Raw genomic sequence first — 50157 nt, 5'->3', positions numbered from 1 at the left:
GGCAATGATCTCACGCTGCGTTGAGGCGGAAGGCGGCGCCTCCGTCGCCGCGTCTGGTGCAGACACGAATGCCAACCCGACGCGCTCCTCTTCCGGCAGCGTCGTCGCGACAAAAGCATTCTGCCGACGGTCGATCATCGGCCAGCGCTCGGCGACGTTGAGGAGCGCGTCCGCCTTGGCGCGGTACAGCTCCATCTTTGCCCGCTCACGATTGGCGAGCGTGTCGGCAAGGCCGACATCGGCCATCTGCTGGCGCACGTCGCGATCGAAGACGCTGCTGCGCGCTTGCTTCTGCTCGGCCCGGAACGTCTCGGCGATCGGCGCGATGTGAGGCTCGGGAATGCCGTGGCGCAGCAGCAGGCCCCGTCCTCCACAATCCGCCTCGAAGGTCAGCAGGCGCGTTGTCCCGAAAAGCTGGATGAGGCGATACGCCCAGCCAACCTCGATATCGGCCTCCATTTCGCGGACATCGTCGACCGCGCCGCTTCGCCGAACGGCGAAGGCGATGTCGTCGAGGTGAGCCGTCATTCGCTCGATCTCGGCGCGGAAGAGCTGGTCGAGCTGGTCTTTCGTGGTCATCGCGGCGGTTGGTCTCACAGTCAGGTCGGCAAGCAGCGTGTTCAGCCGTCGCGCCATGTAGGCCGCTTTGAGATGATCGGACAACCGGAGGGAGAAAGACAGGCGGGCCTGACGGCGCACCCGCCGGAATCGGGTCGGCACGCGGGCACGCCAGTAGAAGGTGTGACCACGCCGTTCGAGATTTGCCACGTCATGCCGAGTCGCCAACGACCGGATCCCTTGAGCTTGGAGCCCCGTGGGACGGCAATGGCCATCACCTCTGGGCTACAGGTTTGGGCCCAAGGCGAGAAAACAGCGCTGAGAGGATTCTCAGCTACCGAAAGCATCAATGATTACAATGGCTTGATATGGTCTGGCTGGGGAACCTGGATTCGAACCAAGACTAGCGGAGTCAGAGTCCGCTGTTCTACCCTTAAACTATTCCCCAGCAGGGAACCGGCGCGCCGAAGCGCGCGGTCGAGAGGGCTTATAGCGGGAGTTTTCGCTTCTGTGAACCCGGCGAGACGGGAAATTCGCAAAAGCGTTTTGGCGCCGGAGAGCGGCTCTGGATCGGCAGGCTGCGCGGAAGCGAGGGCGCGGGGTAGTGCGAGCAGCGGACGGGTTCTGCCGGGATCTGCAAGGCGGCCGGTGCTGGCAGAATGGGAGAGACCAAGGCCCAGCCGACAACCCGGGCGCGATGGCGTGTGACAGCGACGCCATTCCGGGGTATCGCTGCGCACATTGCCGCGGCCACCTGCCGCCCGCGTGCTGGAGAGAGACCCGTGAACATCGATGTCCTGGCGGACGCGCTGCGCCGCGAATATTACGACGCCTCGGCCGAAAAGGGGAAGGCGACGAGCGCCCTCCTCTTCGGCGTGCGCTATGCCGACCACCTCTCGGCCGAGACGATCGAGGCCATCGTCACTGCCGCCGGACTGCCGGAGAGCTACCGCGCCGATGTGCGCAAGGGGGCGCGCATGGCCCGCTACGTGACCCTGCGCGACGTCGATTCCGGCGCCGCGGCCGCGTCGGTGGACGGGGCGCCCTCCGCGTCGGGGGCCAGCGATTCGATGCCGGCGGCACGGCGGTCGTTCAAGACCTTTCTCCTCGCCTTTCCCGGCGGCGGCGAGGCCGAGCGCGGGCATCAGCGCCTCCGGGAGCATATGCTGTGAGAACCGGCCGCGAATTTCTCATCGATACCAGCATCCTCGCGCAGCTCGCCCCGCACCGGCAGCCGATCTCCAACGATCTGGCGCGATGGCTGGAAGAAAATGCCGAGAGCAGCTTTCTCTCCGTCGTTACGGTGATGGAGCTGCAGCGCGGCGCCTCGACGCTGAAGTTCAAGGGCGAGACGGCGCGCGCCTCGGCGCTGCAGAACTGGATCGACGTGCTCACCGCCGAATACGGCGCGCGCATCCTGCCGGTGACGGCCGCCGTCGCCACCGCGGCCGGCGACCTCTACGGCCGGCTGGAAGCGCGCGGCACCGAGCCGGGCTTTGCCGATGCGCTGATCGCGGCGACGGCGATCAGCCAGGGCCTCACCATCGTCACCGCCAACCGGCAGCATTTCGCCACCCTGACCGACAATCTCGTCGACCCCGCCTGACACAGGCGCGCAGCAACCCCGCACCGGAACCTCCGGCGCGGCTTTCCGGCTTTTGACCAGGACGCGGATTCGATAGCGGGCCGGGCGCGCGGCTGGGAGCGCTGCTCCGGTTGCGGTCTCGCCGGCCAGCGGCGGCCGTTTCCGTGCCGAACCGCCGTTTTCCCGCCGCGGGCACGGGGCCGGGCACCGCCTTGCTCTTCTGGCGGGGGGAGAGAGCCCGCCGGTTCGCCAGCCCTCCCCCCATCTCTGCCCTCGAAGGTCTGCCGCATGATTCCCTGGGTCCATCTCGACAGCACGTCCATTCCCGGCGACGCGGGCCAGCTCAAGCTGATGCGGCGGGGGACGGAGTTCTCGATCATGCTCGGCGCCAACGAGCTGATGAACAGCCGCCTCAGCGGTTCGGAAGAGGCGCTCGCCACCCTCGCCGGCGAAAAGATCGCCGGTCGCACCGCGCCGCACGTGCTCATCGGCGGCCTTGGCATGGGGTTCACCCTGCGCGCCGCGCTTGCCGCCTTCGGCGCATCGGCGCGCGTCACGGTGGCCGAACTCGTGCCCGCCGTGGTCGCCTGGGCCCGGGGACCGATGGCCGACGTGTTTGGTCCGTGCCTCGACGATCCGCGGGTGGCGGTGGAGGTCTCGGACGTTGGCCGCCTGATCGGGCAGGCCAGTGCCGGCTACGACGCCATCCTGCTCGACGTCGACAACGGGCCGGACGGCCTGACCCGGCAGGGCAATGACAGCCTCTACGACGCCGCCGGCCTTGGCGCCGCGCACCGCGCCCTTTGCCCCGGCGGAGTGCTCGCCGTCTGGTCTTCGGGACCGGACCGCGCCTTCACCGCCCGCCTGCGCCAGACTGGGTTCACGGCCGAGGAGGTGGCGGTGCGGGCCAATGGCAAGCGCGGCGGCGCCCGCCACGTCATCTGGCTGGCCAGCCGCCGGTAGCAGGCTCCCCTCAGCGGCACTCGGCCCGGGGCGTCGACGCCCTGCCCCCCCTCAAAAGGCGCCAGCGGTGGCCGCCCGCGCGATCTCACAGTCCGAGGTCGGAGAGCCCGGGATGCCCGTCGGGGCGGCGACCGAGCGGCCAGAGGAATTTGCGTTCGCTTTCCATGATCGCCAGATCGTTGATGCTGGCGATACGCAGGCGCATCAGCCCCTCCGCGTTGAATTCCCAGTTCTCGTTGCCATAGCTGCGGAACCAGGCGCCCTCGGCATCGTGCCATTCATAGGCGAAGCGCACGGCGATGCGGTTCCCTGAAAAACTCCAGACCTCCTTGATCAGCCGGTAGTCCTGTTCGCGCTGCCATTTCAGCGTCAGAAAAGCCTCGATCGCCGGCCGGCCCTGCAGGAACTCGCTGCGATTGCGCCAGCGGCTGTCCTCGGTATAGGCGAGCGCGACGCGCGCCGGGTCGCGGCTGTTCCAGCCGTCCTCGGCCATGCGCGCCTTTTCGGCGGCGGTCTCGGCGGTGAAGGGCGGCAAGGGCGGACGGCTCATGCGCAAAACTCCTCTGTGGCCTCAGACCGGGCGACGATCGAGAGCGCCGCACGATCCAGGACCGCGCGACCCCCGCGAGCGGCGCGTCCTGACGACGGCGTGCGCCACCCCGATTACTCGGCCGCTTCCCTTGTGATGGCGTCGGCCGCATCGGCCTTGCGGGCGGCGATCCAACAAGGATCCCAGGCGGGTTCCGGGCCAAAGCGCGCGGCGAGGAAATCCACCAGCGCGCGAATCCGCGCGGTGGTCGCACGGCCGGGCAGCATGACGGCATAGAGCCCGACTTCGGCGAGCGACCAGTCCTCGAGCACGACGACAAGGCTTCCGTCACCGATCGCCTCCGAGGCGGCAAAGGTCGGCAGGACGGCAATCCCGAGTCCGGCGCGCGCCATCTCGCGCAGGGCCTCGCCGTTGTTCGATCGAATCTTTCCGGTGACGCCGACGCGCACACCAGGGGCGTTGGAGTGGCGGAAGCGCCATTCGGCGGTGAGCGCAGCATTGGTGTAAAAAAGCACCTCGTGACCGGCGAGATCGTGCGGATGCGTCGGGCGGCCCCGTGCGGCGACATAAGAAGGGCTCGCCACGGCAACGGATCGCACCGGGGCGAGCTTGCGGGCGATCAGGCTGCTGTCGGGCAGCTTGCCGATGCGCAGAGCGAGGTCAAACTGCTCGGCGATGAGGTCGACAGTCCGGTCTTCCAGCACGAGGTCGAGCTCGATGCGCGGATGCAGCTTGACGAAGTCGGCGAGGGCAGGCGCCAGATACTCCACCCCGAAACTGATCGATGCGGTAAGCCGGATGCTGCCGGCAATTTCCGACGTCGCCTGCGCCACGGCCTCGTGCGCCGTTTCGAGCTCGGCGAAGATCGTGGAAAGGCGCCGGTGGTAGTCGCTGCCGATATCGGTCGGCGTCGCGCCGCGGGCGCTGCGCACCAGGAGGCGCGCGCCGAGCCGGCGCTCGAGATTGGCGACGCGGCGGCTGACGATGGACTTGGAAACCCCGAGCCGTTCGCCGGCCCGCGCGAAACCGCCGGTCTCGACGACCATCGCGAAGGCCTGCACGTCGACGAAGGCGACGGCGGTCGGTTCCATTTTCTGCAACACCATGATCCGAATTTTGCGGCTGCCGGAAACGCTGGCCGGATTCTATGTCCCTGTCAGCCATTCTTGTCCAGCAGGGAACAGAACCATGACCCAACTCCTCGTCATCAAGAGCAGCGTCACCGGCGCCGCCTCCGTCACCAATGGCCTGATCGACCGGATGGTCGATCGCCTGCGCCATGACGTGCCCGGCCTTGTCGTGACCTCTCGCGATCTCGACGCCTCGCCGGTTCCCCATCTCAGCTCGGCGACGCTCGGCGGCATCGGGCGCGGCGAGATGGGCGAAGGCTCCGCCCCGACGCGCCTCCTGTCCGACACCATGATCGCCGAGCTGCAGGCGGCCGACATGCTCGTCATCGGCGCGCCGATGTACAATTTCGGCATTCCCTCGACGCTGAAGAGCTGGTTCGACCATGTGCTGCGCGCCGGCGTGACCTTCCAGTACGGTGCCGACGGCCCGAAGGGCCTTGTCCGGCAAAAGCCCGTGATCGTCGTCGAGGCCCGCGGCGGTCTCTACAGCGAGGGGCCGGCTAGCGTGATGGACGCGCAGGAGCCGCATCTCAGGGGCATGCTCGGCTTCATGGGCCTGGCCGACGTCGAGTTCGTCCGCGTCGAACGCCTGGCTTTCGGCCCCGACGTCGCCGGCCCTGCGATCGAAGCGGCGGCCCGCCGTCTGGCCGCCATCGGGCTGACGCCGGCCCTGGCCGCCTGACAGGGGTTTCGGGATCCCCGGCGCACGGGCGCTGCCGGGACCCTTCCGAGGCGATGAGGCCCGTGCCGACAGCCGCGGTGTCGGCACGGATGAAGGCCATGCAAACTGTGTGGGGGAGAGAGTCGGAACACGCAGGCACAAACGGCGTTGAGTCGGCACTTTCAGCTGGCTGTGTTGTGTGGAGTTCGCGTCGATGGCATCCCGTCCCGTCTGGAAAGGCCAGATCCGCCTGTCCCTCGTCTCCATCCCGGTCGAGATCTTCTCCGCGACCAAGTCCGGCGCCCAGATCTCCTTCCGGCAGATCCACCGCAGCAGCGGCAAGCGCGTCCACTACGACAAGGTGGTGGAAGGCATCGGCCCGGTCGACGCCGACGAGATCATCAAGGGCTACGAGATCGGCAAGGACGAATATGTCCTCCTGACCGACGAGGAGATCGAAGGCGTCAAGCTGGAGACGCGCAAGACGCTGGAGCTCGTCCAGTTCGTCGATTCCACCGACATTCCGCCGCTCTACTTCGACAAGCCCTATTACGTCGTGCCGCAGGACGATCTGGCCGAGGACGCTTTTCGCGTCGTGCGCGACGCGCTGCGTCAGGCGAAGAAGACCGGACTCGGCCAGCTGTCGATGCGCGGCAAGGAATATCTCGTCGCGCTGCGCCCCTGCGGCAATGGTCTGCTTCTCGAGACGCTGCACTATGCCGACGAGATCAAGAAGTCGGACACGATCTTCGAGGACATCTCCGACGACGAGGCGGAGGAGGATCTCCTCGCCGTCGCCAGCGAGCTGATCAAGCGCAAGACGGCGCCGTTCAAGGCCGAGAATTTCAAGAACCACTATACCGAGGCGCTGAAGCGGCTGATCGCCGAAAAGCGCCAGGCCGGCAGCGATCAGCTGTTGATCGAGGATGCGGACGATGCGCCGCCGCGCACGAAGAGCAATGTCATCGATCTCATGGCGAGCCTGAAGAAGAGCCTGGAATCGTCCGGCAAGTCCGAGACCGCCGACGAGGCCAAGCCCGCGGCCAAGAAGCCGGCGACCAAGAAGGCGGCCAAGCCCGCAGCGAAGGCGCCGAAAACCGCAAAGCCCGCCGCCAAGCCGGCGGCCAAGCGCACGGCGGCTTAAGCTGCCATGGACTCGTCCGCCGACGCCCTTCTGGAAAAATACCGCGCCAAGCGCGATTTCGCCACGACCGCCGAGCCGTCAGGGCAGGAAGCGGCGCAAAAGGGCGAGGGTCTCGCCTTCTGCGTGCAGAAGCACGATGCAACGCGCCTCCATTACGATTTCCGGGTGGAATGGGAAGGCGTCCTGAAAAGCTGGGCGGTGACGCGGGGCCCGAGCCTCAACCCCGCCGACAAGCGGCTGGCGGTGCGCACCGAAGACCATCCGCTCGACTATGGCGACTTTGAAGGCACCATCCCCGCCGGACAGTATGGCGGCGGTACGGTCATGCTGTGGGACACCGGCACCTGGGAGCCGGAGGGTGACGCCGAGGCGGGGCTTCGCGACGGCAATCTGAAGATGCACCTCCACGGCACGAAGATGGAGGGCCGCTGGGTGCTGGTGCGGATGAAGCCGCGGGCGAAGGAAAAGACCGAGAACTGGCTGCTGATCAAAGAAAAGGACGATGCCGTCGACACCGAGACGGACCTCCTGAAGGAGGACCGAAGCGCCAAGACGGGTCGCTCGATGGACGAGATCGCCGCCGGGAACGAGGAATGGTCACGTCCGACCCAGTCGCCTGCCGATAAGGCGGAGGCTGCGGAAAAGCCCGCGCGCAAGCCTGCCAAGGGCAAGGCCGAGCCGGCGGCCAAGGCGGCGAAAACCCGATCATCGGATGCCGCGCCTGAGAAGGCGGTGAGAAAATCCGCCGGAGGGGCCGTTGCCGTGCCCGAGTTCGAGCCGCTGCAGCTTGCCACCCTCGTCGACAGCGCCCCCACCGGGGCCGACTGGCTGCACGAGATGAAATACGACGGCTACCGCGTCCTCATCGCCATCGGCGGCGGCAAGGCAAAACTCTACACGCGCAACGCGCTCGACTGGACCGACCGCTTTGGCGCGATCCTGCCGGCAGTCGAGGCGCTGGATTGCGACAGCGCGCTGATCGACGGCGAGATCGTCGCCTTCGACGCCGACGGCGGCACCGATTTCTCCACCCTGCAGCAGCACCTGAAGGACGGCGGCGCGCTCTCCTGCTTCTGCTTCGACCTGTTGATGCTGGACGGCAAAGATTTGCGCGACGCGCCGCTCACGGACCGAAAGAAGCTTCTGAAGACACTGCTGTCGGGCCACGAGGAACCTGTCCTTCTCTATTCCGAGCATATCGACGGCAATGGTCCGGCGGTGTTCAAGCAGATCTGTGCCGCGGGCCACGAGGGCATCATCGCCAAGCGCGCCGATGCTCCCTACCGCGCCGGTCGGCAGAAATCCTGGCTGAAGGTGAAATGCACGCGGCGGCAGGAATTCGTCATCGGCGGCTTCTCGCCGTCCGACAAGAAGGGCCGGGCCTTTTCCTCCATCCTCGTCGGCGTGCGCGAGGACGGCGTGTTCAAGTATCGCGGCCGCGTCGGCTCGGGCTTCGACGACGATGCGCTCGAGGACCTCAAGGCCCGGTTCGACGCGCTCGCCGTCAAGGCCTCGCCCTTCGACGACCTGCCGCGGCCGATCGCCCGGACGTCGAAATACGTGAAGCCGGAACTGGTCGCCGAGATCGACTTTGCCGAGCTGACCTCGGACGGCCAGATTCGCCACGGCGTCTTCAAGGGATTGCGGGAGGACAAGAGGGCCAAGGAGGTCGTCGACGAGCGGCCGGCATCCGCTGCCGCGGCGACGAAGGCGAGCCGAAAGAGCAAGGGCGACACTTCTGACGAGACCAGCGGGGAAGCGGCGGAGCCGGCAAAGCCGGTCGCCGAACGCAAGCGGGTTTCGCGGGCGGATCGCAAGGACGCCGTCGTCGCGGGGGTGAAGATCTCGCATCCGGAGCGCGTGGTCTTCGACGAGGGCGGCGTCACGAAACTGGCTCTGGCCGAGTATTACGAGGCGGTGGCCGAGCGCATGCTGGTGCATGGCGGCAACCGGCCACTGTCGCTGGTGCGGTGCCCCGACGGCCCGACGAAGCAGTGTTTTTTCCAGAAGCATGATTCCGGCGGGTTTCCCGCCACGATCCGCAAGGTGGCGATCGCCGAGAAGGACGGCGGCACCGCCGACTATCTCTTCGTCGACGACGCCGCCGGCCTCGTCGCGGCCGTGCAGATGAACGCCTTGGAATTCCACATCTGGGGCGCCCATGCGGACGACGTCGACAAGCCGGACCGGGTGGTCTTCGACCTCGATCCCGACGAGAGCCTCACCTTCGCCGACGTGAAGCAGGCCGCCTTCGACATGCGCGACTGGCTCGCCGACCTCGGCCTCAGGACCTTCCCCATGATCACCGGCGGCAAGGGCGTGCATGTCGTGGCACCGCTCGACCGGCGGCAGGACTGGCCGGCGGTGAAAGCCTTCGCCCGCGACGTCGCCGAGCGCCTCGCGGAAGCGGAGCCGAAGCGCTACGTGGCGACGATGTCCAAGGCCAAGCGCACCGGCAGGATCTTCATCGACTGGCTGCGCAACGAGCGCGGCTCGACCGCCATCGCGCCCTATTCGACGCGCGCCCGCGACGGGGCGCCCGTCGCCGTTCCCGTGACATGGGAGGAACTGGAGACGCTCGAGGCCGCCAATCTCCTCCGTCTCGACGACGTCATCGCCCGGATCCGGGAGCCCGATCCTTGGGCCGACTATGCCGGGGTTCGCCAGTCGCTGACGAAGACCTTGCTGAAGAAGCTGGCCGGCAAATGACATTCTCCCCTCGCCAGCGGCCTTCGGGGGAAGTCTGAGGGAACCCGTCTTTCCCCTTGGGATTCCCCTCGCATGCCTTGCCGGCCGCCAACGCGAAGCCGGCCAACATGCAGGAGCCCTCGATGATCATCGATCCGAACAAAGACGCCCCGCAGCCGCCACAGCCGAGCCAGCGTCAGGACCCGCCGGGCACGACGGCCGAGATGACCCCGACGCCCGATCATGGCGAAAAGACCTATCGCGGTAGCGGCCGGCTGGAAGGGCGCGCCGCCATCATCACCGGCGGTGATTCCGGCATCGGCCGCGCCGTGGCCATCGCCTTCGCCCGCGAGGGCGCCGACGTCCTCATCTCCTACTACAACGAGCACGAAGACGCCGAGGAGACGGCGCGTTGGGTCGACGAGGCCGGCCGCAAGGCGATCCTCGTTCCCGGCGACATCAAGGACGAAAAGCATTGCCAAAGCCTCGTCGACCGCGCGGTCGAGGAATTCGGCAAGCTCGACATCCTCGTCAACAATGCCGCACACCAGAAGACCTTCGAGAAGCTCGAGGACATCAGCGCCGAGGAGTGGGACGTCACCTTCCGCACCAATATCTACAGCCAGTTCTACCTTTCGAAGGCCTCGGTGCAGCACATGAAGCCGGGCAGCGCGATCATCAACACCACGTCGATCAACGCCAAGAACCCCTCCCCGCACCTCCTGGCCTACGCCACGACGAAGGGCGCCATCGCCAACTTCACCGCCGGCCTTGCCGGTCTCCTCGCCGACCAGGGAATCCGGGTCAACGCGGTGGCGCCCGGGCCGATCTGGACACCGCTGATCCCCTCGACCATGCCGCAGGAGGAGGTCGAAAGCTTCGGCTCCAACACCCCCCTCGGCCGCGCCGGCCAGCCGGCGGAACTCGCCGCGGCCTATGTCCTGCTCGCCTCGCATGAATCCAGCTACATCACCGGGGCGGTGATCCCTGTGACGGGTGGGAGGCCGATGCTGTAGGGGGGCCTGACGGCAAAGAGGCTGACGAGCTCGCCTCGGGCGGCGCAGCCCCCTCTCCCCTCCGGGGCCAGGAATGGCGCTAGGTTCTGTGCGGCCGCGCAGCCCCCTCTCCCGGCTGCTCGCTCCCGCTCGCATCCACCCTCTCCCCTACGGGGCGAGGAATGGCGCTTCGTTCCCATAGGCCGCGGCGCCATTCTTCTCCCCACCGGGGAGAAGGTGGCCCGAGGGCCGGATGAGGGGGCCAACGCTTCCGGACGACTACGACCATTGCGCCCCCCGACCTGCATTGGCGTAAACTACCCCACCCAATCCGTCTTGCGCTTGCGCCCGCTGGCGACGAGCTGTGCCTGCCGCGTGCGAAATGCCTCGGCTCGTTCCGGCGCCAGTGTTTCGATGCAATGCCGGCAGGAGACGCCGGCCTCGTAGCTCGGCGCGGCGAGATCCTCGGGCGTGAGCGGCGCGCCGCAGCCGAAGCAGCGCTCCCATTTGGTCTCGGCGAGGCCGTGGCCGACGGCGACGCGGCCGTCGAAGACGTAGCAGTCGCCGTCCCAGCGGCTCGTCTCGGCCGGTACGTCCTCGAGATATTGCAGGATGCCGCCCTTGAGATGAAAGACCTCGGCAAAGCCGTGCTGCAGCATGTAGGCGGAGGCCTTTTCGCAGCGGATGCCGCCGGTGCAGTACATCGCGACCTTGCGGTGCCGGGCCGGATCGAGGTTCGCCGCGACGAAATCCTTGAACTCGGTAAAAGTGTCGATGCCCGGGTCGACGGCGCCGCGAAAAGTGCCGACCAGGGTCTCGTAGCGGTTGCGGGTGTCGAGCACGAGCACCTCGGGATCCTCGATCAGCGCGTTCCAGTCTTTCGGCGCGACATAGGTGCCGGCGCGCTTCGTCGGATCGGCCTCGGGGGCGCGCATGGTGATGATCTCGCGCTTCAGCCGGATTTTCAGCCGCGCGAAGGGGCGCTCGGAAGCTGAGGAAAATTTCAGCTCGCCCTGGCGCACGCCGAACAGCCGGTCGAGCATGTCGATCACCGCGTCCATCGCCCCTTCAGGGGCGGCCAGCGTGCCATTGACGCCTTCCGGCGCGATCAGCAGCGTGCCGCAGGCGCCTGCGTCGGCGCACTCGCGCTGCACCGCGCTCTGCAGAGCGGGGAGGTCTTCAAGCGCGACGAAGCGGTAGAGGGCGGCGACTGTCCAGGTCATCGCCGCGCTATAGCGAAAGCGGCGGTGTTTTCAAAGCCGGAGTCCAACCCGGCCCACCCTGTCAGGAGTGCGGCTGGGCAGGCAAGCCAGAATCCTCCCTGTTCGACCCGCTACCGCAGACCGAGAAGATGGACCAGCCCGCCGAGATCGGCGACCTCGTGCGTGGCGTAGCCGCTCGCCGAGGGCTCGTGGCCGCGGTTCACGAGGACGCGCGCGCCGAAGCGCAGGTCCCGGGCCGTCATCAGGTCGTAGCGGAAGGAGGAGGAACAGTGGACCACCTCCTCCGGGCCCACCCCCAAGGCATCCAGCATATAGGTGAAAGCCTGCATCCGCGGCTTGTAGGCGCCCGCTTCCTCGGCGGTGATCACCCGGTGGAAAGGCGCGCCCATCGCCGCGATGGAGGGCGGAATGAGATCGTCCATCGAATTGGTGAGACCGACGAGCGGGATTTTCCCGGCGATCAGACGGAGGGCCGGCGGAACGTCCGGATGCGGTTTCCAGGTCGGGATCGCCGTGTAGAGCGCCGTCAGATCCTCCTTCCGGGTGGCGACGCCGCTCCGCTCCGCGGCGCGCCTGAGGGCGTTGCCGATGACCTCGCGGTAGGGCTTCCACGCGCCCAGAACCTCATCGAGCCGATAGGCGGAGAAATCGGCGATGAAGACCTCCATCCGCTCGCCACCCAGGCGATCGGCGAAAAGGCGCCGCGTCAGCGCCGACATCTCGAAATGGATCAGCGTTCCATAGCAGTCGAAGGTCACGAATTTGGGGGTGAAGGCGAGCATGGATCTTCCTGAGATGGCGGGAGAGGGCTCAGCCCCCGCGGCCGGGGCCGAAAGGCAGGAAATGGATATGCGGCCGGGCGTGATAGGGCGAGGCCTCGACGCGGGCGTCCACTGCGAAAACCTCGCGCAGCAGGGTTTCCGTCAGCGTCTCCTCCGGCGTGCCGGCGGCGACGACGCGCCCGCCATCGAGAACGACCAGCCGGTCGCAGAACATGGCCGCATGGTTGAGGTCGTGCAAGGCGATGATGCAGGTGAGCGACAGGCTGGAGACCAGTTGCAGCAGACTGATCTGGTGGTGGATGTCGAGATGGTTGGTCGGCTCGTCGAGGATGAGCTCCCGCGGCGTCTGCGCCAGTGCCCGGGCGATATGGGCGCGCTGCCGCTCGCCGCCCGACAGCGTCTGCCAGCGATCGTTGCGCTTGTCCGTCATGCCGGCCCGCGCGATCGCCTCGCCGACGGCGGTCTCGTCGGCTTGCGTCCAGCCCGAGAAGGCGGAGCGGTGCGGGAAGCGTCCGAGCTTCACGACATCGATGACCCGCAGGTCGGCATTGGTCGCGCCGTGCTGCTCGACGAAGGCGATGCGCTGCGCCAGGGTGCGCCGCCCGAGCGAGCGGATGTCCCGCCCCTCCAGGCTGACGCGCCCGTCGCTGGGCTGCCGCAGGCCGGCCAGGAGACGCAGCAGCGAGGTCTTGCCCGATCCGTTCGGCCCGAGCAGGCCGAGAACCTTTCCGGGCTCCGCCGCCAGCGATACCCGCTCGAGCACGGGCTTCTGGCCGATCCGCCAGGAGACTTGTTCGGCGACAAGGCTCATGACGCGCGCTGGAAACGGTAGAGAATGACGGAGAAGAAGGGCACGCCCACCAGCGCGGTGACGACGCCGATCGGCAGAACCTGCTGCGGAATCAGAACGCGCGAGGCGATATCGGCCAGCACCATGAAGATGGCGCCCGCCACAGCGCAGGCCGGCAGCAGGCGGCTATGGACCGGCCCGACCAGAAAGCGCGCGGCATGCGGCACGACCAGGCCGACGAAGCCGATCGACCCGACCATGCTGACGATGGTCGCGGTCATCATCGCCGTGATCAGGAACAGCGCGAGGCGCGCCCGGCCGACATTGACTCCGAGCGCGGCGGCGGCCTCGTCGCCGAAGGCGAAGGCGTCGAGCACCTGGGCGTAGAGGAGGCAGGCGGCCAGGCCCAGGCCGACCACGGCCGAGACGAGCATGAATTCCGGCCAGCGCACGCCGCCAAAGCTGCCGAGCAGCCAGAACATCACGTCGCGCGCCTGCTGCGCATTGCCCGACGTCGTCACGATGTAGGAGGTCACCGCATTGAAGAGCTGCGAGGCGGCGACGCCGGCGAGGATCGTGCGGTCGGCGGCGCCGCGCGTGCCGCTGGACAGGAGCGCGACGAAGAGGAAGGCCGCGAAGGCGCCGAAGAACGCGCCCGCCGAGAGGGAAATGGCGCCGGCGCCGAGACCGAGGATGACGATCGCCACGGCGCCCGTCGAGGCGCCCGCCGAAATGCCGAGCACATAGGGTTCGGCCAGGGGATTGCGCAGGAGCGCCTGCATGATCGCGCCGCACAGGGCGAGGCCGGCCCCGCAGAAGGCCGCCACCAGCGCCCGGCTGAGACGGTAGTCCCAGATCACCGTCTCATGAATGCGATTGAGTTCGGCCGTAGTCCATCCCAGCCGGTTGGTCACGGTCAGCCAGGTCGTCGACAGCGGAATCGGCAGGTCGCCGATGCCGACACTGACCCCGACCACCAGCCCGACGAGCAGCAGCGAAAGGAGGAGGAGGCCGCTGTAGACAGCCGCCCCCTGGATCGCGCCGAACCGGTGTATCACGGGCGCAGACCGAGCGCCTTCAACTGCTCGGCCACCTGCTCGGCGCCGAAGATCGTGCGGATCGTGGGGTTCATCGCCTGCCCATCCATGATCGCGATCGCCTTGTTGCGCACGGCGGGCATCTGGCTGGTGGCGGAATCGGTGGTGAGGAACTCGATCTTGACCGCCGGCTTGTCGAGCGCCCAGCGGTTGCGATCGAGATCGGCCACCACGATCACGTCCGGCTCGGCGGCGATGATGCTCTCCCAACCGAGCGTCGGCCATTCCGCGCTCGCCTCGACCGCATTGGTGCCGCCGAGAAGGTTGGCGATATAGCCGGAAGCGCTGTTGCGCCCGCCGACATAAGCGTCGGCAGAAGGCGACGGGCTGGAGAACCAGAACACGTAGGAGAGTTTCTTGCCGTCGTTTGCAGGTGCTTGCCGAAGCGCCGCCTCGCGGGCCTTGAAGTCGGCGATCAGCGCCTGGCCGCGGTCGGCGACGTCGAAGATCTGCGAGAGTTCGCCGATCTCCTGGTAGAGAAGGTCCATGTTCCAGAGCTGATCGCGGCTGCCATAGGCGTCGTCGCCCTCCTTGGCGGCGAGGCAGGTGCTGGGCGACAGATAGGAGGCGACCCCGACTTTGCCAAAATCATCGCGCTTGGCGACCTTGCTGTCCGGGCCGAGCAGGGTGGGCAGGGCGGCGGCCACGAAGTCGGGATTTTCGGCCAGCAGAGACTCGAAGGTCGGGAACTCGACGGTCAGCAGCTTGACCTTCGCATTGGCCTCGGCGAGTTGCGGCAGCACCTTGCTTGGCCAGAAGGCCGTGCCGACCATGCGGTCCTCCAGACCGAGAAGAAGAAGAATCTCGGCGCTGTTCTGTCCAAGACCGATCGCGCGCTCCGGCGCCTTCTCGAGGGTGATCGACGTGCCGCAGTTCTCGAGCGTCAACGGATAGCGGGTGGGCTCCGCCGAGACAGGCCCCGCGGTCATCAAAAGGGCTGCCAGCAGGCCCGGTACAGCGAAACGGTGATGGAGCGAAAACAAGGGAGATCCTGTCGGCTGGAGGTGTGCCCGCTCCATACTGCGCGATGCCGCCGCAAACAAGACAGTTCCAGTCAAGTTTCTCGCTGCCAGGTCCCCATCCCCCTTGAGGGACAGTCCCCCGCTCGTCCAACCCTTTGCCGTCGGTCGCGCCCAGAGCACCGATGACGGCGCCGCACTCAATGCCGTCATGCCCTGAAGCATTCAGGATTCCAGCGGGCCCGCCTTCGCCGTGGCCGACGGGCGCGAGCCCAGAAGCTTCAGGAGATCGTCGCCGGTGCGCGCCAGGCGCTGGCGTTTGCGCGTCAGGACGAGACCGGCCTGTGGCGCCCGCACCTCCCGCTCGCCGCCGGCCTCGCCGGGCGCCGTCAGGAGAGTGACGAGGAGAGCGCCCTCCTCCACGCGGTCGCCGGGGACGACGTGATAGAGCACCGCCCCGCCAACGGGAGCGCGGACCATCTCGATGCGTTCGAGCGGCGTCACCGTGCCGTTCCAGGCCGGCAGCGGCGCGAGCGTCGCATCCTCGATCACGCCGCGCGCGACGAGAAAACGGTAGAGGCCGTCGGCGTCGCTTCGGGCGAAGGCCGGCGTGACGTCGCTCTGGCCGCGAAATTCCACCGTCGTCACCGCCCGGCGGCGCCAGCTCGGATCCTCGTCCGGCAGGTTACGGTAAGGCGACCAGGCCGCCTCCTCGAAGGCGCCGTCCGAGCTGTCGTCCCAGAGCAGCACCGCCACCGAGCCGAGGCTGGCGGCGAGATCCTGCATATGAGGCCAGTAGGCGCGGGCGATGTAGAGATAGGACGGACCCTCGTCGTCACAGTGCAGGTCGAGCACGATGTCGTGGCCGAGCGCGAGGCTGAGGAGCCGCGCCTTCAGCCGCACGGGCGCGGCGAGCGGCGCGTCGTCGCTTGGCAGGTTCGAGGCGTCGGGCGTATCCAGCAGCGGAAAGTCGCGGTTGAAATTGCCGCGCGACTGAAAATCGTAGCGGCCCATATGCTCCTGGAAGAGGTGCTGGCCACTGGCCAGCGGATTGGCCTGCGGCACCACGGTGACGTTGCCGCGCAGCCGCCCCTCGGCCTCGGCGCGCTCCAGCATCGGCACGAGGTAATGCAGCGCCACGACGCCCGGCAGTTCGTTGCCGTGCAGCGCCCCCTGCAGGTAGGCGCCCGGCGCTTCGCCGTCGGTGCCGGCAAAGCGCAGCACGGGAAACTGGAAGGTCGTGCCGGGCGTATCGCCGGAAAGGGTCTCGATGGTTTTCTGCACAGGCTCACCTCGTCTGTCGCTCTTTTGCCCTTCCCTCGGCCTCGGCCGCCAGAAAGGCAAGAGCTGTCAGCGCGCCAGCCAGCCGCCGTCGACGGGGATGACCGCGCCGTGCACATAGCGTGCGGCGGCCGAAGCGAGGAAGACCGCGGTGCCGCCGATGTCCGACGCCTCGCCCCAGCGGCCGGCCGGGATGCGCTTCAGGATGTCGGTGTTGCGCGCGGCGTCGGCGCGCAGGGCCTCGGTGTTGTTGGTCTCGATATAGCCCGGCGCGATGGCGTTGACGTTGATGCCGCGCGGCGCCCATTCGCAGGCGAGCAGTTTCGTCAGCCCGGCAATGCCGCTCTTCGACGCGGTGTAGGACGCGACGCGGATCCCGCCCTGGAAGGACAGCATCGAGGCGATGTTGATGATCGAACCGCCCCGCCCCCCGGCCAGCGCCGCCCGGGCAAAGGCCTGGGCGAGGAAGAAGGGCGTGCGCAGGTTGACGCCGAGGACGTCGTCCCAGTCCTCGTCGGTGACATCGACCGCGTCGGCACGCCGGATGATGCCGGCATTGTTGACCAGGATGTCGATCGGGCGCTCGGCTGCCGCGGCTTCGAACGCCGCGACGGCGGCGTCCTTGTCCAAGAAGTCGACGCGGCACTCAGCTCCCGTGCCGCCGGCAGCCTCGATCAGGCCCAGCGTTTCGTCCATCGCCGAGCGGCCGGCGGCGACGATCTCCGCCCCCGCCTCCGCCAGCGACAGAGCGATGCCCTGGCCGATGCCGGTGTTGGCGCCGGTGACGAAGGCGCGCTTGCCCGAGAGGTCGAACAGGCTCACTTCAGCGCGTCCATGGCGACCATCTCGACATCCCGGTAGTCGACATTGTCGCCGGCCATCGCCCAGATGAAGGTGTAGGCCGCAGTGCCGGCGCCCGAATGGATCGACCAGGGCGGCGACAGCACCGCATCCTCGTTCTTGACGACGAGATGGCGCGTTTCGCCGGGCTCGCCCATCATGTGGAAGACGCGCGCATCGTCCGGCAGGTCGAAATAGAGATAGGCCTCCATACGGCGGTCGTGGACATGCGCCGGCATAGTGTTCCAGATCGAGCCCTTGTGCAGCGTCGTCATGCCGACGACGATCTGGCAGCTCTCCATCACGTCGGGATGGACGAACTGGAAGATCGAGCGCTGGTTCGAGGTCTCGGGCGCGCCGAGGTCGACGCGCTTGGCCTGGTCGATGGTGACGAGCCGGGTCGGGATGTCGCGGTGCGCCGGGGCGCTGAGGATGTAGAAGCGCGCGCCCTTGCCGGAGAAGACCAGCGGGCCGTCGCCGCGGCCGACATAGAGCATGTCGCGCGGGCCCATCTCGTACGCCGCGCCCTTGGCCTTGACCGTGCCGGCCGCGCCGATGTTGACGATCACAGCCTCGCGCCGGTCCAGGAAGCCGGGCGTGCCGGTCTCCTTGATGGCGGCAAGTTCCAGCGGGAAGACGCCGGGCACGGCGCCGCCGACGATCATGCGGTCGTAATGAGTGTAGGTCAGGTTGATCTCGCCCTCGACGAAGGCGTTGCCGATCAGGAATTCGCGCCGGAGCGCCTCGGTATCGAAGCTCTTGGCGTGGACGGGATCGATCGCGTAGCGGTTCTCGACCTTCATGGGATGTTCCTTTTCTGGGACGTCCTCAGTCCGGGACGTCGAGCAGGGCACGGCCAAGGGGTGGCAGCGGCTTCGTCGGAGAGGGAAAAGCCGGCGGTCAGGCCGGCAGAAAATCCTCGCGGGCGGGTGTAAAGGTGTCGATCAGGGTGCCCTGCTCGAGCATGCGGCAGCCATGCGGAACGTTGGACGGGATCACCAGCGCGTCGCCGGCCGAGACGACATGCGTCTCGCCGCCGATGTCGAACTCGAACTTTCCCGACTTCACGTAGACCGACTGGACATGCACGTGGTGGTGGAGCGGGCCGACACCGTTCGGGCCGAACGCGACCTCGCAGACCATCATGGCGGGCGAATAGGTCAGGATGCGGCGGCGGGCGTCGTTGCCGACGTCCTTCCAGCCGCTCGGGGTGCGGACGACGTTGTCGGTCACGGCGCTCTCCTCTCGGGTCAATGGATGTCGCCGGCGGCATAGGCGGCGACGGTGGCGCGGGCGCCCTTCTCCAGCAGCATCGCCAAGCCGCGCTTCACAGCATCGGAAAAGCGCTTGTTATCGCGGAGATCGCGGCCGAAAATTTCCTCGACGCCGAGATAGGCTTTCACCAGCGCATCGGCATCGCGGCCGGCGGTGTCGCCCAGCGCCTTCAGTCGAGCGGCGAGCGGGTCGCGCACGTCGATCGACGCACCGTTTTCGTCGGTGCCGGTGACGTAGCGCATCCAGGCGGCGACGCCGAGCGCCAGGCGGTCGATGGAGGCACCCGTCGCCAGGCGGTCGCGGACGGTGCCGAGCAGGCGCTGCGGCAGTTTCTGCGAGCCGTCCATGGCGATCTGCCAGGTCCGGTGCTTCAGCGCCGGATTGTGGAAGCGGGCGATCAGCGCGTCGCGATAGGCGGGAAGATCGGCCTCGGGCAGGTCGAGCGTCGGGATCACCTCGTCCGTCATCAGGTCGCGGCAGAGCTTTTCGATGTCGGCATTGGCCATGGCGGCCGAGACGGTCTCGTAGCCGGCGAGATAGCCGAGATAAGCGAGCGTCGAATGCGAACCGTTCAGCATCCGGAGCTTCATCTTCTCGAAAGGCTCGACGTCGGCGACCATCTGCGCGCCGACGCTGGCGAAATCCGGCCGGCCGGTCGGGAAACGATCCTCGATCACCCATTGCGTGAAGGGCTCAGAAACCACCGGCCAGGCGTCCGTCACACCGAGCGCCTCGGAAATCCCGGCGATGTCCTCCTCGCTCGTTGCTGGCACGATGCGGTCGACCATGGTGCCGGCGAAGGCGACGTCGGTCTCGACGAAGCGGCCGAAAGCCGGATCCAGCAGCGCGGCGTATTGCGCGACGATGCGGTGCACGGTCGGGCCGTTCGACGGGAGATTGTCGCAGGGCATGACGGTGAAGGGCACGATGCCGGCCGCGCGCCGCAGCCGAAGCGCTTCGGCGATCAGGCCGGGCGCCGAGACCGGCGCGCGAGGGTTGGCGAGATCCGCGACGATGTCGGGATGGGCGGTGTTGAGGTCGCCGGTCGCCGGGTCGTGGCAATAGCCCTTTTCCGTCACCGTCAGCGAGACGATGCGCACGGCCGGATCGACCATGCGGGCGAGGATCGCCGCGGGGTTCTCCGGCACCACGTCGATGGAACGCAAGGAACCGATGACGCGCAGCTGCGTGCCCTCGCCCGAGCGCACAGCGACGGTGAAGAGATTGTCCTGCGGCGCCAGGGCGTCGCGCATGTCGGCCCGGCGCAGCGACGCCCCGGCGATCGCCCATTGCGGATCGTGGCCCAGGATGTCGTCGACATAGACCGCCTGGTGCGCCCGGTGAAAGGCGCCGACGCCCAGATGCACGATGCCGATCGTCGTCGCGCGCGGATCGTAGGCGGGACGGACGACGTCTTGGGAAAGCTGGTCGAGGGTGGCGAGGCTGAGGGGGAGCATGATTCTACTTGAAGACGGAGGGAAGCCACAGCGACAGGGCCGGGATGTAGGTGACGAGCAGCAGAACGGCGAAGGCGGCGCCGTAGAAGGGCCAGATGGTGCGGATCGCCTGCGCCACGCGGATTTTTGCCACCGCGCAGCCGACGAAGAGCACGGCACCAACCGGCGGCGTGCAGAGGCCGATGCCGAGGTTGAGGATCAGGATCACGCCGAAATGCACGGGGTCCATGCCGAAGGCGGTGACCACCGGCAGGAAGATCGGCGTCGTGATGATGATCAGCGGCGACATGTCCATGAAGGTGCCGAGGAACAAGAGCAGGATGTTCAACAGCAGGAAGATCACCAGCGGCGAGGAGGTCAGCGACTGCATGAAGTCGATCATCTGGCTGGGGACGCTGAGATAGGCGAGCAGCCAGCCGAAGGAAGCGGCCGCGCCGATGATCAAGAGCACCATGGCCGCCGTGCGCACGGCGCCGACCGTCGCCTCGACGAAGTCGGCCCAGCCCATCGAGCGGTAGACCAGGAGCGTGATCAGGAGCGCATAGAGAATGGCGATGCAGGAGCTCTCGGTGGCGGTGAAGACGCCGGAGCGCACGCCGCCGAAGATGATGGCGATGAGGATCAGCCCGGGAATGGCGCCGAGCGCCCGCCGGCCGATATTGCCCCAGCCCTCGAAGGCCGTGATGGGGTAGCCGCGCTTGCGGGCGACGTACCAGGCGGCCACGGAAAGACCCATGGCGAGAAGAAGGCCCGGGATGATGCCGGCGGTGAAGAGGTCGGCGATGGAGATCTGGCCGCCGCCGGAGATCGAATAGATGATCATGTTATGCGAGGGCGGGATCATCAGCGCGATGATCGACGAGGTCACGGTGACGTTGACGGCGTAGTCGACGTCGTAGCCGCGCGCCCGCATCTGCGGGATCATCAGGCCGCCGATCGCCGAGGCGTCGGCGACGGCCGAGCCGGAAATGCCGCCGAAGAGGGTCGAGGCCGCGATGTTGACCTGGCCGAGACCGCCGCGCATGTGGCCGACGAGGCTGGCGGCCAGCGCCACCAGGCGGGCGGCGATGCCGCCGCGCACCATCAGGTCGCCGGCATAGATGAAGAAGGGAATGGCCATCAGCGCGAAGACGCTGATGCCGGCATTCATCTGCTGGAACACGATCACCGGCGGAATGCCGAGATAGAGCACGGTCGCAAACGAGGCGATGCCGAGGCAGAAGGCGATCGGCGTGCCGATCAACAGCAGCAGCGTGAAGGTCGAGAAGAGGATCGTGAGCGCCATGTCAGGCCACCTGGTCGATTGGCTGGAGATCCGCTTCCGAGATTTCGAGGCCGGCGAAACGCCGCGCCATCCGCTCGAGCGAGAAAAGGGCGATCAGCGTGCCGCCGACGACCAGCGGCACGTAGCTGACGCCGACGGGAATGCCGATGGCGGGCGAGATCGAGGCCCAGGTCCCCTCGGCCAGCATCAGTCCGTACCAGCCCATGCCGGCGCCGAAAGCGGCGACCGCGAGGTCGCTGACCGTCATCAGCACCTTGCGGGCCGGGGGCGGCAGGACGATGAGGAGGATGTCGAAGCCGAGGTGGTAGCCCTGGCGCACGCCGACGGCGGCGCCGAGCAGGATGAACCAGCCCATCATCAAGACCGAGGCCGGCTCGGTCCAGCTCGGCGAGTTGTTCATCACGTAGCGGGCCCAGACCTGGTAGGCGGTGAAGGCCGTCATCAGCACCAGGCCGATGCCCGATAGCCAGAGCGTCGCGGTCGCCAGGCGGCCGAGCCATTTCGCAAGGATGAACAAGGGCAAGTTCCCAAAGACCGGTGGACGAGCAGGGCAGCCCCGCCGAAGCGGGGCCGCGGGTCGCGAAGGCTGCTTACTTCTGGGTGTCGCGGATGCGCTTCACCAGGTCCTGCAGCTCGGGCGTGTCGGCGTATTTCGCGTAGATCGGGTCCATCGCGGCGATGAAGGCGGCCGGGTCGATCTCGTTGATCTCAGCCCCCGCGTCCTCCACGACCTTGCGCGACTTGGCTTCCTGCGCGTCCCAGAGTTCGCGCATCTTGCCGACCGATTCCTTGGCGGCCTCGCGCACGGCAGTCTGGTCTTCCGGCGTCAGCTTGTCCCAGGAGATCTTCGACATCATCAAGACTTCCGGGCACTGCGAATGCTGGTCGAGCGAATAGAACTTCGCGACCTCGTAGTGCTTGGAGGATTCGTAGCTCGGCCAGTTGTTCTCGGCGCCGTCGATGAGCCCGGTCTGCAGGCCGGAATAGACCTCGCCATAGGCCATGGGCGTGGCGTTGGCGCCGAGCGCGTTGACCATGTCGACGAAGAGGTCGGACTGGATGACGCGGAACTTCATGCCCTTCAGGTCGTCGATCGAGGTGATCGGCTTCTTGGAATTGTAGAAGGAGCGCGCGCCGGAATCGTAGACGGCGAGGCCGACATAGCCAGCCGGTTCGAAGGCCTTGAGGATGTCCTCGCCGATCGGCCCGTCCATCACCGCCCGCATGTTTTCCTTGGAGGTGAAGATGTAGGGCAGGCAGGCGACGGTGGTCGCCTTCACGATGCCGTTCATCGGCGCGAAGTTGACGCGGTTGAGGTCGATGACGCCGAACTTCGTCTGCTCGATCGTTTCCTTTTCCTCGCCGAGCTGGTGCGAGGCGAAGACCTGGACGGCGATGCGCCCGCCGGTCTTCTCCTTCAGCACTTCGCCCATGAACTTGACGGCCTCGACCGTCGGATAGCCATCGGGATGGGTATCGGACGAGCGCAGGGTGATCTCCTGCGCGGAAGCCGCGGTCGCCATGCCGCCGAGGGCGGTGGCGACAGCCAGTGTCGCGGCGAATGTTCTGATCATGCCCATGTGAATTTCCTCCCAGAAATCGGCGGCGGGTGCCGCCCGTCAGAGCCTGTAGGCCTCTTTGGCCAGGCGATAGCTTAGGTCGTGCGCGAGCTCGAAGGCCTCGTCCTCCCTCAGCCGCCCCGTGGTCACGAGACCTGACAGGAAGGCGCAGTCGACCCGGCGGGCGACGTCGTGGCGGGCCGGGATCGAGCAGAAGGCGCGGGTATCGTCGTTGAATCCGACGGTGTTGTAGAAGCCGGCGGTCTCGGTCGCCTGCTGGCGGAAGCGCATCATCCCCTCGGGGGAATCGTGGAACCACCAGGGCGGACCGAGACGCAGGCAGGGATAGGTGCCGGCGAGCGGCGCGAGCTCGCGGGCGTAAGCCGTCTCATCGAGGGTGAAGAGGATGATGGTCAGCCCCCTCTCCTGCCCGACGGCATCCAGCATCGGCTTCAGCGCGCGGACATAGTCGGTGCGGGTCGGGATGTCGTAGCCCTTGTCGCGGCCGAGGGCCAAGAAGATCGGGGCGGAATGGTTGCGGAAGGAGCCGGGATGGATCTGCATCACCATGCCGTCCTCGACGCTGAGGCGCGCCATCTCGGTCAGCATCTGCGCGCGGAACAGCTCGCGCTCGGCCGGCGTGCCGCCACCCGAGGCGACGACGCCATAGAGACGTTCGGCATCGACGCGGGCAAGATCGGCGGTGGCGGCGGTGGGGTGGCCGTGATCGGTCGCGGTGGCGCCGAAGCTGCGGAAGAAGGCGCGGCGGGCGCGGTGGGCGTCGAGATAGCCGGCATAGGTCGCTGTATCGCAGCCGGATATCTCGCCGAGTTTTGCCAGATTGCCGACAAAACCTTCGAAGTCGGGATCGGTCACGGCGTCGGGACGGTAGGTCGTGACGACCTTGCCCTGCCAGCCGGACTCCTTCAGCGCCGCGTGAAAACTTAGGTCGTCGAGCGCACCCTCGGTGGTGGCGATCGCTTCGATGTTGAAGCGCTCGAACAGCGCCCGCGGCTTGAACGCGTCGCGGGCGAGATGCTCGGCGATGGTGTCGTAGGTCTCGTCGGCCGTTGCCGACGACAGGCGGACGTCGATGCCGAACAGCGTCTCGAAGGAATGGTCGAGCCACAGCCGCGTCGGCGTGCCGCGGAACAGGTGGAAATGCTCGGCGAAAATCCGCCAGATCTTGCGCCCGTCGGTCTCCGTCGCATGGCCCGCGGCGTCGGGCACGCCGAGATCGGCGAGCGCCACGCCCTGCGAGGCCAGCATGCGGAAGATATAGTGATCGGGGGTGACGAAGAGCTGCGCGGGATCGGGAAAGTTCTCGTTCTCGGCATACCAGCGCGGATCGGTGTGGCCGTGCGGGCTGATGATCGGCAGATCCTTCACCGTCCGATACAGCGAGCGGGCCAGGCCCCGGCCACGATCATCGACGGGAAACAATCTGTCGTCGTCCATCAGCGGCATCGCTTCGAACCCCTCCCAGGGCAACCATCCATTGCTTGCGCGAAAACTGGTATGCTAGTATACGAAGGGTGTCAACGGGGGTGGCGATGTCGCTGGAATGGGCTCTGCAAGACGTCGTGGCGGCACCGCGCAGCACGATCGCCGATACCGTCTTCGACGAGTTGCGCCGTGCCATTCTGGAACTGCGGCTGCAGCCGGGAACGAAGATTTCGGAAGCCGAAATCGCCAAGCGTCTCGGCGTGTCGCGCCAGCCGGTGCGCGAGGCTTTCGCGCGCCTCGCCCGCGCCGGCTATCTGCGCATCCAGCCGCAGAAGGCGACGGAGATCATGAAGATCTCGACACGGGAAGTGCTGAACGCCCGCTTCATCCGCGAGGCGGTGGAGGTCGCCACCGTGCGCCGCGCCTGCGAGATCGGCGACGCCGTCATGCTGGACCGGCTCGGCGAGATCCTGGCGCTGCAGGAAAAGGCGCAGCGGGTCGACGACCGCGAGGAATTCCACCGCCAGGACGACGCGTTCCATCTCGGCATCGCCGAGGGCGCCGACTGCCGCTTCGCCTGGACATTGATCGACGAGCAGAAGGCGCAGATGGACCGGGTGCGTTTCCTGTCGCTCGCCTTCGGCCAGTCGGCGGCTTTCGACGACCACCTGCGAATCTTTGCCGGGCTCGAGGCTCGGGATGCCGACGCGGCGGAGGCGGCGATGCGCCAGCACCTTTCGCGCATCACCGACATCCTCGCCCGCCTGCGCGGCGACTTCGACCGGTTTTTCCAGGACGGCGCGGCTTGACGGCGGAACGCCGGCGACGGCAGGGAAGACGGGCAACACACAGGGAAATGCCATGACGGACGGGATGAGCGGCGCGAAAGCCGGTGGAGCACGGCGCGTCGTGTCGATCGGCGAATGCATGGTGGAGCTTTCGGCCGCGCCGGGCGGATTGCTGCGCATGGGTTTTGCCGGCGATACTTTTAACACCGCCTGGTACCTCCGTCGCGAACTGCCGGAGGACTGGACCGTCTCCTATGTCTCGGCCGTCGGCGGGGACCAGACCTCGACCGACATGCTGGCGTTCATGGCTAAGGGCGGCGTCGACACGCGCTTCGTCCGTCGCCTCCCCGGCCGCATGCCGGGCCTTTATCTCATCCATCTCGACGGCGCCGAACGCAGCTTCTCCTACTGGCGCGACACCAGCGCGGCCAAGGCGCTCGCCGCCGACGAGGCGCATCTGGAAGCGGCCTTCGCCGCGGGCGACGCCTTCTACTTCTCCGGCATCACCCTCGCCATCCTGCCCGCCGAGGACCGGGCCCGGCTGCTGCGGTTTCTGGCGGCGGCGAAACAGGCCGGCAAGCCCGTCGCCTTCGATCCCAACATCCGCCCGCGCCTCTGGCCCGACCGCGAGGAGATGTGCGCTTCGATCGAGGCCGGCGCCGCCGTTTCCAGCATCTGCCTGCCGAGCCATCCCGACGAGCGCGACGCTTTTGGCGACGCGACGCCAGAAGCGAGCGCCGAGCGGTATCTGGCTCTGGGGGCCGGCGAGGTCGTGGTCAAGGACGGGCCGGCGCCGGCCCTCGTCGCGACGGCGGAAGGCATCCAGTCCGTCGCCGCGCCTCAGGCGGTCAATGCCGTCGACACGACCGGCGCCGGCGACAGTTTTGGCGCCGCCTATCTCGCCGCCCGCCTCGGTGGCGCGACGCCAGCCGAAGCGGTGCGATGCGGCCATGCGCTGGCCGGCACAGTGGTCTGCCACCACGGCGCCCTGCTACCGCTGGCCTGATCGGGCCGCACGCCGCGTTCACAGCAGATACCGAGACCTTTCCGACCGGCGTCGCGCGCTGCAGCGTCGTGTGCCGAGCTTACCGCCAAAGCGGCACGGCCGCCGCCGGACGTCCCTGCCCGACGTTACCGTCGGGACATGCGCGCCGTCCTGCAGGCTTGCAGAAGTTCCTGACGCACGCGCGCCCTAGCGCTCGAGATAGGCGCTGAAGGCCGCCAACGTCTCCGGTCCGACATGGTGCTCGATGCCTTCGGCATCGAGTTCGGCCGCCTCCGCGCTGACGCCGAGCGCCAGCAGGAAATCGCGCACCAGGCGGTGGCGCGCCCGCGAATCCTCGGCCAGCCGCTTGCCGAGCGGCGTCAGGAAGATCGAGCGATAAGGCTCGGAATTGACCAGGCCGTCGCGAATCAGCCGCTGCACCGTTCGCGCCACCGTGCCGGCGGAGACACCGAAACAATCGGCAAGGTCGGCCGCGCGCGCCTCGCCGCGCGCGGCGATGAGGTCGTCGATCATCTCGACATAGTCCTCGGCGAGCTCCGACTGATGGGCCTCGCGCACCCGGGCAAAGCGGGCGGCCAGGCGGATGGGCGATCCCGCCGCACTCCTCGTCGCATCCGTCATTCCCGGCTCCCCCCTCAATTCCCGCCGACTGATAGCGCTCTTTTTCATTGCGCGCAAAGTTTGCCACTGGACAAACTTTGCGCCATGCACATAAATACCTGGAATGAGAACCGTTCGCGCCTTCCCCCGCCTTGCCTCCGCCCGGTTGCCCCGACGGGCCGTCCTCGTGCTCCTGGCCGCCTCTCTCGGCCTCGCCGCCTGCGGGCCGGCCGAGGAGACGGGAAAATTCAAGGTGGTGACGACCTTCACCGTCATCGCCGACATGGCCCGCAACGTCGCCGGCGAGGCGGCGGAGGTGGAATCGATCACAAGGCCGAATGCCGAGATCCACAACTACCAGCCGACGCCGGGCGACATCATCCGCGCCCAGGGCGCCGATCTCGTGCTCTGGAACGGGCTGAACCTCGAACTCTGGTTCGAGCGCTTTCTCGGCAATGTCCGCGACGTGCCGAGCGCGGTGGTGACCGAGGGCATCGTGCCGATGGGCATTGCCGAGGGTCCCTACGAGGGCAAGCCGAACCCGCATGCCTGGATGTCGCCCTCCGACGGGCTCATCTACGTCGACAACATCGCCAAGGCGCTGTCCGAGCACGATCCGAAGAATGCCGCGACCTACGCCGCAAATGCCGCGGCCTACAAGGCCCGCATCGAGGCGGCGGTGGCGCCGATCCGGGCGCAGCTCGCCGCCATCCCCGAGGACCGGCGCTGGCTCGTCACCAGCGAGGGCGCCTTCAGCTACCTCGCCCGCGATTTCGGCCTGAACCCGCTCTATCTCTGGCCGATCAATGCCGACCAGCAGGGCACGCCGCAGCAGGTGCGCCAGGTGATCGACGCTGTCATGGCCCACAAGATCCCGGCCGTGTTCTCCGAAAGCACGATTTCGCCCGATCCGGCCGAGCAGGTGGCGCGCGAGACGGGTGCGGCCTATGGCGGCGTCCTCTATGTCGACAGCCTGTCGGCGGCGGACGGGCCGGTGCCGACCTATATCGATCTCCTCACCACCACCGCGGCGACCATCGCCAAGGGGCTGACGCCATGATCCTCGCCACCCGCCCCAAGACCCATGCGGAGCCCGCCGCGGGCCTGGCTGTCGAGCATGCGACCGTCACCTACCGCAATGGCCTGACCGCCCTCCACGACGCCAGTTTCACCATCCCCACCGGCACGATCACCGCCCTGGTCGGCGTCAACGGCAGCGGCAAGTCGACTTTGTTCAAGGCGATCATGGGCTTCGTGCCGACCTCGTCCGGATCGATCCGCGTGCTCGGCATGGGCGTGCCCGAGGCGCTGAAGCGCAATCTCGTTGCCTATGTCCCGCAGAGCGAGGATGTCGACTGGAATTTTCCCGTCCTCGTGGAGGACGTCGTGATGATGGGCCGCTACGGCAAGATGAACTTTTTGCGCATGGCCAAGCCCGCCGACCACGCGGCGGTCGCCGAGGCGCTGGAGCGCGTCGGCATGGCGGACCTGCGCCAGCGCCAGATCGGCGAGCTCTCCGGCGGCCAGAAGAAGCGCGTCTTCCTCGCCCGGGCGCTGGCCCAGGACGGCCGCGTCATCCTTCTCGACGAGCCCTTCACCGGCGTCGACGTGAAGACCGAGGAATCGATCATCGCCCTCCTGCGCGAACTGCGCGACGAGGGAAGGGTCATGCTGGTCTCCACCCACAATCTCGGCTCGGTGCCGGAATTCTGCGACCGGGCCGTCCTGTTGAAGCGCACCGTTCTCGCCGCCGGCCGCACAAGGGACGTGTTCACCAGAGACAATCTGGAGGCCGCCTTCGGCGGCGTTCTCCGGCAGTTCGACATGGCGACGCTCGGACCCGAGGGCCAGAAGGCCTGCAGCATCATCAGCGACGACGAGCGCCCCTTCGTCGTCTACGACGCGCCCGGGGAGCCGCTGGCGCCGACGGATCCGCGATGATCGCGCTGCTCGCCGAGCCCTTCACCTACGGCTACATGCTGAACGCCATGGGCGTCTCGGCGCTGGTCGGCGCGACCTGCGCCTTCCTGTCGGCCTATCTCATGCTGAAGGGCTGGTCGCTGATCGGCGACGCGCTCTCCCACGCGATCGTGCCGGGCGTCGCGGGGGCCTACATGCTGGGCCTACCCTTCGCCTTCGGCGCCTTTCTGTCCGGTGGCCTCGCCGCCGGTGCGATGCTCTTTCTCAACGAGCGCACCAAACTGAAGGAGGACGCGATCATCGGGCTGATCTTCACCTCCTTCTTCGGTCTCGGCCTGTTCATGGTGTCGATCTCGCCGACCGCGATCAACGTGCAGACCATCATTCTCGGCAATATCCTCGCCATCACCCCCGGCGACACGCTGCAACTCGTCCTTATCGCCGGCGTCTCGCTGACGATCCTCGCCGCCAAGTGGAAGGACCTGATGGTCACCTTCTTCGACGAGGGCCATGCCCGCTCGATCGGCATCCGCCCCACCTTGATGAAGGCCGTCTTCTTCACCCTCCTCAGCGCCTCGACGGTCGCCGCGCTGCAGACGGTCGGCGCCTTCCTCGTCGTCGCCATGGTCGTCACCCCCGGCGCGACGGCCTATCTCCTCACCGACCGGTTTCCCCGGCTGATCGGCATTTCGGTCGCCATCGGCGCGGTCTCGAGCTTCGTCGGCGCCTATGCCAGCTATTTCCTCGACGGCGCCACCGGCGGCGTCATCGTCGTGCTGCAGACGCTTCTCTTCCTCCTCGCCTTCGTCTTCGCCCCCAAGCACGGGTTGCTCGCCGCCCGCGGCCGGGTGCGCGCCGCCCTCGCCGAGGACCGGCGGGACGCCGGCGTGGCGACGGCGCTGCCGGCGGAGAGCCAGGCGGCCGGAGGCCAGCCCGCATGAGCCCGCTCGACCTCGCGCTGATGCCCTTCGGCTTTCCCTTCATGCGCGACGCGCTGATCATCGCGACACTCGTCGCGGTGCCGGCGGCGCTCCTGTCCTGCTATCTCGTGCTGAAGGGCTGGTCGCTGATGGGCGACGCCATCTCGCACGCCGTCCTGCCCGGCATCGTCCTCAGCTACCTCGCCGGCCTGCCGCTCGCCGTCGGCGCCTTTTCCGCCGGCATGGTCTGCGCGCTCGCCACCGGCTACCTCAAAGAAAACAGCCGGATCAAGCAGGATACGGTGATGGGCGTCGTCTTCTCCGGCATGTTCGGCCTCGGCATCGTGCTCTACACCAAGATCGAGACCGACGTGCATCTCGACCACATCCTCTTCGGCGACATGCTCGGCGTGCTGCCGGGCGATCTCGTCCAGAGCGCGGTCATCGCCCTCGTGGTGACCCTCTTGATCGCCTGGAAATGGCGCGACCTGCTGCTGCATGCCTTCGACCCGCAGCATGCGCAGGCGATCGGCCTGCCGGTGAAGCTCCTGCACTACGGCCTGCTCGTCGTCCTGTCGCTGACCATCGTGGCCGCGCTGAAGGCCACCGGCATCATCCTCACCATCTCGCTCCTGATCGCGCCCGGCGCCATCGCCTTCCTGCTCACCCGGCGCTTCGGCGCGATGCTGCTCACCGCCGTCGGCGTCGCCGTGGTCGCCGCCTTCACCGGCGTCTATGCCAGCTTCTTCATCAATTCCGCCCCGGCGCCGACCATCGTCCTCGTCCTGACGCTGGTCTTCATCGCCGCCTTCCTGCGGACCGTCTGGCGCCAGCGCGCCGCCGACCGGCAGGCGATCGGCGCGAAAGCGGCCTAATCGCCCGCCCCGCCCCGGCTTTTGCGCCGGGGATTATCGTCCTCGCCACAGAAATGCTATTGACCCTGCCGGGCCGCCGGGCGAAGCACTGTGGCTTCCGGGACCGGCGGCTGCGCCGGCCATGGCGGCATCCGTGGACCGGATGCCGGGAGCGAAACTGTTTCGGCCCTGACGGTTCGCGCGAACCCGTCCGTCCGGCAAGGGCCGCTTGATCGGGAGGATCACCCACATGAAGACCTTGCTTGCTGCCGTCCTCACGCTGGGGCTGTTTGCCTCCGCCGCGTCGGCCCAGACCGCATCCTACGAGATCATGGCGCCTGCCGCGCCCGGCGGTGGCTGGGACCAGACCGCGCGCGCCATGCAGGCGACCCTGCAGGACGCAAAGATCGCCGGCGACGTGCAGGTGGTGAACGTTCCCGGCGCCGGCGGCACGATCGGCCTGGCGCAGTTCGTCTCGCGCGCCAAGGGCGATGCCTCCAAGCTCATCGTCGGCGGCTACGTCATGGTCGGCGCCATCCTGACCAACAATTCGCCGGTCACGCTCGACCAGATCACGCCGATCGCCCGCCTCACCGGCGAGTATGAAGCCATCGTCGTTCCCGCGGCCTCGCCGATCCAGACCGTCGACGACCTCGTCGCGATGCTGAAGAAGGACGCCGGCGCGGTCTCCTTCGCCGGCGGCTCGGCGGGCGGCACCGACCACATCACCGCCGGCCTCATCGCCAAGGCGGCGGGCCTCGATCCCAAGACCGTCAACTACATCGCCTTCTCCGGCGGCGGCGAAGCGCTGGCGGCGATCCTCGGCGGCCAGGTCACGGCCGGCATTTCCGGCTACGGCGAGTTCGAAGGCCAGGTCAAGGCCGGCACGCTGCGCCTCCTCGCCGTCACCAGCGACGCCAAGCTCGAAGGCATCGACGCGCCGACGCTGAAGGAATCCGGCCTCGACGTGGTGATCCAGAACTGGCGCATGGTCGCCGCAGCGCCCGGCATTTCCGATGAGGACAAGGCCACGGTCATCGCCGACATCACCAAGATGGTCGAATCGGCCGAGTGGAAGGACGTCCTCGCCCGCAACAACTGGGCCAACACCTTCCTGGCCGGCGACGCCTTCAAGACCGAGCTTGACGCCAACATCGCGTCGACCAAGACGATCCTCCAGGACATCGGTCTCGTCCAGAAATGAGCGATCAGGTTTCCGCCACTGAGAGCCACCGCCGCCCGGATTGGGCGGCGGTGGCCATCGGCGTCGGCCTCGGCGTCATTGCCGCGGTCGTCGCGTTCAACACCAGCGGACTCGGTGGCGGGGCCTATTCGCGCGTCGGCCCGGCGGCCTTCCCCTATGCAATGGCCGTCGCCCTCGCCGGCCTGTCGCTGTGGACCATCGTCGCCGCCCTGCGAGGCAATTTCCCCGACCGCGACCACGACGAGGGCGCGCCGATCGTCTGGATCGTCGGCGGCCTCGCCGCCCAGATGCTGCTCCTCGACAGCGCCGGCTTCTCGATCGCTACGGGGATTCTCTTCGCCGCGACCGCCCGCGCCTTCGGCCGCGGACCGCTGTGGAAGACGATCCCGCTCGGCATCGTCATCAGCCTGGCGGTCTGGGCCCTTTTCACTCTCGTGCTTAAATTGTCCCTGCCGGCCGGTCCGCTGGAACAACTGATCCGCTAAAGCGGGACGGCGTTTCCCGAAACGCCGTCCCGCTTTGGTTCTTTGATTTCGCACGATCTGTTCCGAAAGCCGGAAGGCCACCTTTCGGGATCGTGCTCTAAGCGGAAGCTCGTCATGGATACCTTCGTCCTGCTCGGCAATGGCATCCTGACCGCCATGGAGCCGATGAACCTCTTCTACGCGCTCATCGGCGTGACGTTGGGGACCGCCGTCGGCGTTCTGCCGGGCATCGGCCCGGCGCTGACGGTGGCGCTGCTGCTCCCGGTCACCTACCAGCTCGACGCCGCCGGCTCGCTGATCATGTTCGCCGGCATCTACTATGGCGGCATGTATGGTGGCTCGACCACCTCGATCCTGCTCAACACGCCGGGCGAAAGCGCCTCGATCGTCACCGCCCTCGAGGGCAACAAGATGGCCCGCGCCGGACGCGGCGGGCCGGCGCTGGCCACCGCCGCCATCGGCTCCTTCGTCGCCGGCCTGATCGCGACGCTCGGCCTCGCCTTCCTCGCCCCCTGGGTGGTGAAGTTCGCTCTGTCCTTCGGGCCGGCCGAGTATTTCGCGCTCATGGTCCTCGCCTTCATCACCGTCTCGGCCGCTTTCGGCGATTCCACCCTGCGCGGCCTGACGGCCCTCGCCATCGGCCTGACGCTCGGCCTCATCGGCATCGACCTGCAGACCGGACAGGCGCGCCTCACCTTCAACGGCGTCGGCCCGTTCTTCAGCGACATGGCTGCTACCGGCGGCTTCCTCAGCGGCCTCTATGCCTGGCTCGGCGGTCTGTTCGGCAATATTTCGGCAGCTCTCCTCGACGGCATCGAGGTGACGACGCTCGCCGTCGCGCTGTTCGCCATCGGCGAGACGCTTTCGGTCGCCGCCGCCGGCCACCGCACGCCCGACAAGGTCGAGGCGATCAAGGGATCGCTGTGGATGAATTGCGAGGACTGGAGCCGCTCCTGGAAGCCGTGGCTGCGCGGCACGGCGATCGGCTTCCCGATCGGCGCCATGCCCGCCGGCGGCGCCGAAATCGGCACCTTCCTGTCCTATGCCACGGAAAAGCAGTTCGCCAAGAAGCCGGAAGAGTTCGGCCATGGCGCGATCGAGGGCGTCGCCGGTCCGGAAGCGGCCAACAACGCCTCGGCCGCCGGCACGCTGGTGCCGCTGCTGACGCTCGGCCTGCCGACAACGGCGACGGCGGCGATCATGCTCGCCGGCTTCCAGCAGTTCGGCCTGCAGCCGGGCCCGCTCCTCTTCGTCAACTCGCCCGACCTCGTCTGGGGCCTGATCGCCTCGCTGCTCATCGCCAACCTGATGCTGGTCGTCCTCAACCTGCCGCTGATCGGTCTGTGGGTCCGGCTCCTGACGATCCCGCGGCACTGGCTCTACGCCGGCATCCTGGTCTTCGCCACGCTCGGCACGGTCGGCGCCAATCCCTCCCCGGTCGAGCTCGGCATGCTGCTGCTCTTCGGCCTGATGGGCTACATGCTAAGGCGCTTCGGCTACCCGATCGCGCCGGTGGTCGTCGGCCTGATCCTTGGCCCCATGGCCGAGCAGCAGCTGCGGCGCGCGCTGTCGATCAGCCAGGGCGACATGTCGGTGCTGGTCGGCTCGCCGCTGGCGATCGTGCTGCTGCTCCTGGCGGCCACCGCGCTCTTCGTTCCGCTCATCCTGCGCGCCCGCGGCAAGGGCAAGGTCCTCGCCCAGCTGGCTGCGGACGAGGACTGACACTTTCTTCGCTTGCCGGGGCCCCGCCCACGGGTCCCCAGCGGGCGTCCGCCATGGTCTCGGCGGAACCCGCCTGCCCAACTCGGCCTGATGGCCTTCTGAGGATTATCGCATGGACTTTCTAACCCCCGAGGCCCTGACCTCGCTGCTGCAGATCATCATGATCGATCTGGTGCTGGCCGGCGACAACGCCGTGGTGATCGGCCTGGCCGCCGCCGGTCTGCCGAAGGAGGTCCGCGCCAAGGCGATCCTCGTCGGCATTCTCGCCGCGACGGTGCTGCGCATCATCTTCGCCGCCGGCACCCAGATCCTGCTCAGCTTCGGCGGCGCGCTGCTGATCGCCGGCGGCCTGCTGCTTCTCTATGTCTGCTGGAAGATGTGGCGCGAGCTGCGCGAGCCGGCGCACGAGATCGACGCGCTCGACGTCCACGGCAACGCCGTCGCCGGCCCGCGCAAGACCTTCGCGCAGGCGGCCTGGCAGATCCTCATCGCCGACGTGTCGATGTCGCTCGACAACGTCCTGGCCGTCGCCGGTGCCGCCGGCGAGCACACTTGGGTGCTGATCGTCGGCCTCGTCCTGTCGATCGGCCTGATGGGCCTGGCTGCCAACTTCATCGCCAAGCTGCTGCACAAGCACCGCTGGATCGCCTATGTCGGCCTCGCCATTATCTTCTATGTCGCGCTGAAGATGATGGTCGATGGATCGGAGGCCGTCTGGCCCGGCAGCTTCGACTGGCTGCCCTTCAGCTTCGGGGGTCACTGAGGCCAGATCCCGAGAGGCGGCCCGCCGCCTCTCGAATGCCGCGGGCGAAAGCGGCCTTCCGGGAATGCCGTTCCGCTCCGACCGTCATCAGCTTACGCCATAGAAAAGGCCCCGAACGCGATCGCGTCCGGGGCCTTTTTCGTTCTCGTGGCCCGTGGGGCCCGTTCGTCTCGTCGATCAGCGGGTGCCGATGCGGCTCCAGGCCTCGGCGTCGATGCCGACGGCGCGCAGCGCCTCGCGGCTCGGCATCCGGCCGCTCTCCGCGGCCCGTGCGCATTCCTGGGCACCGCCGACGGCACGCAGGAAGGACGAGACGCTGGAGCGGAAGGAACGGCGGGGGCTGAGGGACGACATCGAAATCTCCTGGGGTCTGTGTTCCCCCATAAGATGCGCTTGCTGCGCTGCAATATGAAGTGTCGATTCGACACTGCAGCCATGCGTCAAAGCATGGACTGGGCCGCACGCCCTGTCTTGGCTGCACGGCCAGAGGAAGCAACCGACGGGCGGCGCAGTTCCGGCGGCTTGGGTCGGAACCGTCCTCACGGAGCGCCAGGGGACGCTGGCTCGACACGACGTCGAGGCGACCGCGAGGCCCGGTCGCCTCGACGGCGACAGCTGCCGCTTCCCCGAACCGCAGCGCTTGCCGCGGCTACTGGTGCGCCAGGACGATGACCTTGTCGCCTGGCACGTATTGCAGCGCCTCGGCCTTTCCCGGGTTGACGACGACGCCGCCCATGCTGCGGGCATCCGCACCGCCCTTGCGCAGGCGGCGGTAGCCGAAGGCAACCTCGCCGCGGCGGCGCGCGGACTCGGCAATGGTGAAGAACGTCACCGGCGCGTCGATGGCGACATAGTCGGAGACCGGCCGCATGTAGATCTCCGCGCCGTTCTCGTCGAGCAACTCGTCGAAGATCGCCGCCAGGTGCTCGTTTTCCGAGGCCTGCGCCAGCATCAGGCTGACGAGCTTGTTGCTGACGACGAAATCGTCGGTTCTCGTCACCTCGGCCAGCTTGCGGTTGCGCACGTCGGTCATCTCGCTGACGACGCCGATATGGCGCCCCGCCGCCTCGGCGATGCGCCGCAGGTGCAGGAGCGTGACGAGGGTGCGGGTATCGGCAGGCTGGGGTTCCATGTGATCGCTGTAGCCGAGCACGATCACCCGGTCATAGGCCGGAATGTCCAGCGCCTCCAGCGAGGGGCGGTGCGAGGTGTCGATGCGGCAGAACTCGACGCTGAGCGTATCGCCGGCGAGGCGCAGCGTCTGCAGCTCGGCTTCGAGGTCGGGGGTGTCGGCGGCGATGGTGAGAAGCGAACCCGGCGCGACATAGCGCGACAGCTCCAGCGCGATCATCGGCCCGCGCCGGTTCCAGCCGAGCACCAGCGTCCGCTCCGATCCCCTGTCCTCCACCCGCAGCGTCCTGATGGCGCTGAAGTCGAAACGGGCGGGATCGGGCTTCTCCATCCTGATCGTGTCGTCGTCCTCGGCGATCACGATGGCGCGCATGTCGGCCGTGACGATGCTGTCCATCGGCGGGTTGAGATAGACCCGGCCGGCGGGATCGCAGAGGCCGATCAGCGCGCTCGACTCGTAGGACAGCATCGCCTCTCCGAAAGAGAGGCCGGTCAACTGGGGCTGCGCGGTGGTGTAGATCTCGCAGCCGTCGAAATCGAGAAGCTCGGAATAGACCGCGCTGAGGCCCGATTGCCGGCTCGACTGCACCACGATCTTGGAGATCAGGTCGTCGGCGAGAATGAGCTGCAGCTCGGCACCGCCCACCGCCCGCGCCACGTCGGCATTGCGGCCGTTGCGGACCTCGGCCGCGATCCGGTAGGGCGCGGGGCGGCGCTTGGGGTCGTTGACGAGGGCGAGGATCGTCTTGATGACGCTGGAATCGGGATCCTCGACCTCGGGCGACAGCACGATCACCGATTTGGAGGCCTGCGGGTTGACGATGGCGAGGTCGTAGAGGTCGGTCGGGTCGCCGCTGCGGCAGATCACCTTCGTCCGGCCGAGATTGCCGGCCTTCAAGGCGATCTCGTCCTCCATCTCGACCTTGTCCTTCGTTGCCATGACGACGACCCGCGGCCGCTTCTGGTTGGCATTGGCGATCGAAAGCTCCGACAGGATGTCGAAGATCGAGGGGGACCAGTTGAAGATGATGGTGTGGTCGGTCTCCAGGATCTGGCTGCGCCCCTTGCGCAACTCGTCGAGCTTGGAATCGACTCCCGCGCTCAGAACACCGATCAGCGCCGAGACGACGAAGATGCCGGCCAGCGTCACCGCCAGCATGACCAGGCGAAAGCCCCAGCCGGTGTCGCCGCCCATGGTGCCGGAATCCAGCGTGCGCATCAGCGAGGCCCAGAAGCCCTCGGTGAAGCTGAGTGGGCTGCCGCCCTCGGGGGCGATCTGCGTGATCGCGAGAAACGCCCCGGCGAGGGCGATGATCAGCACCGAGATGACGGCCAGCCAGCCGATGAGCGCGATCGGCCCGGCGGCCATCGACTTGTCGAATTCGTAACGGAGCCGCTCGGCCCAACCAATCTGTCGCTTCATTGCTCAACCGCCCCGGGGCGGTCCTCCTGGAAGGGCCTGGCGCCCGCAGCCCCTGCGCTGCAGGAGTTTCGGCGGGTCCTGCCAGCCATCGCAGGATCGGCAGACTTTGAAAAGGCTTGTGAGCAAGGGCGGACCGGGTTTCGCCACATTTGGTAACCGCAGGGGCAGATCGGGGGCGCCTGACCGCCTCAACGCAAAGGGCCCCGGCGTCGTGCCGGGGCCCTTCGATGGAGGTCCTCGCTACTCTGCCGGCTTCAGCGCCGACGGGAACTTCTTGCCGGAATGCTCGATGGCGAACTCCTCCTCGGGGGAGAGGATCAGCTTGTGGCGGCCGACGAAGGCGAAGTAGGCGATGGCTACGGCGAACCAGACGGCCACCCAGACGACGCCCTTGAAGAAGTTCGGGTCCTGTACCTGGTAGCTGAGCGTCACCACCGCGATGATCACCGTCAGCACCGCGCCGGGAATGCCGAGCGGCGAGCGGAACGGCCGCTCGATCCCCGGCATGTTCCGGCGCAGCATGATGAAGGAGATCGCCTGCATGATGTAGGAGAACATGGCGGCGAAGACCGCCATGTTGAGCAGGATCGAGCCGATCGCCGCGCTCGCATCCGTCGCGCCCAGCGCGAACCAGATGATCAGCATGACCGCCAGCCCGACCAGCGCGCCGGAGATCATCGCGACGTGCGGCGTCTTGTAGGTCCGGTGCGTCACCGACAGGAAGGTCGGGAAATAGCCGGCGCGCGAGAGCGAATAGACCTGCCGCCCCTGCGCGTAGAGAATGGTGTGGAAGCTGGCGATGAGGCCGGTCAGCGCCACGAGGCCGAACAGCACCACGCCGCCGTCGCCGTAGATCGCCTTGAAGCCGTCGAGCAGCGGCTCGAGCGAGGTCGAGAGGTGGAAGGAACCGACGCCCGGCACCGAGGGGTTGAGGAGCACGATCATCACGGCGGAAATCATCAGCGTCATCATGCCGAGGAGGATGCCGCGCGGCATGTCGCGCTTGGGATCGACCGATTCCTCGGCCGCCAGCGGCAGCTGCTCGATGGCGAGGAACAGCCAGACGGCGAAGGGCAGCGTCGCCAGCACGCCGGAAAAGCCGAAGGGAAACCAGGAGCCGTTGCCCTCCGGCAGCTCCACCGCCGCACCATCAGGCCCGACGCCGATATTCAGCGCCCAGCGGCCGAAATCCATGCTCGGAAACGCGCTGATCCAGAAGAACACCAAGACCGCCAGCGAGATCACGGTGATCACCAGCGTCACCTTGAAGGAGAGTTCGAGGCCGTAGATGTTGAGCCCGATGAAGATCAGGTAGAAGATCACCCAGACGATCGGCGAATAGGCCGGATCGAGCCCGAGAATGGCATTCACATAGGCGGTGATGAAGGTGACGATCACGGCTGGGGTGATGACATATTCGACGTTTTCGCAAAGCCCGGTGATGAAGCCGCCCCAGGGGCCCATGGCGGTTCGCGCGAAGGAGTAGGCAGCGCCGGTATGCGGCAGCGCCGGGCTCATCTCGGCGATGGAGAAGGTCAGGCCGAGATACATCACCGCGATGATCATGCCCGCGCCCAGCATGCCGCCCCAGCCGCCGGTGGCGAAACCGAAATTCCAGCCGGAGAAATGGCCTGAGATGACCGCCCCGACGCCCAGCGCCCAGAGCGACCAGACGCCGGCATAGCGGGACAGCCCGCGCTTCTCGAAATAGCCCGCGTCGGCGGTCTTGTAGGTGACGCCCGAAGAGTCCTGCATGCCCGTGCCCCCGTCAAGATTCCGTCAGGCAATGTGTCCGAAATGGGGCGCTGCTGTCAATCGCGGCAGCTGGGTTCAGTGCTTATTGTTTTTGCAATTGGGGACTCATCTTGGCGGAAGGGCCAAAGGGCCGGGTTCGGCCTCGATCAGCCCCTCGTCGTCCTTGAGCTGCACGCCGCTGAGGCCGAGGGCATGGGCCCGCATCAGGAGGCCCGCGATCTTCACCGCCGCGAACGCCGGCGCGAGACCCCCGTCGCGGATATTGGACACGCAGTTGCGGTCGGCATCCGTGCGCCCCGGCCGCGGCGCGAAGGTGAGGTAGGCGCCGAGGCTGTCGGCGGCCGAGAGGCCGGGCCGTTCGCCGATCAGCATCAGCACCAGCCTCGCCCCCATCGCCGCGCCGATCGGATCGGACAGCCCGACGCGGGCGCCCGTCGCCAGCACCGGCGGCGCGATTGTCCACGCGCGCGGCAGGAGCGCGAGGATGGCCAGCGCCGTTTCGGCGCCGTAGCAGTGCGCCGCATGCGCCGACAGGCCGTCGCCGATGACGACGACGAGATCGGGCGCGCCGCCGGCGGGAAGAAGGGGCAGCGACGCCGGGTCGAGCTGCCGGCCGAGATCGGGACGGCGCAGGTAGAGTGCGCGGTCGGGCGCGGCGCTGGAAACGCGCAAGGGCGCCTGGCCGGCAGCCTCCAGCGCGGCGGCGATGGCGTCGACGTCGAAGCCGGCATGCACCGCATCGCGGGCCCGCGCATGCGCCTCGGCAAAATCGAGGTGCGCTGCCGTCGGCAGTCCGGCGCCGTGGCGCCCGAGCCCGATGCGCGCGGCGGTGAAGCGCCGGAGCGCAGCGATCGGATGGGGGACATCGCCGGCCATTCAGGACGCCTCCAAAAGCTGCATCTGCGACAGCAGTTCGAGCGAGCGATCGGCCTGTCGCAATTGCCCGGCCGCGTCGAAGATGCCGAAGTCTCGCGCCCAGGCCTCGAATTCCGGCGCGGCCCGCAGACCCAGCGCGCTACGGACATAGGCGGCGTCGTGAAAGGAGGTCGACTGGTAGTTCAGCATGATGTCGTCCGAGCCCGGCACGCCCATGACGAAGTTGACGCCGGCGACGCCGAGCAGCGTCAGCAGCGTGTCCATGTCGTCCTGGTCGGCCTCGGCATGGTTGGTGTAGCAGACGTCGACGCCCATCGGCAGGCCGAGCAGTTTGCCGCAAAAATGATCCTCCAGCCCGGCGCGGATGATCTCCTTGCCGTCATAGAGATATTCCGGGCCGATGAAGCCAACGACAGTGTTCACCAGCAAGGGATCGAAGGCCCGGGCGACGGCATAGGCTCTGGTCTCCATGGTCTGCTGGTCGAGGCCGTGATGGGCATTGGCCGACAGCGCCGCCCCCTGCCCCGTCTCGAAATACATCGCGTTCTGCCCGACCGTGCCGCGGCCGAGCTCGGCGGCGGCGGCATGCGCCTCGCGCAGCACGGCAAGGTCAATCCCGAAGGAAGCGTTGGCGGCCTCGGACCCCGCCACCGACTGGAAGACGAGATCGACCGGCGCGCCGCGCTCCATCACCTTCAGCGCCGTCGTCACATGGGCGAGCACGCAGCTCTGCACGGGGCAGCCGAGGCTGAGGCGCAGGTCCTCGATCAGATCGAGCAGCCGGATCATCGCGTCCGGGCTGTCGGTCGCCGGGTTGATGCCGATCACCGCATCGCCGCAGCCGAACTGCAGGCCATCGACGATCGAGGCGGCGACGCCCCTGGCATCGTCGGTCGGGTGGTTCGGCTGGATCCGCACCGACAGGCGCCCGGGCAGGCCGATCGTGGTGCGGAAAGCCGTCACCACCGGCCGTTTGCGGGCGACGGCGATGAGATCCTGGTTGCGCATGATCTTTGAGACCGCCGCCACCATTTCCGGCGTCAGCGCCCATTTCAACGCGGCGAGCGTTTCGGGCGTTGCGGCGTCCGACAGCAGCCACTCGCGAAAAGAGCCGACGGAATGGTGCGCGATGGAGGCGAAGGCCGCGGCGTCGTGGCTTTCGAGGATCAGTCGCGTCACCTCGTCCTCTTCCGGCGCCACCAGCGGCGTCGCGAGGATTTCCGCCAGGCCGGTATCGGCCAGCACACGCTGCGCCCTCACCCGTGCCGCGGCGCTGTCGCAGGCCACCCCCGCCAGAAAATCGCCCGAGCGCGGCGGCGAGGCATGCGCCATCAGGGTCCGCAGGGTTTCCGGAGACATGTCGTTCCTTCTCATGCTGGGCGGCCCGGGGCGCGTCCCCGATGGCGCCTGCGGCCATGCCCCCTTCCGCGCTCAGCCCTTGATTTTCGTCATCCCGGCCTTGAGCCGGGATCCATTCCAAATCGCCGAACGAGATCATGGACGGTGCTTCTCCTGCCGTCGATTTGGCAGTGAAAGCGTCTCGGCATGGATCCCGGGTCAAGCCCGGGATGACGAACCAGAGAGGCTGACGCCCAGACCAACGTTGCTGCATCAGACGCCATTTCGCATTCATGGTCAATTTCAATGCAAGCTTCCACGGCCTTTCCGAATATCAGCGCCCGACCTCCTCTCTAGTCCGGGACGACCGCGCACGGCTCTCTCTGAGTTGCCCCTCGCCCTTGACCTTCCAGCGACGGGAAGCCCCATGTCCACTGCAGCAATTGCACTGGAAGGTTCCGCCCGTGTCCGACACATCCCTCCCCCATGCCCATCACGAGGCAACCAAACCCGCCGCGATCGACCGCGACCCGGTCTGCGGCATGGTGGTGGACCCATATGCCGGCAAACCAAGCCGTACCCATGACGACCGGCTATTCCATTTCTGCTGCGAGGGCTGCGCCCAAAAATTCGCCGCCGACCCGCAAGCCTATCTCACGGCCAAGGATCCCGTCTGCGGCATGACGGTCGACCGCGCCACGGCGGCGCACATGGCAAAGCATGAGGGCCATCGCTTCTATTTCTGCTCGGCCGGCTGCCAGGAAAAGTTTGCGGCCGATCCCGTGGCCTATGAAGGCGACCGTCCGGCCACTCCGGCGGCGCCGGCCGGGACGCTCTACACCTGCCCCATGCATCCCGAGATCGTCCAGGACCATTTTGGCGACTGCCCGAAATGCGGGATGGCGCTGGAGCCGATGGGCGTGACGGCGGATGCCGGACCCAATCCGGAACTCGTCGATTTCACCCGGCGGTTCTGGGTCAGCCTTGTCTGCGCCGTGCCGCTGCTGATCATCTCCATGGGGCCGATGCTCGGGCTGCCGGTTCGCGGCTGGCTCGGCGAGCGGACCGCGGTGCTTCTCGAATTCGCGCTGGCGACGCCGGTGGTGCTCTGGGCGGCCCTGCCCTTCTTCCGCCGCGGCTGGCAGTCGCTCGTCAACCGCTCGCCGAACATGTGGACGCTGATCGCCCTCGGCGTCGGCGCGTCCTATCTCTTCAGCCTCGTCGCCACTTTCCTGCCTGGCCTCTTTCCCGCTTCGCTGCGCGTCGGCGCCATGCCGGGCATGGACGGCATGGCCGAGATGGGCGGCAGCGTACCGGTCTATTACGAGGCGGCGACGGTGATCGTCGCGCTCATCTTCGTCGGCCAGATCCTCGAACTGAAAGCGCGCGAGCGCACCGGCTCGGCCATCCGCGCCCTTCTCGACCTCGCGCCGAAGACCGCCCGGCGTCTTGCCGCCGACGGCTCGGAGACGGAAGTGCCGCTCGACACGGTGCGACAGGGCGATCGCCTGCGCGTGCGCCCCGGCGACAGCGTGCCGGTCGACGGCACGGTGGCGGAGGGTTCGTCCAGCGTCGACGAGAGCATGATCTCCGGCGAGCCGCTTCCGGTGGAAAAAGCTGTCGGCGACGCCGTCACCGGCGGCACGCTGAACCGCAACGGCTCCTTCGTGCTGACAGCCGAAAAGGTCGGGGCGGAAACGACGCTCGCGCGCATCGTCGACATGGTCGGCAAGGCGCAGCGCTCGCGCGCGCCGATCCAGGGCCTCGCCGACAAGGTGGCGGGCTATTTCGTCCCCGCCGTGGTGTCGATCGCGATCCTCGCCTTCGCCGCCTGGGCGGTCGTCGGCCCCGCGCCGGCGCTGATCCACGCGCTGGTCGCCGCAGTCTCGGTGCTGATCATCGCCTGCCCCTGCGCGCTCGGGCTGGCGACGCCGATGTCGATCATGACCGCGACCGGCCGCGGCGCCCAGGCCGGCGTCCTCATCCGCGAGGCAGAGGCGCTGGAGCGGTTCTCCACCGTCGATACGCTGATCGTCGACAAGACGGGCACGCTGACCGAGGGCAAGCCGACGCTCACCGACATCGTCGCCGTCGATGACGACGAGAACCGCCTGCTCGGCCTGGCCGCCGCGCTGGAGCGGGGCTCGCAGCACCCGCTGGCCGAGGCGATCATGACGGCCGCCGAAGAGCGCGGCCTGGCGCTGGAGGTGACGGAGGGGTTCGAGGCGACGAACGGCAAGGGCGTCTCCGGCACGATCGGCGGCCGGCGCGTCAGCCTCGGCAACCGCGCGATGATGCAGGGCATGGATCTCGGCGACCTCGAAGCGCAGGCCGAGCGCCTCGAAGCGGAGGGCAAGACGGCGATGTTCGTCGCCATCGACGGCAGCGTTGCCGGCCTCGTCGCCGTCGCCGACCGGATCAAGCCGACGACCGCCGAGGCGATCCGCGCGCTGCACGAAAGCGGCCTCCGGATCATCATGGCGACCGGCGACACCGAGCGCACCGCTCGCGCGCTGGCGAAGGAGCTGGGCATCGACGAGGTCCACGCCGGCCTCCTGCCGGAGGACAAGAAGGCGCTGGTCGACGCGCTCCGGGCGAAGGGCCGAAAAATCGCCGTCGCCGGCGATGGCGTCAACGACGCGCCGGCGCTCGCCGCCGCCGATGTCGGCATCGCCATGGGCACCGGGGCCGACGTCGCCATGGAAAGCGCCGGCATCACGCTGGTCAAGGGCGACCTCAACGGCATCGTCCGCGCCCGGCGCCTTTCCGAAGCGACGATGCAAAACATCCGCCAGAACCTCTTCTTCGCCTTCGCCTACAATGCCATCGGCGTGCCGGTGGCAGCAGGCGTCCTCTACCCCGTCTTCGGTCTCCTGCTCTCGCCGATGCTGGCGGCACTCGCGATGAGCCTGTCCTCGGTCTCCGTCATCGCCAACGCGCTGCGGCTGCGGGCGGTGAAGCTGTAGCCACGCTGAAGGACAGGGCGCCATTCTTCTCCCCTGGGGGGAGAAGGTGGACGGCGCGAAGCGACGGCCGGATGAGGGGTCTGACGGTGGCGGGTTTGCGGCTCCGCTTCGCGCCCAAGGCGTCCTAAACCATGCCCCATGGTGCCTGACGCTTTGCTGCCGCTACGTGAGCCGCCCTGCTACGCAAGCCGCGACATCAAAGCCCCTCATGATGAGCCTGTCGAACCACGGGGGGCCGGCACAACGGTCGTGCGTGCCCCTCGTCCTTCGACAGGCTCAGGATGAGGGGCATGGAACGGTCTTGCGCGGCAGCGGCGGATCAAGAGGCAGTGACAATGCATTGCGGACACTGCTTGCCCCCTCTTCCCGCTGCCGCGACCTTCTCCCCGGGGGGGGAGAAGAAAGCAGCGTCAACGCCGCGCTTCTACAAAAGCATCGCGTACCGCAGCCCGTCGTAAACCGCCGCATGCACGTTGCGCGACGACACCGCGTCCCCCAACCGCACCAGGTGAAAGGCGGCACCGGCGTTGCGGTCCGGCAGGGGCCAGCGCTGCGCCAGGAGCGCCTCGTAGTCGACGGCGCCGAGATTCTTCGATAGCGGCTTCAGGGCGAAATAGAGTTCGTCCATCGGCGTGGTGCCGTGCTCGACGATCACCTGGCGGACCTCGCGCTCTTCGCGATTGCCGGGCGCCCAGTCGCTGTCGAGCACGGCGACGAGGCCGTTGCCCCGCCGCTTCACCGCCTTCAGCCGCTTCTGGATGGTGAGGCGGGTGCCGGTCTCGGCAAAGGCCCGGGCATAGGGGACGTGGTTCATGCCGCCGACATCGGCGGCGAAGTTGCGGTCGGGCGTGACGATCTCGAGCGAAACGCCGGCACGCGCGATCATTTCCGCCGCTTCCATGCCGGGATGATTGCCGTTGTCGTCGTAGAGGAGGACCGGGCCGTCCGGCTTCACCGTGCCGGCGAGGATGTCCCAGCTCGAGGTGACGAGGTCGTCGCCCTCTTCCAGTTCCGGGTTCTGCGGCATGCCGCCGGTGGCGACGAAGACCATGTCCGGATTTTCCGCGAGCACGTCGTCCGCCTCGGCATAGACGTTGTAGCGAACCTCGACGCCGAGGCGTTCGAGCTCGGCGAGGCGCCAGTCGACGATGCCGGAGAGTTCCCGCCGGCGCGGCAGGCGGGCGGCGAGCGTGATCTGGCCGCCGGCCGAGCCCGCCGCCTCCAGCACGGTGACGCGGTGGCCGCGTTCGGCCGACACGCGCGCGGCCTCGAGGCCGGCAGGACCGGCGCCGATGACGACGACGCGCTTGCCCGGGTTCGGCGATGTCTGCAGCAGTTGCGGCATGGTCAGCTCGCGGCCGGTCGCGGCGTTGTGGATACACAGGGCGCCGCCGCCCTCGTAGATCCGGTCGAGACAGTAGGTGGCGCCGACGCAGGGGCGGATCTCGTGCTCGCGGCCGGCGATGATCTTTCGCACGATGTGCGGGTCGGCGATGTGGGCGCGCGTCATGCCGACCATGTCGAGCTTGCCTTCGGCGATGGCATGGCGGGCGGTGGCGACATCGGCGATGCGGGCGGCGTGGAAGACCGGATATTTCGTCGCCGCGCGCACCTCACCGGCGAAATCCAGATGCGGCGAGGCCGGCATGCCCTGGATCGGGATGACGTCGACGAGGTCCTTGTCGTGGTCGAGATGGCCGCGGATGACGTTGATGAAGTCGATCTTGCCGGAGCCGACGAGACGCCGGGCGATCTCGACGCCGTCGGATTTGGTGAGGCCGATGTCCCAGGCCTCGTCGACGACCATGCGGGTGCCGACGATGAAGTCGGGCCCGACGGCCTTGCGCACGGCATCGACGATCATCCAGGTGAAGCGCAGCCGATTGTCCAGCGAGCCGCCGTGCTCGTCCGAGCGCCGGTTTGTCGCGGGCGACCAAAAACTGTCGAGGAGGTGGCCATAGGCCTCGATCTCGACGCCGTCGAGGCCCGCGGCCTTCATGCGCTCGGCCGCCTCGCCGTAGTTTTTCGCGATGCGCTCGAGATCCCAGTCCTCGGCTTCCTTCGGGAAGGAGCGGTGTGCCGCCTCGCGGATCGGCGAGGCCGAGACGACCGGCAGCCAGTCGCCCTGCGTGCCGCCGGTGCGGCGGCCGAGATGGGTGATCTGGATCATCACCGCCGCGCCATGCTCGTGGCACTCGTCGGCGAGGCGCTTCATGTAGGGGACGATCTCGTCCTTGTAGGCGTGGAGATTGCCGAAGGCGGGCGGCGAGTCCGGCGAGACCACGGCCGAGCCCGCCGTCATCGTCATGGCGATGCCGCCCTTGGCCTTTTCGACATGGTAGAGCCGGTAGCGGTCCTTCGGCATGCCGTCTTCGGAATAGGACGGCTCGTGCGCCGTCGACATGATCCGGTTCTTCAGGGTCAGATGGCGCAGCTGGAAGGGCTGCAACAGGGGATCGTTCGACGCTGACATGGCCCACCGCTGGTTTGGAAGGCTTCCATCATGCGCCATGCCGGCCCGGCCGTCGATCCGAACGAGACGGATGCTGGCCTGATCGCGACAGGCGGGAACGGCCGGCCGCTTTGTGACGATCGCGGTGGCTGGGTGCCGCGACGCCACGCCGGACGGCCGCGCCTCACGCCTTGGACAGGTGCTCCAGCAGGGCGGAGAAATCGCGACCACGGCCGCCCTCGGCGTCGAAGGCGGCGTAGATCGCCCGCGCATGCTCGCCGAGCGCGGCATGGGCGCCGGTCGCCCGCGCGGCATCGGCCGCCAGCGTCAGGTCCTTCAGCATCAGCTCGGTGGCAAAGCCCGGCCGGTAGCCGTTGTCGGCGGCGGTCTTCGGGCCGACGCCCGGCGCCGGGCAGTAGGTGTTCAGCGACCAGCAGGCGCCGGACGAGGTCGAGGCGACGTCGAACATCGCCTGCCGGGACAGGCCGAGGCTGTCGGCGAGATGGAAACCTTCGCAGACCGCGATCATCGAGATGCCGAGGATCATGTTGTTGCAGATCTTTGCGGCCTGGCCCGCGCCGGCTGCGCCACAATGCACGGCCTTCGATCCCATGATGTCGAAGAGGGGCTTGGCCACCTCGAAGGCGCCTTCCGCGCCACCGACCATGAAGGTCAGCGTGCCCGCCGCCGCCCCGCCGGTGCCGCCCGAGACCGGGGCGTCGAGCGAGATCAGGTCGGCATCGAGCGCGAGGTCGTGGACCGCGCGGGCGCTTTCGACGTCGATGGTCGAGCAGTCGACGAGCAGCGCGCCGGGCCTGGCCGCGGCGACGATCTCGGCATGCACGGCACGGACGATGGCGCCGTTCGGCAGCATGGTGAAGATCGCCTCGGCCGTGCTGACCGCTTCCGCGATCGTGGCCGCCGGCACGACGCCCTCGACCGTCACCCCGGCGGTGTCGAAGCCGATGACCGCGTGGCCCGCTGCCGAAAGGTTCGCCGCCATCGGCGCGCCCATGTTGCCGAGGCCGATAAAGCCAATCTTCATGCATGCTTCTCCCGAGGCGCCCTGTCGGCCTGCCGCGATCATCGCCGCGACCCGGGCCGGGGGCAAGTCCCTTGCCGGCGCCGGCCGGCGCCCGGCAGCGACACGATCCTTTCGAAAAGCAACGGCGCCAGCCGCCGCGGCAGGCTTTCTACGCGGCGACTTCGGTCGCGGTGTCGGCGCGGGCCTGATGCAGCCAGGCCTCGAAGGCGGCCGTTTCGAGCGGACGGGCGAAGAAATAACCCTGCGCCTCGTCGCATTCCATACCGGCCAGCATGTCCGCTACCGCCGCGGTCTCGACGCCCTCGGCGACGACCCGGAAGCCCAGATCCTTCGACAGGCTGATCATCGAATGAACCAGGCGCTGCTCGCGCGCGCCCTCGCCGATGTCGCGGACGAAGGACTGGTCGATCTTGACGACATTCATGGGCAGGCGCTGCAGGTAGGCGAGGCTGCTGTAGCCGGTGCCGAAATCGTCCATCGCCAGGCGGATGCCCATACCCGCTAGGCTGTTCAGATGCTTCAGCGCCTGGTCGGTGTCGCGCATGATCGCGCTTTCGGTGATTTCGAGCTCGATCTGCTCGGGCGGAATGGCGTGCCGCATCAGCATCAGCCCGACTTGCGCGGCAAAGTCGTCTTCTTCCAGATTGGCGGCGGAGATATTGATCGACAGCGGCGGCGCCAGGCCCTGGCTCCGCCACAAGGCCATCTGCCTCAGCGCCGTGTCGATGACGAAAGCGGTCATCGTTCTGGCATGCGGCGAGTGCTCGACGATGGGAATGAACTCCGCCGGGGAGATGTTGCCCAGCGTCGGGTGCTGCCATCGCAGCAGGACCTCGGCCCCCACGCAGCGGCGCGTCGGCAGATCGACGCGGGGCTGGAACACCAGGCGCAGCTGGTCGCCGCCGGCGAGCGCCGCACCGAAATCCTGCAAGAGCTGAAAGCGTCGGCGATGCCCGTCATGCAGCGCCGGCGAGAAGACGCTGACGGACTGCATCGAGGCACGGGCATCCTGCGCGGCGCTGTGGAGAGCCCGCAGAAGGTCCTTCGTCGAGGTCTCGCCCGGCACGAAGGGCACGACCCCGATGACCGTGGTCATCACGAAGCGAAGGTGGGAGACCTGGCGCATCCTTGTCAGCGTCGCGGTGACGTAGGCGAGATAGGTCTCCATCTCGGCCTCGGGCGGCGCCAGGAAGGCGAACTGCGTGGCCGACACGTGATACGCCGTGCGCCCCGGGCCGAGCTTGCCGCGGATCAGATCGGCGGTTTCGCGCACTGTCGCATCGATCTGGCTGTGTCCCATCACCCGCGCCAGATTTTCGAGCTGCCCGGCCTGCGCCAGATCGACCAGAACGGCGATGCGCGGCGCCGGGGATCGGTCCGCCTGCGTCAGGTCCTCCAGGTCCTGGAAGAACTGGCTGCGGTTCGGCAGCCCGCTGATCGGGTCGATGCGGCCGAAGGCGTGCTGAAGCTCGATCTGCGCCATGACGATTTCGGCCAGATCGCGCAGACTCGCCATCTCTGCCTCGTCCGCCACGCGCGGCTCGGTGCCGAGCACGCAAAGCGCACCGAGGCCGAGTCCCTCGCGCGTCACCAAGGGAACGCCGGCATAGAAGCGAATGCCGCCCTCGCCGAGCGTGCTGTCGCGATAGAACGGATCGGCGGCCAGATCGGGGATGACGAGCTCGCCGGCGGTCTCGGCGACCGCCGAGCAGGGCGCCCTGTCGCGCGGAATGGAACTGTGCTGGATGCCCACCTTGGACTTGAACCACTGCCGATCCATGTCGGTCAGCGACACCGCCGCGATCGGCAGTCCGAAAAGGCGGCTGGCCATGCGCGTGACACGGTCGAAAGCCTCACTCGGCGGCGTGTCCAAAAGGTTCAAACGGCACAGCGCGTCAAGGCGCACGTCTTCGCTGGTCTTCGACATCGGCAACCCTTTTCGGCTTCGCGCCGGGCCCGCCTCCTGCGTTCCGCGCCGATCCGAACTTTCGGAAGACTGCCGTAAGCCGCTTGCGGATCGGTTTACGGCACCCGTCAAAACCTCCGGTTCTTGCCTGCCAACCGGCGCGGTCGGCCGAGAAAATCGTTGCGTGGCTAGAGAGCGCCTGGTGCCTTTACCCGGCTGAAGGCGCCCCGATCCGTGACGCACGGAGCCGCTTGCCCCCGAAGGCAGCCGTCGCCCGATGAAGCAGATCCAGGGAAACCGGCAAAAGACGCGGGCGGACGAGAGGATCAATTCGCCCCCGTTTCGCCGTCAGAGCGAGCGGTCGCCCCCGTCGGCCGCCTCGGTGGCGAGGCGCTTTAGCCCGCGCGCGCGCGCATCGTGACCACTGATGTCGCTGCCGGCCCCGGGCGCGAAGCGCCAGTTCCAGATCGTGGCCAAAAGCGAGATCGCGATGACGACGACGAAGGCGGCGGAGAAGTCGGCGAGCTCCGGCTGTGGCCGGTCGCCGACCTGCATGGAGACGTGCAGCGAGAGGGCCGCGACGCAGATGCCGAGCGACAGCATCAACTGCTGGAAGGTGGTGTAGAAGCTCGTGGCTGCGCTCATCTGCCGCGGCTCGATCCGGTCGTAGGCGACGATGTTGTAGGCGGTGAACTGCAGCGACATGAAGAACCCGCAGGCGACGAGGATGGCGAA

At 67.7% G+C, this 50157-nt stretch carries 44 protein-coding genes, 1 tRNA gene and 2 pseudogenes (1 of these 47 only partly in view); 18 read left to right on the top strand and 29 right to left on the bottom strand.

All coding sequences use genetic code 11. The features are described 5' to 3' along the window. The 3 genes and pseudogenes from IEX88_RS04060 to IEX88_RS04055 all read right to left on the bottom strand — a co-directional run. Positions 1-459 (bottom strand): annotated as a pseudogene (locus IEX88_RS04060) (hypothetical protein); the annotation flags it as partial. 168 nt (positions 460-627) lie between these two features. Next, positions 628-768: pseudogene (locus tag IEX88_RS27170) on the bottom strand (DUF6538 domain-containing protein); the annotation flags it as partial. Between the two features lie 164 nt (positions 769-932). Next, a tRNA-Gln gene (locus IEX88_RS04055) sits at positions 933-1006 on the bottom strand. A gap of 334 nt (positions 1007-1340) precedes the next feature. Here IEX88_RS04055 and IEX88_RS04050 point away from each other — a divergent pair. The 3 genes from IEX88_RS04050 (at position 1341) to IEX88_RS04040 (ending at position 3106) form a co-directional block, all read left to right on the top strand. After that, complete coding sequence (locus IEX88_RS04050) at positions 1341-1730, top strand: HTH-like domain-containing protein (protein WP_188849244.1); 390 nt, start codon at positions 1341-1343, stop codon at positions 1728-1730. Beyond that, entirely contained in the window at positions 1727-2164 is a 438-nt protein-coding gene (locus IEX88_RS04045) for a PIN domain-containing protein (RefSeq protein ID WP_188849243.1), read from the top strand. The genes IEX88_RS04050 and IEX88_RS04045 overlap by 4 nt, the downstream gene beginning before the upstream one ends. A gap of 267 nt (positions 2165-2431) precedes the next feature. After that, positions 2432-3106, top strand: coding sequence for a polyamine aminopropyltransferase (locus IEX88_RS04040; protein ID WP_188849242.1), 675 nt, complete (start codon positions 2432-2434; stop codon positions 3104-3106). Between the two features lie 85 nt (positions 3107-3191). Here the strand turns inward: IEX88_RS04040 and IEX88_RS04035 are convergent, their stop codons facing one another. Both IEX88_RS04035 and IEX88_RS04030 read right to left on the bottom strand, forming a co-directional pair. Beyond that, on the bottom strand, positions 3192-3656 hold the full coding sequence (locus tag IEX88_RS04035; RefSeq protein WP_188849241.1) for a nuclear transport factor 2 family protein: 465 nt from the start codon (positions 3654-3656) through the stop codon (positions 3192-3194). Positions 3657-3769: 113 nt separating this feature from the next. Further along, entirely contained in the window at positions 3770-4762 is a 993-nt protein-coding gene (locus IEX88_RS04030) for a LysR family transcriptional regulator (RefSeq protein ID WP_188849240.1), read from the bottom strand. Positions 4763-4844: 82 nt separating this feature from the next. Here IEX88_RS04030 and IEX88_RS04025 point away from each other — a divergent pair, with 82 nt between their 5' ends. From IEX88_RS04025 to IEX88_RS04010, 4 genes are all read left to right on the top strand, one after another. Continuing rightward, entirely contained in the window at positions 4845-5468 is a 624-nt protein-coding gene (locus tag IEX88_RS04025; protein WP_188849239.1) for an FMN-dependent NADH-azoreductase, read from the top strand. 193 nt (positions 5469-5661) lie between these two features. Continuing rightward, on the top strand, positions 5662-6591 hold the full coding sequence (gene ku / locus IEX88_RS04020; protein WP_188849238.1) for a non-homologous end joining protein Ku: 930 nt from the start codon (positions 5662-5664) through the stop codon (positions 6589-6591). Between the two features lie 6 nt (positions 6592-6597). Then, positions 6598-9300: a DNA ligase D gene (ligD, locus tag IEX88_RS04015; RefSeq protein ID WP_188849237.1), complete on the top strand. Its 2703-nt coding sequence runs from the start codon at positions 6598-6600 to the stop codon at positions 9298-9300. Positions 9301-9422: 122 nt separating this feature from the next. Continuing rightward, positions 9423-10295, top strand: a complete 873-nt coding sequence (locus IEX88_RS04010) for an SDR family oxidoreductase (RefSeq protein WP_210319231.1) — start codon at positions 9423-9425, stop codon at positions 10293-10295. 296 nt (positions 10296-10591) lie between these two features. On the opposite strand, the gene trhO is transcribed toward IEX88_RS04010, so the two are convergent. The 14 genes from trhO to uxaC all read right to left on the bottom strand — a co-directional run bounded on the left by trhO (position 10592) and on the right by uxaC (position 24289). Next, on the bottom strand, positions 10592-11497 hold the full coding sequence (gene trhO / locus IEX88_RS04005; RefSeq protein ID WP_188849235.1) for an oxygen-dependent tRNA uridine(34) hydroxylase TrhO: 906 nt from the start codon (positions 11495-11497) through the stop codon (positions 10592-10594). A 110-nt stretch (positions 11498-11607) separates the two neighbouring features. Beyond that, positions 11608-12279, bottom strand: coding sequence for a haloacid dehalogenase type II (locus IEX88_RS04000; RefSeq protein ID WP_188849234.1), 672 nt, complete (start codon positions 12277-12279; stop codon positions 11608-11610). Positions 12280-12307: 28 nt separating this feature from the next. Continuing rightward, entirely contained in the window at positions 12308-13090 is a 783-nt protein-coding gene (locus IEX88_RS03995) for an ABC transporter ATP-binding protein (protein WP_188849233.1), read from the bottom strand. Next, entirely contained in the window at positions 13087-14064 is a 978-nt protein-coding gene (locus tag IEX88_RS03990) for a FecCD family ABC transporter permease (RefSeq protein WP_373289547.1), read from the bottom strand. Before IEX88_RS03990 ends, IEX88_RS03995 begins: the two co-directional genes overlap by 4 nt. Positions 14065-14123: 59 nt before the next feature. Next, positions 14124-15095, bottom strand: a complete 972-nt coding sequence (locus IEX88_RS03985) for an ABC transporter substrate-binding protein (protein ID WP_188849232.1) — start codon at positions 15093-15095, stop codon at positions 14124-14126. Positions 15096-15350: 255 nt separating this feature from the next. Next, positions 15351-16409: a succinylglutamate desuccinylase/aspartoacylase domain-containing protein gene (locus IEX88_RS03980; protein WP_188849231.1), complete on the bottom strand. Its 1059-nt coding sequence runs from the start codon at positions 16407-16409 to the stop codon at positions 15351-15353. A gap of 66 nt (positions 16410-16475) precedes the next feature. Further along, positions 16476-17228, bottom strand: coding sequence for a 2-dehydro-3-deoxy-D-gluconate 5-dehydrogenase KduD (gene kduD / locus IEX88_RS03975; RefSeq protein WP_188849230.1), 753 nt, complete (start codon positions 17226-17228; stop codon positions 16476-16478). Beyond that, entirely contained in the window at positions 17225-18049 is an 825-nt protein-coding gene (gene kduI, locus IEX88_RS03970; protein WP_188849229.1) for a 5-dehydro-4-deoxy-D-glucuronate isomerase, read from the bottom strand. The genes kduD and kduI overlap by 4 nt, the downstream gene beginning before the upstream one ends. Before the next feature lie 97 nt (positions 18050-18146). Beyond that, positions 18147-18479 carry a cupin domain-containing protein gene (locus IEX88_RS03965; RefSeq protein WP_244639797.1) on the bottom strand — a complete coding sequence of 111 codons (333 nt, stop codon included), beginning with the start codon at positions 18477-18479 and terminating at the stop codon, positions 18147-18149. Positions 18480-18496: 17 nt separating this feature from the next. Next, the gene (locus tag IEX88_RS03960) at positions 18497-19978 is read right to left on the bottom strand and encodes a mannitol dehydrogenase family protein (protein WP_188849228.1); all 1482 of its coding nucleotides are present in this window, start codon (positions 19976-19978) and stop codon (positions 18497-18499) included. Positions 19979-19982: 4 nt separating this feature from the next. Next, entirely contained in the window at positions 19983-21263 is a 1281-nt protein-coding gene (locus tag IEX88_RS03955) for a TRAP transporter large permease (RefSeq protein ID WP_188849227.1), read from the bottom strand. 1 nt (position 21264) lies between these two features. After that, positions 21265-21780, bottom strand: a complete 516-nt coding sequence (locus IEX88_RS03950; protein WP_244639796.1) for a TRAP transporter small permease — start codon at positions 21778-21780, stop codon at positions 21265-21267. Positions 21781-21853: 73 nt separating this feature from the next. Next, complete coding sequence (locus IEX88_RS03945; RefSeq protein WP_188849226.1) at positions 21854-22843, bottom strand: TRAP transporter substrate-binding protein; 990 nt, start codon at positions 22841-22843, stop codon at positions 21854-21856. A 39-nt stretch (positions 22844-22882) separates the two neighbouring features. After that, the gene (gene uxaC / locus IEX88_RS03940; protein WP_188849225.1) at positions 22883-24289 is read right to left on the bottom strand and encodes a glucuronate isomerase; all 1407 of its coding nucleotides are present in this window, start codon (positions 24287-24289) and stop codon (positions 22883-22885) included. Between the two features lie 86 nt (positions 24290-24375). Here uxaC and IEX88_RS03935 point away from each other — a divergent pair, with 86 nt between their 5' ends. Then, the gene (locus IEX88_RS03935) at positions 24376-25077 is read left to right on the top strand and encodes a GntR family transcriptional regulator (RefSeq protein ID WP_188849224.1); all 702 of its coding nucleotides are present in this window, start codon (positions 24376-24378) and stop codon (positions 25075-25077) included. Between the two features lie 52 nt (positions 25078-25129). Further along, a complete protein-coding gene (locus IEX88_RS03930) occupies positions 25130-26062 on the top strand; it encodes a sugar kinase (protein WP_244639795.1) in 933 nt (310 codons plus the stop codon). Between the two features lie 186 nt (positions 26063-26248). On the opposite strand, the gene mntR is transcribed toward IEX88_RS03930, so the two are convergent. After that, positions 26249-26683, bottom strand: coding sequence for a manganese-binding transcriptional regulator MntR (mntR, locus tag IEX88_RS03925; RefSeq protein ID WP_188849223.1), 435 nt, complete (start codon positions 26681-26683; stop codon positions 26249-26251). A gap of 103 nt (positions 26684-26786) precedes the next feature. On the opposite strand from mntR, the gene IEX88_RS03920 reads away from it, so the two are divergent. The 8 genes from IEX88_RS03920 (at position 26787) to IEX88_RS03885 (ending at position 34530) form a co-directional block, all read left to right on the top strand. Further along, positions 26787-27722 (top strand): metal ABC transporter substrate-binding protein, encoded by a 936-nt coding sequence (locus tag IEX88_RS03920; RefSeq protein WP_188849222.1) that lies wholly within the window; start codon positions 26787-26789, stop codon positions 27720-27722. Beyond that, complete coding sequence (locus IEX88_RS03915) at positions 27719-28603, top strand: manganese/iron ABC transporter ATP-binding protein (RefSeq protein ID WP_188849221.1); 885 nt, start codon at positions 27719-27721, stop codon at positions 28601-28603. Before IEX88_RS03920 ends, IEX88_RS03915 begins: the two co-directional genes overlap by 4 nt. Continuing rightward, positions 28600-29523 carry a metal ABC transporter permease gene (locus tag IEX88_RS03910; RefSeq protein ID WP_188849220.1) on the top strand — a complete coding sequence of 308 codons (924 nt, stop codon included), beginning with the start codon at positions 28600-28602 and terminating at the stop codon, positions 29521-29523. Before IEX88_RS03915 ends, IEX88_RS03910 begins: the two co-directional genes overlap by 4 nt. Beyond that, complete coding sequence (locus IEX88_RS03905; protein ID WP_188849219.1) at positions 29520-30377, top strand: metal ABC transporter permease; 858 nt, start codon at positions 29520-29522, stop codon at positions 30375-30377. Before IEX88_RS03910 ends, IEX88_RS03905 begins: the two co-directional genes overlap by 4 nt. Positions 30378-30606: 229 nt before the next feature. Next, positions 30607-31560 carry a Bug family tripartite tricarboxylate transporter substrate binding protein gene (locus IEX88_RS03900; RefSeq protein WP_188849218.1) on the top strand — a complete coding sequence of 318 codons (954 nt, stop codon included), beginning with the start codon at positions 30607-30609 and terminating at the stop codon, positions 31558-31560. Beyond that, positions 31557-32045: a tripartite tricarboxylate transporter TctB family protein gene (locus IEX88_RS03895; protein ID WP_188849217.1), complete on the top strand. Its 489-nt coding sequence runs from the start codon at positions 31557-31559 to the stop codon at positions 32043-32045. The genes IEX88_RS03900 and IEX88_RS03895 overlap by 4 nt, the downstream gene beginning before the upstream one ends. Positions 32046-32159: 114 nt before the next feature. Further along, positions 32160-33767, top strand: coding sequence for a tripartite tricarboxylate transporter permease (locus tag IEX88_RS03890; RefSeq protein WP_188849216.1), 1608 nt, complete (start codon positions 32160-32162; stop codon positions 33765-33767). Between the two features lie 112 nt (positions 33768-33879). Then, complete coding sequence (locus IEX88_RS03885; protein ID WP_188849215.1) at positions 33880-34530, top strand: TerC family protein; 651 nt, start codon at positions 33880-33882, stop codon at positions 34528-34530. Positions 34531-34707: 177 nt separating this feature from the next. Here IEX88_RS03885 and IEX88_RS03880 read toward each other — a convergent pair whose 3' ends face one another. The 5 genes from IEX88_RS03880 to IEX88_RS03860 form a co-directional block, all read right to left on the bottom strand. Continuing rightward, positions 34708-34884 (bottom strand): hypothetical protein, encoded by a 177-nt coding sequence (locus IEX88_RS03880; protein WP_188849214.1) that lies wholly within the window; start codon positions 34882-34884, stop codon positions 34708-34710. Between the two features lie 295 nt (positions 34885-35179). Continuing rightward, positions 35180-37084 carry a CASTOR/POLLUX-related putative ion channel gene (locus tag IEX88_RS03875; RefSeq protein WP_188849213.1) on the bottom strand — a complete coding sequence of 635 codons (1905 nt, stop codon included), beginning with the start codon at positions 37082-37084 and terminating at the stop codon, positions 35180-35182. A 240-nt stretch (positions 37085-37324) separates the two neighbouring features. Further along, the gene (locus tag IEX88_RS03870; protein ID WP_188849212.1) at positions 37325-38839 is read right to left on the bottom strand and encodes an amino acid permease; all 1515 of its coding nucleotides are present in this window, start codon (positions 38837-38839) and stop codon (positions 37325-37327) included. A 105-nt stretch (positions 38840-38944) separates the two neighbouring features. Beyond that, entirely contained in the window at positions 38945-39715 is a 771-nt protein-coding gene (eutC, locus tag IEX88_RS03865) for an ethanolamine ammonia-lyase subunit EutC (protein ID WP_188849211.1), read from the bottom strand. Beyond that, positions 39716-41074: an ethanolamine ammonia-lyase subunit EutB gene (locus tag IEX88_RS03860; protein ID WP_244639794.1), complete on the bottom strand. Its 1359-nt coding sequence runs from the start codon at positions 41072-41074 to the stop codon at positions 39716-39718. Positions 41075-41517: 443 nt separating this feature from the next. Here IEX88_RS03860 and IEX88_RS03855 point away from each other — a divergent pair, with 443 nt between their 5' ends. Then, a complete protein-coding gene (locus IEX88_RS03855) occupies positions 41518-44019 on the top strand; it encodes a heavy metal translocating P-type ATPase (protein WP_244639793.1) in 2502 nt (833 codons plus the stop codon). 424 nt (positions 44020-44443) lie between these two features. On the opposite strand, the gene IEX88_RS03850 is transcribed toward IEX88_RS03855, so the two are convergent. From IEX88_RS03850 to IEX88_RS03835, 4 genes are all read right to left on the bottom strand, one after another. Continuing rightward, entirely contained in the window at positions 44444-46492 is a 2049-nt protein-coding gene (locus IEX88_RS03850; RefSeq protein ID WP_188849208.1) for an NADH:flavin oxidoreductase, read from the bottom strand. Positions 46493-46655: 163 nt separating this feature from the next. Next, on the bottom strand, positions 46656-47516 hold the full coding sequence (gene mmsB / locus IEX88_RS03845) for a 3-hydroxyisobutyrate dehydrogenase (RefSeq protein ID WP_188849207.1): 861 nt from the start codon (positions 47514-47516) through the stop codon (positions 46656-46658). 148 nt (positions 47517-47664) lie between these two features. Continuing rightward, positions 47665-49443 (bottom strand): putative bifunctional diguanylate cyclase/phosphodiesterase, encoded by a 1779-nt coding sequence (locus IEX88_RS03840; RefSeq protein ID WP_188849206.1) that lies wholly within the window; start codon positions 49441-49443, stop codon positions 47665-47667. Positions 49444-49770: 327 nt separating this feature from the next. Continuing rightward, a protein-coding gene (locus IEX88_RS03835) for an MFS transporter (RefSeq protein ID WP_188849205.1) crosses the window boundary here: on the bottom strand, positions 49771-50157 show its 3' portion. It continues 1107 nt past the right edge of the window; the window shows 387 of its 1494 coding nt (coding positions 1108-1494); its start codon lies off the right edge, out of view; it ends in the stop codon at positions 49771-49773.

The sequence above is a fragment of the Aureimonas glaciei genome, assembly GCF_014643375.1.
Taxonomy (GTDB): domain Bacteria; phylum Pseudomonadota; class Alphaproteobacteria; order Rhizobiales; family Rhizobiaceae; genus Plantimonas; species Plantimonas glaciei.
The sequence above is the reverse complement of the archived record's forward strand: the minus strand, read 5'-3'. Positions and strand labels throughout refer to the sequence as shown.

Coding starts and splice junctions, on each gene's coding strand:
- ku (WP_188849238.1), top strand. CDS start 5,662: ATGGCATCCCGTCCCGTCTGGAAAGGCCAGATCCGCCTGTCCCTCGTC.
- eutC (WP_188849211.1), bottom strand. CDS start 39,715: ATGGCCGGCGATGTCCCCCATCCGATCGCTGCGCTCCGGCGCTTCACC.
- IEX88_RS04035 (WP_188849241.1), bottom strand. CDS start 3,656: ATGAGCCGTCCGCCCTTGCCGCCCTTCACCGCCGAGACCGCCGCCGAA.
- IEX88_RS03895 (WP_188849217.1), top strand. CDS start 31,557: ATGAGCGATCAGGTTTCCGCCACTGAGAGCCACCGCCGCCCGGATTGG.
- IEX88_RS03885 (WP_188849215.1), top strand. CDS start 33,880: ATGGACTTTCTAACCCCCGAGGCCCTGACCTCGCTGCTGCAGATCATC.
- IEX88_RS04000 (WP_188849234.1), bottom strand. CDS start 12,279: ATGCTCGCCTTCACCCCCAAATTCGTGACCTTCGACTGCTATGGAACG.
- IEX88_RS03900 (WP_188849218.1), top strand. CDS start 30,607: ATGAAGACCTTGCTTGCTGCCGTCCTCACGCTGGGGCTGTTTGCCTCC.
- IEX88_RS03915 (WP_188849221.1), top strand. CDS start 27,719: ATGATCCTCGCCACCCGCCCCAAGACCCATGCGGAGCCCGCCGCGGGC.
- IEX88_RS04030 (WP_188849240.1), bottom strand. CDS start 4,762: ATGGTGTTGCAGAAAATGGAACCGACCGCCGTCGCCTTCGTCGACGTG.
- uxaC (WP_188849225.1), bottom strand. CDS start 24,289: ATGCCGCTGATGGACGACGACAGATTGTTTCCCGTCGATGATCGTGGC.
- mmsB (WP_188849207.1), bottom strand. CDS start 47,516: ATGAAGATTGGCTTTATCGGCCTCGGCAACATGGGCGCGCCGATGGCG.
- IEX88_RS03890 (WP_188849216.1), top strand. CDS start 32,160: ATGGATACCTTCGTCCTGCTCGGCAATGGCATCCTGACCGCCATGGAG.
- IEX88_RS03985 (WP_188849232.1), bottom strand. CDS start 15,095: ATGACCGCGGGGCCTGTCTCGGCGGAGCCCACCCGCTATCCGTTGACG.
- IEX88_RS03905 (WP_188849219.1), top strand. CDS start 29,520: ATGAGCCCGCTCGACCTCGCGCTGATGCCCTTCGGCTTTCCCTTCATG.
- IEX88_RS03860 (WP_244639794.1), bottom strand. CDS start 41,074: ATGTCTCCGGAAACCCTGCGGACCCTGATGGCGCATGCCTCGCCGCCG.
- IEX88_RS03880 (WP_188849214.1), bottom strand. CDS start 34,884: ATGTCGTCCCTCAGCCCCCGCCGTTCCTTCCGCTCCAGCGTCTCGTCC.
- IEX88_RS03875 (WP_188849213.1), bottom strand. CDS start 37,084: ATGAAGCGACAGATTGGTTGGGCCGAGCGGCTCCGTTACGAATTCGAC.
- IEX88_RS04025 (WP_188849239.1), top strand. CDS start 4,845: ATGACCCAACTCCTCGTCATCAAGAGCAGCGTCACCGGCGCCGCCTCC.
- IEX88_RS03840 (WP_188849206.1), bottom strand. CDS start 49,443: ATGTCGAAGACCAGCGAAGACGTGCGCCTTGACGCGCTGTGCCGTTTG.
- IEX88_RS03935 (WP_188849224.1), top strand. CDS start 24,376: ATGTCGCTGGAATGGGCTCTGCAAGACGTCGTGGCGGCACCGCGCAGC.
- ligD (WP_188849237.1), top strand. CDS start 6,598: ATGGACTCGTCCGCCGACGCCCTTCTGGAAAAATACCGCGCCAAGCGC.
- IEX88_RS03920 (WP_188849222.1), top strand. CDS start 26,787: ATGAGAACCGTTCGCGCCTTCCCCCGCCTTGCCTCCGCCCGGTTGCCC.
- trhO (WP_188849235.1), bottom strand. CDS start 11,497: ATGACCTGGACAGTCGCCGCCCTCTACCGCTTCGTCGCGCTTGAAGAC.
- IEX88_RS03995 (WP_188849233.1), bottom strand. CDS start 13,090: ATGAGCCTTGTCGCCGAACAAGTCTCCTGGCGGATCGGCCAGAAGCCC.
- mntR (WP_188849223.1), bottom strand. CDS start 26,683: ATGACGGATGCGACGAGGAGTGCGGCGGGATCGCCCATCCGCCTGGCC.
- IEX88_RS04040 (WP_188849242.1), top strand. CDS start 2,432: ATGATTCCCTGGGTCCATCTCGACAGCACGTCCATTCCCGGCGACGCG.
- IEX88_RS03870 (WP_188849212.1), bottom strand. CDS start 38,839: ATGCAGGACTCTTCGGGCGTCACCTACAAGACCGCCGACGCGGGCTAT.
- IEX88_RS03910 (WP_188849220.1), top strand. CDS start 28,600: ATGATCGCGCTGCTCGCCGAGCCCTTCACCTACGGCTACATGCTGAAC.
- IEX88_RS03945 (WP_188849226.1), bottom strand. CDS start 22,843: ATGGGCATGATCAGAACATTCGCCGCGACACTGGCTGTCGCCACCGCC.
- IEX88_RS03960 (WP_188849228.1), bottom strand. CDS start 19,978: ATGCTCCCCCTCAGCCTCGCCACCCTCGACCAGCTTTCCCAAGACGTC.
- IEX88_RS03850 (WP_188849208.1), bottom strand. CDS start 46,492: ATGTCAGCGTCGAACGATCCCCTGTTGCAGCCCTTCCAGCTGCGCCAT.
- IEX88_RS03930 (WP_244639795.1), top strand. CDS start 25,130: ATGACGGACGGGATGAGCGGCGCGAAAGCCGGTGGAGCACGGCGCGTC.
- IEX88_RS04010 (WP_210319231.1), top strand. CDS start 9,423: ATGATCATCGATCCGAACAAAGACGCCCCGCAGCCGCCACAGCCGAGC.
- kduI (WP_188849229.1), bottom strand. CDS start 18,049: ATGAAGGTCGAGAACCGCTACGCGATCGATCCCGTCCACGCCAAGAGC.
- IEX88_RS03955 (WP_188849227.1), bottom strand. CDS start 21,263: ATGGCGCTCACGATCCTCTTCTCGACCTTCACGCTGCTGCTGTTGATC.